The following is a 44,655-nucleotide window of genomic DNA, read 5'->3' on the forward strand; positions in this document are numbered from 1 at the left end:
TTGCCCGGATAGCTCAGTCGGTAGAGCAGAGGATTGAAAATCCTCGTGTCGGTGGTTCGATTCCGCCTCCGGGCACCACAATTTATTTATTGTTGGTGTCTATTCACAAGCAATAACAAAATAAAATGTGCCGACTTAGCTCAGTAGGTAGAGCAACTGACTTGTAATCAGTAGGTCACCAGTTCGATTCCGGTAGTCGGCACCATTTATTCCCCCTTAGTTCAGTTGGTAGAACGGCGGACTGTTAATCCGTATGTCGCAGGTTCGAGTCCCGCAGGGGGAGCCATATTTAAGGTCAATGATTATTATCGTTGATAAAGTGCCGACTTAGCTCAGTAGGTAGAGCAACTGACTTGTAATCAGTAGGTCACCAGTTCGATTCCGGTAGTCGGCACCATATAATTCCCCCTTAGTTCAGTTGGTAGAACGGCGGACTGTTAATCCGTATGTCGCAGGTTCGAGTCCCGCAGGGGGAGCCACTTTTAAAAAAGCCTCATCATGTGATGAGGCTTTTTTTATACACTTAGCTCAATTATATCTTCTAGGGTTGGCAGACTATACCAACCCATATTAGAGTGACTAGTCAGTACCGCCGACCGTCAAGGAATCCAACTTAAGCGTTGGCTGCCCTACTCCGACAGGAACACTCTGCCCCGCTTTACCGCATACACCCACACCACGATCTATGCTCAAATCATTACCAACCATGGAAACTTGCTGCATGGCTTCGATACCTGATCCTATTAAGGTCGCTCCCTTAACTGGACGTGTGATTTTGCCCTTTTCGATAAGATAAGCTTCTGAGGTTGAGAATACGAATTTACCAGAGGTAATATCAACTTGTCCGCCACCAAAGTTAGGTGCGTACAACCCCTTCTCTACTGTAGAAATTATCTCTTCAGGAGCATGCTTGCCGGGCAGCATATAAGTGTTAGTCATACGAGGCATAGGTAGGTGCGCATAAGACTCGCGGCGTCCATTACCTGTCGGCTCTACGCCCATCAAGCGAGCATTATGTTTATCTTGCATATAGCCCTTCAATACACCATTTTCAATCAGGGTATTGTACTGACCAGCAACACCTTCATCATCAATGTTGAGTGAACCGCGGAGATCTTTCAAAGTCCCATCATCGACAATAGTGCAAAGCTCCGATGTTACCTTCTGCCCCACCTTACCACTAAAGACTGACGACTCTTTACGGTTAAAGTCCCCTTCTAATCCATGTCCAACAGCCTCATGCAATAACACACCAGGCCAGCCAGCTCCCAATACTACTGGCATAGCTCCAGCAGGCGCAGCGTCTGCTTCAAGGTTAACCAATGCCATGCGGATTGCCTCATCTGCATATTGATAAGCGACTTTACTGCCCTGTTCTTGAGTGAGGAAAAAGTCATAGTTAAAACGTCCACCACCACCAGCGCTGCCTCGTTCACGACGCTCGCCACGCTGGGCTAGGACACTGATTGATAGTCGAACCAATGGGCGAATATCACCGGCATATGTACCATCGGTTGCAGCAACAAGCATTTGTTCATGTACACCGCTAAGACTTATCGATACTTCTTTAATTAGAGGCTCTTTGGCTCGAATATAAGCATCCAATTCTTTGAGTAGCTGTGTTTTTTGTTGTTTTTGCCAACTTTCCAATGGGTTTACAGCATCATAAACCTGCTGACTTCTAATCGGTTGCAAAGGCTGAACTTGAGCGCTCTGACCTTGCTGAGCAATGCCTCTTGCCGCAAGAGCACTTTGTTTAAGTGCGTCTAGCTGGATTTGATCCGAATAGGCAAAGCCTGTTTTTTCACCTGCCACCGCTCTAACACCGACACCACGGTCGATATTAAAAGAGCCGTCTTTAATAATACTATCTTCAAGAACTAATGACTCATGCCAACTCGACTGAAAATAAATGTCGGCATAATCGATCTGACGCGTGGCAATACTTGCCAACGTTTGTTCTATGTCCTGTGCGGTCAGGCACCCTGAAGATAGCAATGCCTCTTCTACATGATTTATTGTCATAGTTAGCTCTTAAACATTTAAATGGGTTTCAAAGCGAATGTGCTTGAGTGTTGGCATCGCACAGCGCACTGCTTCAACTCGGTCTAAATCCAAGTCAACGACTAAATTGTCTGGAAGGTTACTTAAACTTGAAATAACCTCCCCCCATGGGGATATTACCATTGAGTGCCCCCAAGTTTCTCTACCACATGGATGAGTTCCAGTTTGATTGGACGCTATAATCCAGCTTTGAGTTTCAATTGCACGGGCACGTAGCAGTGACTCCCAATGCGCGGCACCCGTTACTGCCGTGAAGGCTGCTGGAACCAGTAAAACATTGGCTCCTCGCTGAGCTAATTCACTATATAAATGAGGAAAACGCACATCGTAGCAAATTGATAAACCTAGATGACCAACGGGAGTATTAACTGTGACTATTTGATCCCCTGGTGTGAATGTTTCGGATTCTCGGTAACGCTGGTGAGAGTCTGCAACATCAACATCAAACATATGCAACTTGTCATAGTATGACATTAACTCACCTTGGGAATTATATACCAAGGATGTCGTCGTTACTCCTTTTGCTCGGCGAATCGGCATACTCCCAATAACCAGAAAGGTCGCAGCAGACTTTGCTAACTGTGATAACTCTCTCTGAAGCACCCCTTCAGCCAATGGCTCTGCAACCTTATGATAATCGTCACGACTTCCAAAGACTAAGCTATTTTCAGGTGTAACAATGAGCTTTGCACCTTGTTCGGCCAACAATGTCGCCTGACGCTTAATATAGGCCAGATTCTCTTGAGGATCTGGCCCAGAAGTCATCTGAATAATTGCTATCTTGGGCATGATTTATTTTCCCTATTTAATCGCTTCACGCAGAGTTTCTGGTAACTCAAACTCTCCTTTACTCCTCGATAGTTCCTTAACTTCAGGGTTCTCAAGCGGCCCTTTAACTTCATAATTAACTTGGGTAAAGACTTCAACCACCGGAGATATCACCGTTGTGATAGCTAGAACATACAAAGCCGTTGTAGGTGTCACCGCAAATGCTGTAAGAACCGGAATACCCGAGGTAATATCGGGTACAAAATTAACTTCTGCATCGACGGTTTTAGAGTTAAGGTTCGCTAGACCTTTAATTGTCATTTCACCCGCCAAAGCATCCATTTTGATATCATTAGTAAGGAATATTCCATTTTTGATATCACCGCTTCCGGTTATGGAGTTGAATGCCATTCCGCCATCAAACACATCACTAAAGTCCAGCTGCATCTTACGTATGATGGAATCTAGACTGAACAAGCCTAAAAGCCTTGCCGCTCCAGAAGCTCCTGTCACTTGGCCTTTGCCTAACTTCATAGCGACATGACCCTCAAGGGTATTAACTTTCATCGACCATGGAGAGCCATCCCATTCGACTTTAGAGTCGAGCTCAAATGGGGCCTGCTGGATCCCAGAGGTAATGCCAAAACGCTCCATAACATCACTATTGTTTTCTCCCGACATACTAATATTAAACTGAGTATGGCTTTGCTGCTCACCAAGTCGCCACGAGCCGCTCATATCGACCTTGCTGCGACCAGTCTCAAAATTTAACTTTTTCCACTCAAGCACTTCCCCATGACGTTCTAGATCCAAAAAGGCTTTGCCAACTTTATATCCTTGCAGCCAAAAGTCTTCGATAGCTAAGGTAATATTGGGAATATGCTCATGGAAAGAACGTTCAAAGTCACTAATAAGCTCTTGTTGATCTCTTCCCGCTTTAAACAAGGTGACATCTTTATATTCTTTATCTAAAGCAGGAACATAGACATGTAGTCTATCTAAAGATACAGAAAGGTCATAAGGCGCTATATAGTTTGCCTCCCCTGCTGCCTCTTGGCTTTCTAGATTCATATGCCAACCCAAGTTCTTCCTCTTGGCTCTGAAATCTACGTCATTCCACCAAATACCTCCCAGCGTTAGCTCCTCAACATCAAGATCAATACGATGAGGCATGGGGATTTCTGGCGTATTCATACTGTCTAGGGCTGCTTTGCCTTCACTGTCCGAGTTAGATATCAAATCCATCCATTGATCAAAGTTGAGCTTATCTAGGCGAACCTGCGCGTGATGACCAGAAATCGGGCTGATTTTAAAGCTACCTTTACCAAGGACCAGATTTGTGGCTTTGAGCACAGGGGTGTCTGGTCGAATATCAATTTCGGTTTGGTATTTAAGGTTGGGTAATTGCAAACGAGCGCTGATACTTTCTTGGTTCCCTGAAGCTTGCATACGCGCTTTCCAAGTTTGATTGAGCTCTTTTTTAAGAGGATAAGGATAATCGCTAGACACCATTTTTAAATCAGCATTTGCATCAATTTGGTAAGCAAATCCAACATCATCAAGTTGAATAGCAATGCCCATTTGCCATGGGGCATGGCCATTAACTGGATCTATCCAGCGTTTGCCAAGATAAGAAGCTAAAGGTTTCAGCTCCCAATCACCAACCACGTCGATATTAACATCGTACCCTTGCTCTGCACTTTCCCCTCTAAAGTCCAATGCAACTGGTTGTTCTAGTAACTTTCCTGTTAACCCCGCAGCGCGAACGACATCATTATCAAACTTAATACGTCCTGATACCTTGTCTAGATTCATTTCTGGGGTTTTAATCGCAACGTTAGTATTGGTCAGGTCTGCATAACCCCAAGCTCGCACTTCCTCGTCAGAATCAAAAGGCACATTAAGTTTAAAACTTGATTTCACTTCCCCATTGACTTGGACCGTGGTCAATGCAGCGCCAACTGAGTCAACCAGTGGTGATGACATCATATAATCTCTTACTGAATTTCCCTGTCCGGCTGCACTAGCTTCTATTTCTATGTGTCCACCAGGCCCAAGCCTTGGTATTTGTCCTTTAATACGCGTTGCTTTTATATCAGTGAGAGTTGCACCATGAGAGTCGAGATAAAGCGAGTCGTTTTGAAACAGTAAATCAAGCTGCAGATCGGTAATGGTTGGCCACGCGGTATCAAAGCTAAATTTGGCACTGTTAAGACCGACCCATGCCTGAAATACACCATTATTATTGCTGTATGGAAAGTCACCTAATTCGCCATACCAAAGTAGTTTGGCAGTTTTTACCTTACCCGCTTGAATGCCACTCGATAGGTAATCGGTTAAATCACGCCCTAGAGCTAATGCTGGCAAATAACGCCAAGTTTCTCCAGCATTATAAAGGTCTGCTTCAGCATAAAATGATAAAAATGGACTTTGCTCTTTGGGAAAATCAAGGCGAAACTCTCCCAGCACTTGAAGATCAGGAGTCGCCACAGAAACTTTATCTGCCCACAACGCCCAACCATTAGTATCGCTTTGCCATACAATATCTAGCTGACCTTGTTTAATGTTAAGCGGCGCCTGAAATACATCACCATAAGGTAAAACATCATCAATAAGACTTACTTTGGACTTAGCTTGGTAACGATTGCCTGATATGTCAGCTGAAAGGTGTTCAACGCCGGGCAATAGCTCCCATTGCTTCATTGAGCCATCATTAAGCTGCATCGAGTATTTAAGTGAATCAAAATCAGACCCCCTCATTGATAGACGAATGTCTTCAAGAGAGCCACCAAGATTCAATGTTTCTAATAGTTGCGATACTTGTTTCGAGTTTGGGAAAAGCTTGGCCAGAGGAGCGACAGCTTTTAGATCGAGCTGTGACACATTAAGAGACCAATCTTCAGCTTGCCAGCTAAATGCGGCATCAAGCTCAGGCCAAGGTTCATGGTCGGTGCGTAGCTTGAAGGCGTGAGCATTGACTTGCCAACCTTGCTCACTTGGTTCTAACTCTAAAATTCCTGACTCAATCGTCAATTCATGCTGTTTACCTTCTTGCCAAATAAGTTCCGAAGGTTCTATTTCAACATAAGCACTGACAGGTTGGTTGTGTTCAAGGTTTATCCAGCTATTGAGGCTTACTTGTCCCTTCTCAATACCCGTTTCGGTTTGTAAATACTGAGTTAGCCAAGGTGTAATCAGTACATTATCTACTGCTAAATAGAACTCACCACTAACCTCAGCTAAAGAGCCATGATCAACAAAATTCGCTTTAACTTGTGCAGAGTTTAAATTGGTATCAGCGATACTAACTTCACCATCAGCTATGTGGTGTCGACCCTTGTTTTGCCAAAACAACTGACTGATATCGAGCTCTCGAACTGAGCCATCAACCCCTTGGATCCGAATTTCAGAGTCTTGCAAAAGAAAACTATCTAGCTGACGTAACAACAACTGATCGAGTTTTTCAATAACGCTTCTCTGTTCTGTTTTAGGCTGTAAAACCTTTGTACCACCAGATTGGGCCCATGCAACAGAACTCAGATCTAGGTTGAGTTTGTTCATGCTAAGATCAGCGATGACTGGCCTCATATCTAACAGAGATTGAACCAGATCAAACTCAACTTCAACTGTTTGTACTGAAAAGTGGATCCCACTTGATTCTGGGGTATTAGCTTGAACATTTTTCAGTGATATTGAAGGGTGGGTGTTACGCCAAAAACCACTGATTTGATCAATTTCAAAATCCAGCTCCGAACCTTGGTTGACCCAATGCTGAATTTCTCCCTTGAAATGGTTAAGTTGTGGTAGAGCTATCCTTAAGGTTGTGACAAATACAGCCAAAGTGACACAGAGGACAACCGCTAGCCACGAAAGTCCTCGAAGAATAAATTGAGTCGTTAGTCTATTCACAAACAGCCTACATCATGACTACGTCAAATTGCTCTTGAACATATAAAGGTTCAGCTTGCACTTTAACCTGCTTTCCAATAAAAACCTCTAATTCTGCCAATGCGTGAGACTCTTCTCCTTGCAAGTTATCGGCCACTGCTGGAGAAGCGTAAACAACAAATTTATCGGCCTCATATGCTCGATTCACTCTGGTGATCTCTCGCAAAATTTCATAGCACACGGTATCGACTGTCTTAACACTACCTCGACCTTCACAAGTCGGGCAGCTTGAGCATAAAACATGTTCAATACTCTCTCGGGTTCTTTTACGAGTCATTTCGACCAAACCCAACTGAGTGAATCCATTAATATTCGTTTTCACTCTATCTTTATTTAGAGCAACTTCTAATGAAGTAAGTACTCGCTTACGATGGTCTTCCGACATCATATCAATAAAATCGATAATGATAATGCCGCCTAGATTCCGTAACCTCAGCTGGCGTGCTATTGCCTGAGTGGCTTCAATATTGGTATTAAATATCGTCTCTTCTAAGTTGCGGCGACCAACAAAAGCTCCAGTATTAATATCAACTGTTGTCATTGCTTCTGTCTGATCTATGATGAGATAGCCGCCCGACTTCAACTCCACTTTGCGCTCTAGCGAACGCTGCACCTCGTTTTCGGTGTCATACATATCAAAGATTGGCTTATCACCATCATAGAGCTCAAGCTTATCGGTCAGTTCTGGTACGTATTCTGAGGTAAACTCTTGTAGATTCTCAAATTCTAATCGCGAGTCGACTAATATTTTGGTCAGCTCTGTACCGACAAAATCACGTAAAATTCGTTGTGAAAGCCCTAACTCGCCATACAAAGTAGAACGGGTTTTATATTTAGAACGACGTTCATTGACCTTAGACCAAAGACGTTTCAAAAAAGCGGCATCTTGGGACAGCTCTTTATCATCAGCACCTTCCGCTGCGGTACGGATAATAAACCCGCCCTCCTCGTCACAATAATGACCTACTACTTTTTTAAGACGATTACGTTCTTCTTCACTTTCAATCCGTTGTGATACACCAACATGACTGGCACCAGGCATGAAGACGAGATAACGAGAGGGAAGCGTAATATCGGTAGTAAGACGAGCACCTTTAGTGCCAAGAGGATCTTTGACGACTTGAACAACTATGTCTTGGCCTTGGCGGACTAATTCCGAGATATCTCGAACTTGAAACTGCTGCTTTTCGTTTTCAGCAACACATTCTGTATGAGGAACAATATCGGATGCGTGAAGAAACGCGGCTTTATCGAGACCAATATCCACAAAGGCTGCTTGCATACCGGGTAAAACACGGCTCACTTTCCCCTTATAAATATTACCTACAATGCCTCGTTTTGCTTCACGTTCTACATGGATCTCTTGAAGGCTTCCCCCTTCAATCATAGCGACTCGAGTCTCGCTTGGGGTGACGTTGATCAACAACTCTGCACTCATGAGTACACCTCAATATGTTAAATTTATAAGAATTTGTGCAAGAGCTGGTCAGTTTCGAATAATGGTAGGCCGACTACAGCATGATAACTACCTTCAATACGGGTTACAAAACGTCCTCCAATCCCCTGAATTCCATAAGCACCAGCTTTGTCACACGGTTCACCCGTTTGCCAATATTGTTCGATTTCTTCCTCTGACAAAGGCTTGAACCAAACATCGGTAGTTACAACTATCGTCTCTTGTTGCTCACTACTTACTATAGTCACGGCTGTCATCACTTGATGAGCACGATTAGACAACGACATAAGCATCTGCTTAGCCTGGTCCAGATTATTGGGCTTCTCCATTACCCTGTTGTCACACACTACGATTGTGTCTGAACCGATCACCACAGCGTCACTTTCTATCTCTAATCCGGCTAAAGCCTTATCTTGAGAAAGACGTTCAACATATTGTGTCGGTGTTTCATCCAAACTTTGAGACTCCTCTACATCGGTTCGGATAACACTAAATTGATAGCCTAGCTGAGACAATAATTCTTTACGCCTCGGTGAGCCCGAGGCCAATATTAATTTCTGTTCCATTTTTACCTCACATGCCAATGTCTTCTGATCCTTCGCATCAATAAAAACAGCCATGGCCAAAGAATGGCGTTGATAAGACCACTCCAAAGTAATAATGGATTAAATGCCACCTCCTGAACCAAGTATTCACCAGAGAAGATAAGCACATCTAACATCATAGAAAGCAAACCAACCAGTATGGCCTGCTGCCAAAGTGCCATATTCCTCAATACTAAGAAGTTCAGTGCGACTAGGTAAACAACGATGGACATCATCATGCCACGTATACCAAGAGTAGAGCCGAGCAAGAGGTCCCAGAGAAGCCCCAGGACCAGAGCGGTACCAACGTTCACTCTATGGGGCAAAGCCAGCACCCAATAGCAAGTAACCAAGAGTAGCCAAGAAGGGCGCAATAGGTCAAAAACACCTGGCCATGGAATGGTTTGCAGGGTTAAAGCAATCAAAAATGAAAAGGCAATAACCATCTTACCTTTTAAGACACTATTCGCCACCAGCTGTTACCTCTTGCGTGTTTTGCGGCAATGCCTGTTGAACTTTATGTTGTCGAGAATCGTTTGGCCAAACAAGGAGTAAGTAACGAAGACGTTCAAAATCAACCACAGGTTCTGCCTCAATTGCCGCAAATTCTCGTGCTGTATCGCGCATCACATTAGCCACATGGGCAACAGGGTAGCCTTCTGGATAAACACCACCAAGACCAGATGTAACCAATAGATCCCCTTCCTCAATGTCCAAACTAATGGGAATATGATCCAAGTTAATCCGATCTATTGAGCCATTACCTGAAGCAATAACACGAATATCATTTCGAATGACTTGAACAGGAATCGCACTTTGGCTGTCAGTCAGCAGAAGCACTCTACTATTATGTGCTGAGACAAAAGTCACTTGTCCGACAATCCCTTTCTCATTGGCAACGGGCTGCCCGACATACACACCATCTATCTGACCTTTATCAATCACTACTTGCTGGCGATAGGGCGAAGTATCTACCGCCATCACTTCAGTCACTACCTTACGCTCATCACGTACAAATGAAGAGCCTAATAACTTACGCAAACGTTGGTTTTCTTCTCGGTACTGATCAAGCAGTAACATGTCATTCTTAAGACGCAGAATTTCACGCTTAAGTTTGTAATTGCTTTCCATAAAGTCTTGGCGAATATTAAATCGCTCATACGCATCATCAAATATAACGCGAGGGACATCTGCCAAGTATTGAATGGGTGCTACCATGCTATTGAGAAGATAACGTATTTCGGCAAAAGCACCTAAACGACTGTCAGCCAGCATGAGGCTGGCTGACATAATGACCGCGAAAAACAATCGTAACTGAAGTGAAGGTCCTCTGCCAAAAATCGGCTTCATTGAATATGAGTTCCTTTTTTACTCTCAAATAGGCCCGATATTAATTCAGGCTAATCTGATTATTCTTCACTGAAAAGATCGCCGCCATGCATATCGATCATTTCTAACGCTTTACCACCACCACGTGCAACGCATGTCAACGGGTCTTCAGCGATAACAACAGGGATACCTGTTTCTTCAGTTAGAAGGCGATCAAGGTCTTTTAATAGAGCACCTCCACCAGTTAGAACCATACCATTCTCTGAAATGTCAGATGCAAGCTCAGGTGGACATTGCTCAAGGGCAACCATGACTGCAGAAACTATCCCCGTAAGAGGCTCTTGTAGAGCTTCAAGAATTTCATTCGAGTTTAAGCTAAAGCTTCGTGGCACACCTTCAGCTAAATTGCGGCCGCGTACTTCTATTTCTTCAACTTCATCACCAGGATAAGCAGAACCAATCTCATGCTTGATTTTTTCTGCTGTCGCTTCACCAATTAAGCTGCCGTAGTTACGACGCACATAATTAATGATGGCTTCATCAAATCGGTCACCACCAATACGCACAGACGAAGAATACACTACACCGTTTAACGAAATGACAGCAACTTCTGTGGTACCGCCACCAATATCAACCACCATAGACCCTGTAGGTTCTGAAACACGAAGACCGGCACCTATTGCAGCCGCCATTGGCTCATCAATCAAATACACTTCACGAGCCCCAGCGCCAAGCGCCGACTCGCGAATCGCTCTGCGCTCAACCTGAGTAGAGCCACAAGGCACACAAACCAATACCCGTGGGCTTGGTTTTAGCACACTGTTGTCATGCACTTGTTTAATAAAATGCTGCAACATTTTTTCGGTGACATAAAAGTCCGCTATCACGCCATCTTTCATTGGACGAATTGCAGAAATGTTACCTGGAGTACGGCCAAGCATTTGTTTCGCTCCGTGCCCCACAGCAGCAACACTTTTACCTGCTCTGTTACGGTCTTGACGGATAGCGACGACTGAAGGCTCGTCAAGAACAATACCTTGTCCTTTGACGTAAATAAGAGTGTTGGCAGTACCTAAATCGATAGATAGATCATTAGAAAATATGCCACGAAGTTTTTTGAACATATTCTTCGCTCGTCCTGAAAGAATTAGAAGATAGAAATTTGCACTAAATGTACCAATGCCTAGCCATATCAGCAAGGTGTTGAGCTATAAACATAGGTTGAAATCCGTTATTTCTAACAGATTCCTAACCGAAGTCGAAAAATCACGCAATGAATAGAGCGTATTTATAGAGTGTGACGTTTTTTTTGAACACTAGGAAAAAACGCTAGTCTTGCTCATTCCACCAGATAACGCGATCGCTTCCTCGGTAGGTGCCAAACTGAACTTGCCCAGACACCGAGTTATCATCATCGAGACTGCCATCATTATCGACATCCTCTCTAAGCCACGGTACTCCGTTACTTTGCATATCAAAAGACGAGGTAATCGTCCCCGTATTCCCAGAGCCTGGCGCACTGAACTCAAGCCAAGACTCGCCGTTGCTAGCCGTGGCTGATGTCAGGGAGACATTAACCTCAGGCGGCGTCGGGCTGCCGCTGGTGATAACCGTGTAATCGCTTGAAACAAAAGAAAAGTTGGTGACGCTATCAAAGTTTGTACAAGAATCCGCAGTATTAGTGACGAACTGGTTGCTGTTGTAATACTGTAGTTCAAGTCTTTGCCTTAGCGCAGAAAGCTCAGAGCCATAGGTATCATTAAGGAGTAACCTGCCCCAGTATAGCTGCATTGCATTGTCGCTGTTAAAGCTAATACCTAAGCAATCAGCATTCGAATCAGAATCGGCTATTTTATAACAAACATTGTCTTGATCGGTGATATCGCTCGCACCCAAAGTGAGCTGAAGATTTGCTGAGAAAGAGTTTATAGGGCTCGCACTCTTGGTGTAGGTGATCTGTTCATTATTTAGTTGCACTACGGAGGCATTGGTGGGATCTGTAAATCTACCGACACTTGCTGCATCTTCATCAAAACTAATTAATTCACTGGTATTAGTATCACTGTATGTACGCGCAGGCCAACTACTGTCATAACGCCAAAAGTCGCCAAACTGGTAATTTGTGACATCAGCGCCATTGGTAGCTTTTGGGTTTAGCGCTAAACGGGGAGCAAGGAGATAACTGAAAGGCTGGCCAATATAGCTAAAGCTGTTGTTACAAGTTGCTTGCAGCGTAGGTGATTGAAAAACAGACGCTGCAAAGTAGGCGGGGATAAAACGCAGATACACACTCTGAGCGGGTTCAATGGTTTTTGCGTTACTACCATTGAATGTTGCTGGAGGAGTAATGGTAAAATCAAACACTCCCACTTCTGATAAAGACTGGGGAACAATATTGGTGCTGCCAACCACAGCAGAATGATCATAGCTTACCGTGCTTATCGTGCCGTCTTGAGAAGTCGCAGTATCAGGCGATGCCAATTTATGAGCAACATCGATACCGCTATGTGTGTAGTTGGGCGTTGGCTGGTTGGTTTGACTTAGCGCTGTGACTTCCAGATTAAAATTCGCACCTGCTTTAGTGAACCAATTACAAAACGCATCGATACTGGTGCACTCTTCTTCAACTCCAGCAGAATTCTTTGCCACTACAGCAAGAGAAGCAGGAAAACTCACGAAATTACTGGCCCCAGTTAACTCCAAACCACTTTCATCCCCAGTACCAGTAAATTTAGCATTCAGTTGTAACTGCCCTGCATCGTCATAATTAAGATTAAACTTGGTTTGGCCATTACTATCAAAGGCCAAATCAAAATTATCAGCTCCTGACTCACTTGTATTGAGTTCAATATAGGTTCCAGTTGGATCAACAGACACTTTAGGATCACCAATTATCTCAGGTGCTGAGGGGTTTAAATACTGACTCCAAAGGGCCACACTTTTAGTCACATTGCCAAACCCCACATCACACTTTGTATTACTGTCACCCTGCTTAACTGCACTTATGGTCACCTCTACAGCTTCAGCGGCGTATTTATCGGGAACATCAATTTCAAAACCACTGTCAGAAAAAACTAGGTCACAATTTGATGCGCTCCAGCCTCCACTGCCTATTTGGCATAAATTGGTAGAAAATGGTCGAGCAGGTGGATTAGAACCCATAACATCCAAAGTTATCGTGCCCGGTTGATATTTTCTGATATAAAAGGTCCCAGAACCACCAGTAAAACTCTGTGAATAGCCCCCTTCCCAACCGCCACCGCCTGAAACAGTCGATGGGTCGAGAGAAACCGTAACCGTATCGGTAAATAACTCGCTACAAGTCGCATTTTTACAAGCCTGAATCGTGACTTCAGAACGATTACAAGTCACTCCTTGTCCCGTATGGGTGATACGAAAGTGATCGATTTGCTCATTGATGGGGCGCGATCGAAGCGCACACACTTCAAAATTGTCTATCTCATGAATATTGGTCACACTACCAGTAGAACCAGTTACGGATAGTAGAAAGTCAGCAGGCACTGCTGCCTGATTAAACTGACTAGCTAAAACATTGACTGGACCAACAATAGACTGCCAACTCCCACTGCCTATTTTGCGTGAAATCTCAACCTGAGATTGATTACTGACTTGCGAGTCAACAACAATGCGATAACGGTGAATTGAACCCGAGTTATTGTTATCAACGGTAGGAGATAGGCAGTTCCCCCCTGTATTAGTCTGTCCATTATTACATGCTCCCGCCAAGTACCGATAACCTGTTTCATCAACCCCGGAGCCGCGAATAGCAACAGATTGCCGCCTACGCCCAGGTGTAGAGCCTTCTCCCCCCTCTCTGGAAAAGTTACCATATTCATCGATACCAACCCCGAGCCAACCACCAGCAAAACCAGGTTCGTTTGGCTTAAAGCCATAGCCCAGAGGTCCACCAAAAGCACCGGCTCTGGGCGTAATAAGGGCATCAGATAGAACAATGGCGATACCGTCCGCCCCGTTACCTCCATAAGCAAAATGATCAAACTCAATTTCAACTAAGTTATCCGCAGCTGGGAATAAACGCTGATAGGTAGAGGACGTTGCTTGATTGCGAACCGCCTGTGTAAACCTTAATCTATTATTGATAATTTGTGGTTGAAAAGAGCCTTTACTGGTTGAGGTCACCCAAAGGTTTGAAAGTGGGCTAGAACTAAAATCATCGGTAAAGCATTGAGGAGTAGGCGTCATACTGCAACTATGACGCTGGCGATACAAACGGCGAATTTCTGCTTCATCCAAATATTCATCAAAAATCTGCACTTCATCAATAGAACCATCAAAACCTTGGGTGGTCGTGTTGTAGTCTTGCCCTATTCTTAACGTCCTTGCATTAGTATTAAGAAAACGATTCCTACCACTGTTGGAAGAGGCTCGACGTTCCCCATTTATGTATATTTGCGCCCTAGTATTATTGCCATTGGTGCGATATCTAACAGTGACAAAAGTCCACTCATTGAGAGGTATAGAGGTTGAACTGGTCAAACTCCTCCAATTGGTATTGCTCTCTTCCCACCACCAATATAAACGTCCAGAGCTATCTAAATGAAACTCATAATTGGTGTCTTTCGACACAATGGTATGCAATCCACCACCACTCGGAAGACTCGTCGGGTATATCCATGCAGAAATCGTCAATCGACTGCTAAGATCAAGCAAGTTATTGTCGGGGATTTCAACAAACTGATTGTTGTTATGCTCGAAAACGCCATAGCCACAAGTTCCCGAGTCATTGATAGATGCTAAGGCTGGTGACGCTGTAGCAGTCAGAGCGCCGCCAAAAGCCCTACCATTAAGGGTATTACCCGATGAATCTTTAACTTCACTGGCAATATTCGACCATGTTGGTTCTTCTAGATGATATAAAGCGATGGGATTCGGCAAAGGATCAACGCCACAAGAGTTATTAGGCGATTGGTTATATAAACAGCTTCCTTCAACCGTACTACCTCCATTGACGAATACGGTACCAGAGGTCGGCGGACCGGCTGTCACATCACCGACAATTTCTGAACCATCTTCCAATTTGACCGAATTATTGGAACTGGTTATATCACCAATAAATACCGTATCCTCTATGGTGATTTCTCCATTGGCATTAGCATCTCCAGTAACATCCGATTCTTTTACCGTAATTTTGTTATTTGGTGAACTGAGATCGCCAACAATTTGGGATTCTTCTACCGTAATATCACCATTAGCCGAAATGTTACCCGTCACTTCAGATTCTTTGACTGTAACTTTATTATTTGGCGTTGTGATATTGCCCGTTACTTTCGACAATTCTTCTATTTTAATTTCACCATTGGCATCAATATTTCCCGATATTTCTGTCCGCTTAATCTCCACTTTGTTGTTTTGCGAGCTTACAGACCCACCAATATTACTGTCTTCAAGGACAATATCTCCGCCAGTGACTATCCCTCCCGTAAACTCTACATCTTTGAGTGATACGGACGAGCTACTGGCGTCAAAACCTCCATAAAGCTTATTATTGCTTTCAGACCAATCTAACGAACCATAACTAGACTCCAGATCAATGCCGTATGTGGCATCACCAACTGTGTTCCCACCATCAAAATCAAATCCATCATCAGCATCTAATATAGAATCACCAGTAGCCCGAATCGTATCATTAGAAGACAATTCAACCTTACCATTTTGACATCGATAGGTGTCCGTCCCTGAACCAAAAGAGAAAGACCAGCTTGTGGAGCAAGAAGGTAACACTCTCTCAGATGGCGTGGGAGATAAAACAAATTCTTGAGCAAAAGTTGACGTAGTCCACATTAAGAGCATTGCCGCAATAAACTTACGCATCGTCGCGCACCCCGACTTGTATTACTCTTTGCAATTGCCAATCTCCCACACTGCAGGTCCCTGTAGATGTGATCTGGAAAATATTACGACTATCGTCAAGTTGACCAACATTGACGCAGCTAACGCTTGCCGAGCATTGAAAAAAACCTGTACCTTGCAGGGTTATCGTTTGGACAGAGAGAGATTGGCAGCTGCCGCTAGATGGGGTTTGATAGAAACGGCTAAGCTCAATTTGAGCGGCAGAGCGCGCCGCCAGTTCCGCTCTTGTTCCGATTACAGATGCAATAAACTGATCGCTGCTACGCTCTTGGTTTCGGTTAGCCACTGCGGCGACAAAGCCAACCACAACCACAATAATAAACACCACCAGCAGCAGGCCACTGCCAGTTTGTTTACGGCGTGTTATAGATAAGCGCATCATGATCAAATCTTACCTGTTCTCCGTTGTCCTCAAATATGAGTTCCATTTTCACCAAACCATTGCGTTGCAACTGTGGCTGTTCAACGATAAAGTTCACATCCGTGAGATTACCCGCAACCCGAACTCCAGTATTTAGCGACGCTGGCGCTAACGAGGCTCTATTCAAAGAATAGCCGGAATAGCGCAATAACTCATTACCCACAAGACAAAAAGCTACAGGCTCTCGATAGAAATACAGGCGATCAGCAGGGCTAAGCGTCGCAAATCCGCTTAATTGGGTCAAAGTCACATCGACCATACTTGTCATCGCCCCACTCACGGCAAAATCAACCGCTGTCTGAACTTGGGCCGTTTGGCCAATGGACACCACATCAGCTCTGAGCTCAGCCGCACTTGTTGGATAAACAGCAACTCGCTCATTGGCCGGTATGTTCTTTTCAATTGGCAACACTCGAATAGCAGAAGAAACCGCTAAAGGAGAGGGAAGATCGATATAAATCGCACTATTGGTAATGGGTAAGATTTCAATGCAATCATTGCTGACAACCACGCTGTTAGGCACAGCTTCTCGAATCTCTCTGCGTAGTCTTTCAGTGACAAACCGTCCTTGTTGCACAAGAGCTTCACGACTGGCTGAGTCTGAAAAAGACACTAAAGATTGACGAATCACCTCACCGATAAATAACCCTACAATACCTAGTAAGGTAATAGAAATCACCATTTCAATTAAGGTAAAACCACGCCCGCGCTCTAGTTGCATTAATAGTTCCCTCTGATAACCGCAAACGGATACTGGTTACCCTGACGGTCAGTTACCGTCACTTCTATTCGCTTATAATTGGTGATGTTGGTAGAGAGCGTGCCTTGCATCACTCCACCATTAAAATCCTCATAATAAACCGCAATAGCAATGTTATAACCTTGATAACCCTCACTTAAGGTCGCGCCCAGCACATCTCGCGCGCTACCATTAAAACCATTAAAATCATCAACATCATTATACAGCGTGTTGTTACTCTCCCCTGAACCCGTTTCCGGGCCTAAAGCGGTTGATATGGTGCAAGTGGCCCCTGACACGCCGGACAAAACGCATTCAGGTAGGCCACCATTTGGACCTGAATTATGATCAAAATTTCTGCCTAGTACTTCATCTATCACGGCACGCCCTAGCTCAGCTGCCTTAACAGCTGCAATTTGATCAGCGCTTTGTTTACTTCTTGGAAAAAGCGCAGTAGAAACCCCGCCAACGACTATCGCCAAAATGGTGATGACAATGATCATTTCAATCAAAGTAAAACCACGTAGCTTAGCAGCTTGAAGCATTGGCATAGATCCCCCCTTGTGCATTGATACAGATAAAGCGCTGCACGCCAGATTGACCAGTTAAAGTCACTGTGCAATCCGAGGAACACTGTTCGGGGCGTCCTAGAGTGTCAAAATCAATAAAATTGACATTACCATCTGCCTCAAGGCTAAGTTGTACATTGGCTTCTTGGCCATTTACATAACTGCTGTCACTGGTGTCTGTGGGAAGGGTGGTACTACATGAGCCCGCGGATAGCGCTGGCGAGACCTGCATCAATTGGTTATTGCTCATCAACCAACGTCCACAAAAACCACTACGATTCATAGAACGAAGCTGAGTTAATCGTAAAGAGGAAAGCACTTCTTGCTCGATAAGCTGGGCATCAAAGCTGCTTTTTCCAAAAAACCGACTCGAAGCGTATGCAGATACTATCCCAAGTAGGATAACAATGGTGATAAGTTCAACTAACGTAAAGCCATGGTTGTGCCTACTGAGCATAAAAACCTTACATAAGTGATGGGCGTGGTCTAATTATAGATAGTAAATAGCATTGCAGGCACTAAGCTTGTCTTAGTTAAATAAAGAGTTAAAAACTAGAGAAAGGCCAGTATCGCTGGCCTTTTTAGCAAGTGCCTAACAACCAGAATCAATCACACTAGAAGTCGCAACAGCTCCTGAAGTAGCCTGTGTATAGGTCACAGCACAAGTCGCTGATGGCGTTCCAGTAAAACCATAAGTAATAGAGGTATCAGCAACACTTGCGGCCACCGCCCAATCGGTGTCTAACCCCGTAACGGCAGCGCCAATTCCAGCGGCATTAGCAGTAGGATAACCAAAAATAGTACTGACCGTTGTCCCACCTGCGGTTACATTAGTTGCTGTAGAAGCAGTCTCCACACCTTCGATGGCGGCCTTACCATATACAATACCAGCAGCACCATCTATCGCGCCTTTCAGGCCTTGTAAACTTGCCTGACGTGCATCACCCTGTAGACTAAGAAAACGAGGTGCTGCCGTTACGGCTAAGATACCTAAAATTACAATCACCACAACCAGTTCAATCAAGGTAAATCCGGCTTGTCTTTTCATCATGCTACATCTCTCTTATCCATTACTCGGGCGGCTATTGCAAGGTGACAATAACGCGGCCTGTTTTAATTTCATATACAAATTGATTGTCAACACCGCCGACTTTTTGGATATAAGTACAGCGTTCATCATTCTCGGCTTGTGCTGAGTATTTAACATTATCGCTACTACTGGCCGTTGCTGCTGCCTCAACAGCCGGAGGGTTTTGCAGTAAATTTTCCATCAAATCGACACAAATATCATCGGTCAAGGCTGTAGGAAAACTGGTGTCACCAGTTTTCCTTACCGCCCATGGATAGCCATCTCGAAACCCAGTGTCAGTGTTACTGGCGTTTTTGGCCCTAGTAAGCCAAAATTCCACGCCGTCATAATTAACACTGTTGTAAGTTTCTGTATTTAGAGTGATCGAAGGGCGAGATTCCGCTTCCCACTGGGCTCGTGCAGATAAAACCCCAGTGGCATAACCTCCTGCAACGCCTTCTACACTGGCTTTTTTAGCGCTATCAGTCACATCTAAAAAACGCGGCAAAGCTGCTACTGCTAACAAACCGACAATAACAATCACCACCACAAGCTCTACTAAGGAGAAACCTGACTGCTTATTTTGCATAATTATCAACCCGCCAAATAGCGGCGCGAATTATACTTAATGCGCCAATTATAACCAATATAAATGTTTTAATTTTTAATCTCGCCATTATCAATACCAATGCTGAACTTATCTTCTTCTAGCTGAACCCGAATTTGTCTGCCCTGAGCAAAGATATATTTACAATCATAGCGCCCTGTATCGAAGCGCTCTATTATCTGCTTTGGCGTTTCATCGAGTACCCTTTGCTCTGGATACAAGAGTTTAAACCAAGATTGACAGCTAGAAGCCTTCTCATCATTTGTTGGCAGCAACCACCCGCTGGGTGAAAAAATAATTTGCAGTCCTTCAATCTCTAATTGGTCTGGTTGCCCTTTTAACATCCATTGCTGTTTGTAAAACCCTGCTCTCTCAAGCATTCTTTTGCCCGCCAACTGAAAAGCTGTTTCACTCATATCTCTTTGCAGCTTTTCCACCGCAGTCAGCAAACTCAAAAGCAATACACAGATCACAACCAGCCAGAGGACAAGTCGCGATCTATCAGCGCTAATCACCATATCAACCTTGGATAGCATCAAGCATTCCCCACATGGGGAGGAATATTCCCAAGGCAAGGATAAGCACCATTGCTGCAACTACTACTAATAATATAGGCTCAATTCGCGCGGTTAGCGTTTTAAGATCATAATCGACTTCACGATCGTAAAAATCTGCCGCTTCAAGTAACAGCTCGTCAATACGACCTGTTTCCTCACCAACAGATAACATCTGCAGTACGAGAGGAGTAAATACTTGGCTGTTGCTGGCTGTGGATGAAATAGTGCCGCCTGCTTCAATCGATGATTTCATCTCAAGCAAACGATTTTCTAGGAACTTGTTTTCTAAAGCTTCTGCCGAAAGTGCTAGTGATTGATTCAACGGCACACCTGCTTTTAGCATTAATGCGAAGGTGCGAGAAAAACGAGACAGCTGAGCACGATTAACTAAGTCACCAATAATGGGCATACGCAAGCGGAATTCATCCCACTTTTCCTGACCATTCGGAGTGCGCTGCCAAGCTTTAAAGGCTAATAAGGCCCCTAGCAGAACTGCCAAAATCAGTCCCCAGTAATTCACAAAAAAGTCCGAGGTAGTAATAATGATCCGAGTGGGGAGAGGCAAATCAACCCCAAAACGAGAAAACATGCTCGCAAACTGAGGAATAACCTTCACATTAAGCACAAACAAAGCAACAAGGATAAAGCTGATCACAAACGTTGGGTAACGCATTGCGGTTTTGATTCGCTTGCGAGTTTCCACCTCCTGTTCATAATAATTTGCCAATTGCAGTAGAGCTTGGTCTAAACGACCTGTATTTTCACCCACGTTGATTAAGGACACAAACAAAGGGCTAAACACTTTCGAATGCATTTGCATTGATGCCGACAAGCCTCGACCATTAGTAAGCTCATGGCCAACATCTTCCAACGCCTCTTTGAGCTGCTTATTAGCACTATTTTGCGTCAGCCCTTTCATAGAGCGCAGCAATGGTACACCGGCTTTGGTCAAGCTATACAATTGCCGACAAAATATCACCAACACTTCTAGCGGAATTGAGGGGGTAAATAGGGCTTTGAGGTCGAAATTTAATGCACTACCACCTCCACCGCCAACAGAGATAGTGGTTGGAATCACCCCTTTATTTATTAAAGACTCTGCCGCAGCTTCTTCATTAGCTGCATCTATTTGCCCTGCTGCTGCAGAGCCATCCAAATTTCTTCCCTCATAGCGAAAAATTGGCATCTATACACCCTACAGATAAATAGCATCGACAGAGCCTGACGCATCGCCTTCCCCAAGCGTCATTACTTCATCCAAACTCACCACACCTTGTAAAGCCAGTTCCATCGCCGATGCCAGCAGGGGTTTATAACTTTCAGTTTGGCGAGCAACAGACGCAAACCCAACGGCATCCCCGGCCCTTAACATATCCATCATCTCATGCTCTAATTCGAGCATTTCAAACACACCTATCCTGCCTTGATACCCTGTTAGGTTACAATTTTGGCAGCCTCGTCCTTTAACAAATGACGCTTGTTCTTGATTAGGAAAACGCTGCGCTAGCCATTGTTTTTTGGCCTCTTCTAATTTGTCATCTGTTTTGCAGTCTGGGCATACCTTGCGAACTAGTCGCTGGGCGACAACCGCTCGCACTGCGCTCGCCACAAGATACCCTGGCGCTCCCATATCCATCATACGCAGCGCGCTATCTACAGCATCATTGGTGTGCAAGGTACTTAACACCAGATGCCCGGTTAGTGCTGCTCGCAGTCCAATTTCAACCGTTTCTTGATCACGCATCTCCCCTACAAGAATAATATCTGGATCTTGACGCAGAAAACTGCGCAAGATTGTGGCAAAATCGAGATCTATTTTGGGGTTTACCTGAACTTGATTAACCCGCGACAAGCGATATTCGACAGGGTCTTCTACCGTGATGATTTTTTTGCCCGGCTGGTTAAGCTCTGTTAATGCACCGTAAAGCGTGGTGGTTTTACCTGAACCTGTCGGCCCCGTAACCAATATCATGCCATGTGGACGCTTCAGCTGGCGCCTTAGGCGCTCTAATAGATGTTCTGGTAGGCCAGACTCTTCAAGCTTGCGCACTCCAGCGGACTGGTTAAGTAAACGCATTACCACAGATTCACCGTGCTGCACTGGCATGGTAGACATACGTATGTCTACTGATTGCCCTTTGGAGCGAATATTAAAACGCCCATCCTGCGGCAAACGTTTTTCTGAAATATCCAGATTAGCCATCAGTTTAAGTCGTAACACCAGTGCTGGCGCGACATTCACTTCGTTAAGCAGAGTTTCATGTAGTACGCCATCAATACGTTGGCGCAAACGCAGTACATCGGCATCTGGTTCAATATGAATATCCGAGGCTCCGACTTGAATCGCATCCTCAAACAAAGAGTTGATCAGTTTGACTACTGTAACTTCATCACTATCTTCATCTTCAATATTGAAATCAAATGAGTCAGTAACCTGATGCTCAGCCTGCAATTGCTCGGCAAAGGACGCAATTTCTTTAGTGCGCCTGTAGTAGCGATCAAAGCCATCAACTAACTGTTTTTCCGGCGTAATGACGAATTCAACAGTGTATTGTGACAGTTGATCGAGTAAAGCTTCCTGAGCCGATAGATCTGCAGGATCGCTCATCGCAATTCTGAGTGTATTGTCTTGACGGCCAATCACCATTGCGCGCAGTCGACGTGCATGAACCTCAGGCAAGATTTGCACTGCATCAACATCGACATGCGCTCTGGCTAAGTCAATCAAAGGGATATCTAGCTGCCGAGATAAAAAGTTGAGCATATCGCTCTCAGTCAAAAAGCCCAGCTCAATCAGTGTATCACCTAATTTTCTACCTGAGCTCTTTTGCGCCGCTAGCGCTTCTTCTACCTGCGGTTCGGTAATAATACCTTCTTCAACCAATAGGTCACCAAGACGCTTTCTTAGTTTAATTTGCATCAGGCCGATCCTCTAACTTATGTATAAGAGCCAAACGATCGCGAATAAACTGTTGAGATTGACTCGATAGACCAAGTTTACTTAGGGCTTGTTGGTACGCTTCTTCAGCGCTGGGTAAATCCAGGGCTCTTTCTTGCTGAATACCTAACCCCAACCACCAGCGGCCGGAATCAGGATCCAGAGACACTAGGCTTTGATAACTATTTAGTGCTATGTCATCACGATTCGACTTCTGTGCCAATGCTGCTCTCAGTGAGATGTAATCAACAGATGCATTTGTTGGAACATGAACTAAAGCCGTTAGCGCAGCATCATTTTGATTTTCTTTAATAAGTAACTTGGCAAGAGACAACCTGAGAACCGCCGATTCTTTATCAATTTGAATCCCTTTGTTTAGTATTTCAACTGCCCTTCTCACATCCCCTTTACCGTAATACAAAGCTGACAACTTCTTGCGTACTTCAATATTGCTGGGTTCATAACGAAGAGAAAGCTGGTATTCATCTAATGCTTGTTCAAGATTATTATTGTCTAATGCTTTGCTTGCTCTCTGCTGAGCCTTTTCTGCCAACTGTACTGGCGTTAATTCAACTTGGTGGATCACCATTTCACCTGATTGAGCTGGCGCATGTTGGATAGGTTTTGCAACCTGAGTAACCTTATACGCTCTGGACTGTGAGACCCTTGAAGGAGTTGTACTCAGGCTGGTAACAGCGCGTTTTTTTTCAGTGGTTAGATTTGTGGAATCCGCTGTGTAAATAGTGTCAGTACTCACCGAAGGTTTGGACGTAGGCGACAGTACTTTTTCAGGCATTGGTGATGGGGTTTCAGACCTTGATACTTGCTCCTTTTCAAGTGGAGATTGAGCGGAGAGAGTCCAGCCACCAACGGCAAGGCTTAACGTAAAGCTACCAACAACCCAAGGAAATACTTTGCGCTGTTTAATCGGTTGGATATGCGCTTTAACCACTGGCTCAGACTGTTGCGAGTGACCTTTAGCAAGCTCAGAAAGCGCATTATTAATTACACTCATGATATGCTCCACCCCCATATCAACGGGCTTTTAAATTTGGGTTTACAACTGTCATAAGTATCATGAATAGCACTATACAAATGCCGGTTATGCACCATTTCATACCCTTGGCTAGATGCTAGCACTAAACACTTGTGACAAATTTGATTAATCAATCTCGGTATTCCTCGACTTGCTTTCCAAATCGCTTTTTTGTGTCCGAGTGTAAATAACTCATTTTCAGCACCTGATTTTTCCAGTCTGTTATCAATATAGGCCACCACTTCAGACAAAGTGAGTCTTCGTAGCTGAGCACTAAAAGTAATTCTCTGTCTAAACTGACGCAGGTGGTGTTGCTCCAAGCGAACATCTAGTTCAGGTTGACCGAGCAAAACAATTTGTAGTAATTTGCTGTGCTCTGTCTCTAAATTTCCAAACAAACGCAACACTTCCAGCGCTTCATCACTCAATGCCTGAGCCTCATCAACGAATAAAACCACTTGCTCACCCATTCGGGCTAGTTCTATGAGTTTAGCTTGAATATCTCCAACAAGCGTGGTGCTATCGGTAGGTATCACATCAAGTTCAGTGGCAATCGCTCTACGTAACTCATCCCCATCAAGAGCAGGGTTAGGTAGATAAACCAGTTGCACCTCTTTATCTAATTGATTGACTAAAATGCGACATACCATTGTTTTTCCTGTCCCCACCTCACCTGTGACCTTGATTAAACCTTCACCCATTTGAATCGCAGAATGCACCGTCTGAATAGCCTCATAGTGAGGCTCCAAACCTAAGAATAATTCTGTATTTGGGGTCAAGTGAAAGGGAAGTTGGGTTAGACCAAAGTTTTCAAGATACATAGACAGTTATTGCTCATCTGGGAACCATTCTTCAAGTAGATCTCGTGAACGCTCCAATTCTTTTTGCCATGTATTCACACCAACTATGGTTGGTTTAAGTAAAATCACTAACTCTGTTTTCTCTGTTATTTGAGTTGTATTACGGAATAAATGGCCTAGCCCAGGTATATCGCCCAAGAAGGGCACTTTGGTGGTTTGGTCAAAAGTATTGGATTTCATCAAGCCGCCAATGATGACAACATCACCATCTCGAGCCCGGATCACAGAGTCCGATTCGCGAATCGAGCTTGTCGCAACGGGCAGTGTTACCTTATCAGTACCGTTGGTAATATCTTTGCTCTCTTCCTTAACATCAATGACAGCAGGGTGAACATGAAGTAAGACGCTTCCATCATTATCGATTTGTGGTGTCACATCTAAGGAAATACCTGAGAAGAAAGGCGTGAGTTCGATATCAGTACTAGTATCAGAAGCTGTCGTTCCACTACTAGTATTGCTCGAAAAATCAGTAACAAAATAGCTGTCGTTGCCGACTTTGATGACTGCTTTTTGATTATTTGATGCCGTCACTCTTGGACTAGAGAGCACATTGAGATCGCCTTGTGTGGACATAAAACTAATCGCGGCATCAAAGCTGCCACTAGATATCACCAAATTTCCAGGACCGCCAAGTAAAGAGCCGATCGAGTCTAAGCCCGGTAAATCTGGTACGGGATTGGTTGGACTGCCCTGACCAAATTGGTAGTTTGTGCCATTCGATGTAAAAGCTTTTGACCAGTCAATGCCTTGCTGATAACCATCACTTAATGTGACTTCCAAAATTTTCGCTTCTAGGATCACTTGGCGATGCAGTCTTTGCTGAGATACACCAATAAAGTTTTGCACTTCACGTATTTGATCTGGAAAAGCTCTAACTGTGATAATTCCCGCTTGTGGAGTGATGACGACACTTTGACCTTCCCCCGAACCAATCAACTGACTTACCGCCTGCTCAAGTTGTGGCCAAAAGTCACTTTCGCTGGTGGTTTCAATCTCTGTTCCACCTTTCGCAGAACTGGTTGTAGAGGAGGTGGAACTATCTGAGTCACTTGATGACGAAGTCGATGAACTCGTGTTGGTGATAGTGCCAGTGGTAATAAAGGTATTTGAGCGGCCACTTCGTTTAAACTGTAGGTAATCAACTGGAATGGTGACAGTTCTTAGCCCAGCAGGATATATGTGGATGACCTTGCCACTTGTCTCAACTTGGTAACCGTATAGATCCCTAACCACAGACAAGACCTCGTCGAGTGACACGTCGAGTAAGTTGACTGTGATGGTACCTGATACATCTGGGTGCAGAGCGATACTGTACTCCGTACCCTTTACTAAACTGGTGAAAAAAGCTTTCGCTTCGACCTCATTTGCCTGTATTCTGAAACGCTTTACCGTTTTTGATTCGAGCAAACCCGCTTGGTCAAGCTCCGGCATTAAATCTGCTTCAACAGAAGGAGGCAATGTTTCTAGCCCGCCAAGACCACCAATCGCCTCGTCAAGCTCATCTTTTATTTCAACAGGATCACGATGCCCCATTGAGCAACCAGATAATAACGCAACAACAACTGCTAAAACGAGTTTACGCATACAATACAAATTACCTTAATTTTTGATGCTTTGAGTAAAAATTTTTAGCTTCCATTGCTTTCCTCCACGAGAAATCGTCACCGATTGAGCTTCAATCTGACTGACTTTAAAACCATTTACTGTATCACCAACCAATACAGCCTTATCACTCAATACCGCTCGGCATTGAACTTGATTTATACACACTATACTTTGCAGTTTAGGCAAAGGTTGCTGTTTTTTCTTACTTTTTGCTTCTATTGAATCAGGCTTTTGCCAACCAAGCGGTGCGGTGGGGTCTTGAGATGCAACCGCCACACAAGAATAAACAAACAGTGCGCTAACTAGTACTCTACCCACCAATAAACTCCTGTCTTGTACCTAGAGTGTAAACCTCTAGGGTTACCCGTGCGTTAGGGTAAGCATCGACTACATAGTTAAAGCTACTCCAATAGTAATTGACCGGCATAGTCTCCAATGTGGTTAAATAAGCTAGGATTGAAAAATAACCACCGGTAAGTTCTATTCTCACCGGATGCATGAAATAACCAGTCTGATTTTGATTATCAGCCTCCATTATTGGTTTGGGTTGCAACGACTCCAGTAGCACCAACTTTAATCCTTGAGTTTCAGCAAGTACCTCGTCTAACAACTGAGCCATTTCGCTGGGTGAAATAAAGTCTTCCATTATTAAAGCGAGTTGCTCGGATAACCTTTGACTCTCAGTGAGAAGCTTCTTGTATTCTTTGTTCAAGTTTTCATTAGGATCTTTGTTTAGCTTAGCAGTTACTATCAATATATCTGCTTCTAGCCTTTGGAGGTTTTGCGATGTCAAGGTGACTTGGCGTTCTAATTCCTGATTTGATTTTGCCAAAGGCTCGATGAGCAAAGCCGACATTGTCAAAGTAATGACGACTAAACCGCATATAGCCAACAAAAGCTTTTCTCTCTGGTTTAGAGCTTTAAACTTAGTATCCAGTTGAATCAATAGAGGATGCATCACTCCCGCTCCCGCTGACTGTTTAATTCAAAAGTGACTATGTCTTGGTCGTTACGTCCAATACGCAATTGCTCAAATGTGCGACCGACTAAGTTGACCTCTGATTGAAACTGGCCGACCCAATTTGGTATCGCTTTAGGCTCACGAGCAAAACCTTGTATATCCATAGTATCGGCATCAATAAAGATACGATTAAGAGAAATGTCCTGGCGGCTTAATTTAGCCAAGGCTTTCATTACTCCTGAATACCCCAACTGCTGAGACTCATCAAACTTGGCCACCGCTTTTAGTGAAGCTTGTTTAGCTTGGATATCTGTTTTGAGTCTTTCAACCGCCGCAATCTTGGCAGCAGAAGGCTTGTGTTTGGCAAGCTTCTGATTAAGTTCAGATAATTTTTGCTCTGCTTGCTGCTGTTGACTAAGGTACTCTTCAAGATCACCGTTTAAATACGCATGCTGAAAGTAGAGATAACCGATTATTGTGAGCAAAAAGCCCGAAACAAGGGCCCAACCTATGGCTATATTAGCTAGCGTAAAATATTCGGCCTTAGGTTTAAGTGACTCTGGATACAAGTTAATTGCATCCGATCCTAAATCAGAGACAAATTTAACTAAGACTTCTCCCGACTCACACGATGCTTCTGTTAAGGCAGACACACTGACATTTAGGCGCTCATTTAATGCTTCCACTAAGTCATGTAATTCTTCTTCATCACAACACACTTTCATTTTGTGCAAAGAGGTACCTCTTAGTTGTGATGAAAGATAATCGATAGATCGCTGCAACTCCAACGCAATACCATCCAGTTGCAGAACACTGGTTGCTACACCTGTTAGTGGTGAGGCGATTCCACGCATGGTTCTCTGGAAAGCACAGTGTTGTTCAACAAAGGCACTGACTCTAAAACTCCGCTGTTTACTTCGCTGTAACAGCAAAAAGCTTTTCTCTTCAGGCGCTGAAGCGCCCCATACTTCATCTTCAACTAAGACTCGCCCGAGTTGTATATCTAGTGCCAATAGCATTTGTTGCAACTCAATAATCAGGCTCTTCGCCACCACATAAACCTGCAGCTTGTTGCCAGCTGGCAGTTCTGTCGCATCGGCAATAATATCCGTCACTTTTTCACTGATTAGATCTTTTAATAAAAAGGGCAATGCTCCAGTTAGTTCCGTTGCGGGGATGTTGGGTTTATCGATTTGATATGTCTGGTAAAGCTTTGAGTTGAGCACTAAGTCGAGAGTCAAATTGGAAATATCAAGCTCATCAAGCGTACTACGCAAGGTATCTTGCCAAGAGGTTCCTTCGACCGCGACTTTGGAAGCTAGATCATGCTTATCTAGCCGTGAAAAATACAGTTCGCCTGGCAAAACGACAACGGTCAAGCAGTTACGTACTTGATTGTTAGATTTGAACTTTTCTATTAATGACTGAATATTCATTTACCGCTAACTTTTCGCCACCGATTGCGACGCCCGATTTTAACTTGACTGGGCATCAACGCTTTTGTTTTTGGTGTCACTGTTGGCAACAACTGTTGTTCCGGCTGAAAATAACGCCCTTGAACTCCTTGGACACCTAAACGAATCATGGTTTTATATTCTTGTTTGTTGTCCACACCAACAGCAATAACTTGTGTTTTGAGTCCTTCACAGGCTCCCAATAGACTTCGAACAAACAGTTGGTTTTCATCACGCTGATCGATTTGCTTAACTAAACTTCTATGTAGTTTAAGGAAATCAATTGGGAGATCTTTGAGATAGTGAGTACTAACTATAGAGCGGCCCGCTTGTCCAACAGCGACTCTACACCCCAATCCGGCTATCATTTTTATTACTGGTCTCATATAGTCCAAGTGTTTAACCAATCTTGCCTCAGCAAATTCAAACACTAACTGTTTACGTTGTCTTGAAGTCAATTGTAGTAGTTCATACTGAAACCACTTCAGATAACTTTTATCTGCAAATGGAACCACATGAATATTAATAGCGTAACATATTAATTTTGATGATACTTTCAGAAATTTTATAACAGATGTGAATACTTCGCGATCCAATACCGCTTCATAACCAACAGATTCAATAGCTGAACTAAATCGAGAAGCTTTAATCAGCCCTTTATCAGGCTCATTGAGCCTGATAAATACTTCATTATGGTCAAATATTCTTTCTTTATGGGAATCCAATAAATAGCAAGGCTGGTAATAGATAACCAACTTGTCTGCTTGGATAGATAAATCAAACAAGGTTCGCCAACGCACATTGCCTCGTTCTTCATCTTGGGATTGACGTTTCTTGAACTTATTCCACGTATTGACGCGTTGTAACTGAGCACTTTTTAAAGCAGTTTCCGCTTCATCTAAAATTCGCTCCTGGCTTTCTCCCTCTCGATACATAGCAATGCCTATATGTACCCAATTATCCTTTTCTAATGGTGCTGGAGCTTGCAATTTAGTTAATTGATTGAGGCTGCTTGTGGCAATGTTGGATACATCTTTACTGCTCAGGTGAGGTGCGAAGATAGCAAAGTCTGATTCATAGTATCGAGATAAAATCACATCTGGATAGCGTTGAATAATATTATTTAGACTCTCACCAATACTTATCACAAAGTCATCAGCTATTTGTTTACCTGACTCTTCTCGCAACTGCTCCCAATCATCAATACGCAGCAGTAAAACACCACCATGAGAACCGTGTTCAGATAAAGCAGCCTCAAGTTTGCTATCAAATAAAACTCGGTTAGCCGTTCCGGTTAGTTGATCCAAAAAGGTTTGAGTACGGATAAAGGTGTCAAAGCGGCTGCGTTCTTGGCGAGCATCTTGTAATTCTTCGATTAGACTATCTAAAGCTTCACTAGCCGTGTAAGGCCATTCTTTAATGTCGCCTTTCGCATATTGTTCTACGCGCCCTGCAAGGATCATTCTTCCTCGCTCCTCAAGCAGCTCAGATCCCGCCAGCTGTTCCTTTAACCATTTTACTCCACGAACAAGACAGAAAATAATCAAAATGACAGCTAGAGTAATGGACCACAAGGCTTCAAGAGAATAGCCATAACCTATATATGGAGGAACAGCTTTAAAATGAAGGCGGTAGTCAGGGTTTCGCTCCAACTTGTATTCAGTGTCATAGAGCAATTCAGGTTCGACAGTAGAAGAAGTATCTATATAGCGGTAAATAGCGCCATTATCAGACAGAAGCTCCATTTCTATGATATTTGAAGCTCTGAGCATTTTAGGCATCCATCGCTGTAGCGAATCCGCTGCATCTGGATCTTCCAGTTCCTTATCTAAGACCTCAACAATACCTTGCAATGAATGCTCAAGGTATTCTTGCCCCAAGCGTTTGAATGAAAGGGTTCCACCTAAAAACAAAATAAACATCGCACTAATGACAATAAGGGTAACAAAAGCAACTAAGCGAGTGCTCAGCTTTAAGGTAGGTGTATACCTCATAGATGACGAATTCCTTTTCATGGAAATTATTAGCTCAAAGTCCTAAACAATGGGGAAATGAACTCTGATTATACTCAATGATAAGTTTATTTTTTTACTATATAAAAAAGCCGCGAAATTCGCGGCTTTTTTCAAGATTCAGACAGTTAGAATGGGATGTCGTCATCAAAATCCATCGGCGGCTCATTATACTGAGGCTGGCTGGGCGCTTGATTCGAGGGCTGAGAATAGTTTTGCTGTGCTTGAGGAGCTTGGTTTTGTTGCATTGCAGGCTGTTGAGGTTGACCCCAACCACCTTGCTGTTGCGGTTGCCCCATACTTTGAGCTGGTGCACCGCCTTGAGCACGACCACCCAACATTTGCATAACACCATTGAAGCCCTGAACCACCACCTCTGTTGAATAACGATCCTGGCCATTCTGGTCTTGCCACTTGCGCGTCTGAAGTTGACCTTCAATATAAACTTGGGAACCTTTGCGTAAATACTCACCAGCTACTTCAGCTAACTTGCCAAACAGAGACACACGATGCCACTCTGTTTTCTCGCGCTGCTCTCCTGTCGTCTTATCACGCCAACTTTCAGAGGTCGCTATTGTAATATTTGCAACGGCGCCACCATTTGGCATATAACGTACTTCTGGATCAGAGCCCAGATTACCGACTAATATAACTTTGTTGATTCCACGGCTCGCCATGTTTCGCTCCGTCTAAATTGATTCACTAACACATAAACAACAAGGATAACACGCTTTAGTCCATGAACAAATTGCAATCCATGCAATGGACCTTTCCCACCAATACTCGTTCACTATTCTAGAATAAACATAGGTCACTACGTGATTGATAGATCTGAAGTTTACTTATTTATATGAAACTTAACGCAATACTATGATCAAGATTCGCACTTTGAAACATTCTCCTTCACTCTGTGGGCATGTTTCAATTAAGTGTGATGATAAACTTCTATGGCTAAAAACATCTATGCTCGAACGATTTACTTTCTCACCGAAAAAAATCAGCAAAATGATCCTGTCATCGATCAAGTCCAAAAACAGCTGTGCGTTGAAATTCCTTATATTGAGCCTAACGACCTCATGTATGCGATGCAACTACACAAGCATAAGATATTGATGATAGATCATCAGAATTACCAAACACTAAACAATCAAATTCGTGATCTACCACTCTCCAATAAAATGTTTGAAACGATTTTATTTAATGTAGAAAAACGGCTAACTACCGAGGAAATACTCTGCTTTGGGAATATAAAAGCCCTATTTTATCGCCATGAATCTATAGAGTCGATTGCTCGAGGATGTGGAGAAGTCATCAATAGTCAAAATTGGTTGCCACGTAAAGTCACAGCACAACTGATTCACTATTATAGACACGTCATACTGAGTCAAACTTCTCCAGCAACGGTCGACCTAACCTCAAGAGAAATCCAGATTTTACGCTGTCTAAAAACGGGAGCTTCCAACCTGCAAATTGCGGACGACCTGTTTATCAGTGAATTCACTGTAAAGTCGCACCTTTATCAGATTTTTAAAAAGCTATCAGTAAAAAACAGAGTGCAGGCAATTGCTTGGGCTAATCAGCATATGCTGTCTTAAATATGAGTCAAGGAGCTCAAATCAGCTTTATTAAAATTTAGTAATGGAATAAAAAATGCTATAGTATCGCCGATTTTTTAGAACAATTGATGACATAGGTATTATCATGATTAAAAAGTGCCTCTTTCCGGCTGCAGGCTATGGCACACGCTTTCTACCAGCAACCAAATCAATGCCAAAAGAGATGATGCCAGTCGTCAACAAACCCCTTATTGAGTATGGTGTTGAAGAAGCAATCCAAGCTGGAATGAACGGCATGTGCATTGTGACTGGCCGTGGCAAACATTCAATCATGGATCACTTTGACAAGAACTATGAATTAGAGCACCAGATCAGTGGTACCAACAAGGAAGAACTCCTCGTTGATATTCGTGACATTATTGACAGTGCCAATTTCACCTATATCCGTCAACGTGAAATGAAAGGATTGGGGCATGCTATATTGACTGGCCGTGAATTGATTGGTGATGAACCTTTTGCTGTGGTTTTAGCTGACGATTTATGCGTTAACTATCGAGACGGTGTTTTGGCACAAATGGTGGCGCTATTTAAGCAGTTTCGCTGCTCGATTGTCGCGGTTCAAGAAGTGCCTGCTGATGAAACTCATAAGTACGGAGTTATCTCAGGCGAGATGATCAAAGATGATATCTATCGCATTGACAACATGGTTGAAAAACCAGAACCTGGAACAGCACCAAGTAATTTAGCCATCATAGGTCGCTATATCTTAACACCCGATATTTTTGAGCTAATCGAGAATACGGAGCCAGGAAAAGGTGGCGAGATTCAAATAACCGATGCTCTATTAAAGCAAGCACAAGCTGGTTGTGTACTTGCGTATAAATTTAAGGGAAAGCGCTTTGATTGTGGAAGCGTTGAAGGTTATATCGAAGCAACCAACTACTGCTTTGAAAATCTATACCTTAGAGACAGCAAAAAGTCTGAGCTGGATAAACAATCGACAACCAAAGAGTCGTAGTTATATTACTAAACAGTGACCTATAGCTTAATAGATATAGGTCACTGTTTTTTTATCCAGTATTTTCTTTGAACATCAATCACTCTATGTAATACTTAGCCCACTTATTTTACATTGGGCGATAGTAATGGATAAGATCGATATTCGCGGTGCACGTACTCACAACCTCAAAGATGTTAACCTCTCCATCCCACGCGATAAGCTTGTCGTTATTACTGGGTTATCTGGTTCTGGTAAGTCGTCCCTAGCCTTTGACACTCTCTATGCAGAGGGGCAGCGTCGCTACGTAGAATCCCTTTCTGCCTATGCTCGGCAATTCTTGTCATTAATGGAAAAACCTGACGTCGATCATATTGAAGGCTTATCTCCGGCCATTTCTATTGAACAAAAATCAACCTCTCATAACCCTCGTTCAACGGTAGGGACCATAACTGAAGTTTATGACTATCTTCGTTTGCTTTATGCACGAGTTGGAGAGCCACGCTGCCCAGAGCACCAAGTTCCACTTAGTGCCCAAACCATTTCGCAAATGGTCGACAAAGTACTCGAACTCCCTGAAGGCTCAAAAATGATGCTACTCGCTCCTATCATTAAGGAGCGTAAAGGAGAGCATGTTAAAACACTTGAAAATCTAGCAGCACAAGGTTTTATTCGAGCTAGAATTGACGGTGAAATTTGTGACTTGTCCGATCCCCCAACGCTGGAGCTACATAAAAAGCACACCATTGAAGTGGTCGTTGACCGATTTAAGGTGCGTAAAGATCTTCAGCAAAGGCTGGCTGAGTCTTTCGAAACGACACTTGAGTTGTCAGGAGGTATTGCTGTTGTCACTTCAATGGAAGGCGATGGAGAAGAAATCATTTTTTCTGCCAATTTTGCGTGCCCACATTGTGGATACAGTATGCAAGAACTCGAGCCCAGATTATTCTCATTCAATAACCCAGCAGGAGCTTGCCATACCTGTGATGGACTGGGTGTTCAGCAATACTTTGATCCTCAAAGGATAGTGATTGATGATAACCTTAGTCTTGCAAAAGGCGCTATACGAGGTTGGGATCAAAAGAACTACTATTACTTTCAAATGTTGTCTTCACTGGCTGATCATTTCAAATTTGACCTAGACGCTCCTTTTAATTCCCTTTCAAATAAAATTCAGGATATTATTCTTAAAGGCTCAGGAAGAGTTGAGATAGAGTTTAAGTACATCAATGACAGAGGTGATCTCAGAGTTAAACGTCACCCTTTTGAAGGTATTTTAAATAATTTGGAGCGCCGATATAGAGATACTGAATCCAATTCCGTTCGAGAAGATCTTGCTAAATATATTTCCACTCGAACTTGCAGTAGCTGTGATGGAAGCCGCTTAAGACTCGAAGCTAGAAATGTCTTTATTGGTGAAACCAGCCTACCTGAAATTGTCGAACTTAGCATTGCGGATGCACTGGGATTCTTTGAGTCACTGAAATTGGAAGGTCAACGAGCTCAAATAGCAGAAAAGGTGATGAAAGAAGTGAATGATCGCCTGCAATTTTTAGTCAACGTAGGCCTAAATTACCTCAACCTTTCACGAAGTGCAGAAACACTCTCTGGTGGAGAAGCTCAGCGTATCAGACTAGCAAGCCAAATAGGTGCAGGGTTAGTTGGCGTGATGTATGTGCTTGATGAGCCATCAATTGGCCTACATCAACGTGATAATGAACGACTATTAAAAACATTAACTCACCTACGTGATCTAGGTAATACAGTACTGGTCGTCGAACACGATGAAGATGCAATAAAAATGGCTGATCATGTGATTGATATCGGCCCAGGTGCTGGGGTGCATGGTGGAGAAGTAGTTGCACAAGGCACAGTGGAAGACGTTATCGCAACACCAAGATCCCTCACAGGACAGTACCTAAGTGGAAAGAAAGAAATCACTATACCCAGTCAGCGTACGCCAAAAGATGAGAATAAAGTAGTAACACTTAGCGGCGCATCAGGAAACAACCTAAAAGATGTCACATTAGACATTCCAGTAGGCCTATTTAGTTGTATTACCGGCGTATCTGGCTCTGGAAAATCAACATTAATCAATGATACTTTCTTTAAAATCGCTCACACCCAGCTCAATGGAGCAACCACTACCACGCCAGCCCCATACAAAAAAATAACGGGTCTGGAACACTTTGACAAAGTCATTGATATTGACCAGAGCCCAATAGGGCGCACTCCACGTTCAAATCCAGCGACTTACACAGGTATTTTTACTCCAATTAGAGAATTGTTTGCTGGAACCCAAGAAGCACGTTCGCGTGGTTACAAACCCGGACGCTTTAGCTTCAATGTTCGCGGAGGAAGGTGTGAAGCTTGTCAGGGCGATGGTGTCATAAAAGTTGAGATGCACTTTTTACCAGATGTATACGTTCCTTGTGATGTGTGTAAGGGTAAGCGCTATAATCGCGAAACCTTAGAGGTGCATTACAAAGGCAAAACCATTGACCAAGTTCTAGACATGACAGTCGAAGATGCACGCGCATTTTTTGATCCTGTCCCTGTTATTGCTCGAAAGTTGCAAACCTTAATCGATGTCGGGCTGTCTTATATCCGTCTTGGTCAAGCCGCAACAACCTTATCAGGAGGCGAAGCGCAACGAGTAAAGCTAGCCCGAGAGCTTTCGAAGAGAGACACTGGAAAAACATTGTATATTTTGGATGAACCTACCACAGGTCTTCATTTTCATGATATCCAGCAGCTGCTCACAGTACTTCACCGCCTTCGAGATCACGGTAATACAGTGGTTGTCATTGAGCATAACCTCGATGTAATCAAAACCTCAGACTGGATCATCGATTTAGGACCAGAAGGGGGACAAGGAGGAGGAGAGATTATTGCTCAAGGCACACCAGAAGATGTCGCTAAAATAACTGGCTCTCACACAGCAAGGTTTCTCAAGCCTATGTTAAAATAAACAAAAACTCAGCATAACAGGCCACCTTTGGTCTGTTATCTTTCAAGGATATTAACCAATGGCAAGTACTCACCTTACTGGCACAAATTTGGAACCCCAGAAACCTAAGTTGCCAATGACTAAACCTTTTCTTGCCTCCATTGCGATCATTTTTCTTCTTGGCATGCATGTGTTCATGCCTAACCCAGGTGGTTCTGGACTTGAATTGTCGTTCAACACAACAACATGGATTGCGGTTAGCATATCTTTGGCAATAGGACTTTATCAGATAGGTACCCAAGGGTTCATAAGATACAACAAACTTACCATAGGTTTATTTATTTGCTGCGTATTGTTAACTCTCCCTGTTTTCTATCCAAAGTCAGATATTTCTCTCTCATTGGGTAGATTGTTTGGACTATGGTCTGGCATGGCTTTATTTTCATTGCTCCAGCAATTTCGATTCAGTAACAAACAAAAACAGCGCTTACTATGGTTTATTGCTATCGCCGTCTTGATTGAGGCTTTATTTGGCTGGATACAATATCTGATGCTCGAGCCTAACAATGCTTTTGGCTATAGTACTAGCGTCAATCGACCCTATGGGATTTTTCAGCAGCCTAATGTTATGGCTAGCTTTCTTGTAACTGGCCTAGCTCTGTCCGGTTATCTGCTTACCAAGCATCCCAAAAAATATCACACTAAGATAAGTGAAGTTTCATTTCTCTATCTGATGCCTGCGTTAACTATTCCATTAATACTATTTCTCGCTTCTCGAACAGGCTGGGTAAGTGGCTTTTTAGCTGTGTTATTACTATTACCTTATATCTATAAGTTCGCAACTCCGAAACGATTCTGGGGCTGGATTGTTTCAATTTTAATAGGACTCATTATTGGTAGTAGCATCACCGCACTAACTGGTGAAACGAAACTTATGACAGAGAAAGCTAGGGGAAGCGATAAAGCTAGATCTCTGTTCTTCCCACAATCATTACATATGTTGATTGAAAAGCCCTTTACTGGCTATGGTTATGGCCGATTTGAACCAGAATATATCACTTACACTGCTCGACAGCATCAGTTGAATGCCAATTACGATCCTGGCTTTCCTTCGTTAGATCACCCTCACAATGAATTGCTTTTTTGGGGCGTTGAAGGTGGGCTACTACCCGTTTTAGCTATCATTATTGCAGCCATAATTGTGTTATTAAGGATCTACAATGCCAAGAAAGGAACTCGGCTTGCAATGTTTGCTTTGTTTGTTCCTATCGTATTACATAGCCAACTCGAATACCCTTTCTACCACTCGGCAATCCATTGGATAACATTTATCATTTTACTTTTTTGGGTTGATCAACGGGCACGTTCATACCGAAGTACTTCAATTACTTTTATCACAAGAACTTCTCTTAGAGTGATGAGTTTAATCACCCCTGTTATTGTCAGTTTCTATATGCTCACCGCTTTACATACTAACTACATACTGACTAGGTTTGAAACTTCGACTGTCAAAGATCCAAAGCTTCTTGAAAAGGTCACAAACCCTATCCTATGGAAAGACAGGTACGATTGGGATATTTACAGCACTTACCTCAATAAAGGACTACTTCAGCAAGAAGCTAACTATATCCAGCCCTATATAGATTGGTCATTGAAAACCATTAGAAACAAACCAAGGCCAGCACTATACAATAACCTAATTATCGCCTATCAAGGATTAGGGGACACGGTTAGAGCAGAGCAAGTACGTAGCGAAGCGCAGTATCTATTCCCTAAACATGATTTTTCTAACGTTCAATATATTGCCCCAACTATAGATGCGCTCAAGCCAGACATCAATCAACTATCAGAGTAAGTAATGGCGGTCGAATAGACCGCCCGATAGAATTGTTGCCATTTATAAAGCCATAACTTCTTCTAACGCCCTTAAGCATAGCGATACATTTTCATTTCTCGCACCATAGCCCATAAGCCCTATTCTCCATGCCTTACCTGCTAACTCCCCTAACCCAGCACCTATTTCAAGGTTGTACTGGTTTAACAGCTGTCCTCGGACTCTAACATCATCTATACCTTGAGGTACCAAAATGGTATTTAACTGCGGTAAGCGTACATCTGGTTCAACAACAAACTCAAAGCCCAATTTATCAAGGCCATTCTTAAGTTTATTGTGCATCTCTTGGTGGCGTTTCCATGTGTTTTCAAGCCCTTCATTCTTCAGCATAACTAAAGACTCATGCAGAGCGTATAGACTGTTTACTGGAGCGGTATGGTGGTAGCTGCGCTTACCTTTGCCACTCCAATACCCCAGTACCAAACTTTGATCTAAAAACCAACTTTGTACCGGAGTGCGCCTCGATTGAATTTTCTCAATTGCAAGCGGTGAGAAAGTAACCGGAGATAGCCCGGGCACACAAGATAAGCATTTCTGGCTGCCCGAGTACACAGCATCTAACTGCCATTCATCAACTTTTAGAGGTATACCAGCCAGTGATGTAACAGTATCAACAATAGTCAAGACGCCATATTGTTTTGCTAATTTACCCAGAGCCTTCGCATCACTCTGCGCACCTGTCGACGTTTCCGCATGAACAAAAGCCAGTATCTTAGTATCAGGATGTGCTTTAAGAGCGCTCTCTACTTTATCCAAAGAGACTGACTCGCCCCAATTGTCATCAACAACAACGGCGCTTCCTCCTGCGCGAATCACATTTTCGCGCATTCGCTCTCCAAATACACCATTGCGACACACTATCACTTTATCGCCCGGTTCAATCAGATTAACAAAACATGCTTCCATGCCTGCGCTTCCGGGCGCTGAGACCGCTATCGTAAACTCATTGTCGGTTTGAAACGCGTATTTAAGGAGCTGTTTCAATTCATCCATCATGTTAACAAAAAGCGGATCAAGGTGGCCGATAGTGGGGCGACTTAATGCTTGCAATACTTGCGGTGAAATATCCGATGGACCAGGTCCCATAAGAATACGCTTGGGAGGAATAAAGCTCTGAATAGTCATCCTATGCTCCTTAGAAGCTGTTCATGTCACAAAGTGTAATTGCCAAGATAAAACATATTGACCAGTGCAGCAATTTGACTAGGCATCTGCAATAGAAATCTTTATCACAAGTTTACGCATCTGACGAATCAAGAATGTTTCAGTTGGCTTGTACGATTGCCAAGCACAAAATATCACTCGCTATCTAATCGATTTTATACCAAGGCTTAGAGCTCAAGATCGCCATTTAATCAGCCTTTACTTGGTACAAGTTTCAGCCTAGTTAGAACAACTTTCAGCAAGCAAAAAAATCTTTAGTAATCATCAATTTTTCTTTATAAAAACATGGAAATAAAATCAAAATACTGTTTAAATATACAGTACTTATCCTGTTCTTTACCGAGGTAACAATGAACTTTGATGCAACCGAGCACATTCAGTGTGCGGACGTAAAAGTACAGCAACTCACAGCCGTTGCAATTGCAGCGGGAGAAGCAGCAAACCAAATAGATCACGCTACTTTATCTCTCTGTTTTCAAGTTATCGAACAGCTAGGAAGAGAATGCCAACAACACATAAACCACGCAGAACTCACAAGCGAAGCTTAAAGAAGCCATTAGTCAAATGCCTGCATTATTAATTAGTCTTTTTTCTATCATGATAATTTTTCATCATAAACTCCACTAACGACCTACGGGCAGCAGCACTGAGCGTCCGTGCTGCTGCCGCAACATCACATGCCATCACTGGTTTTAAATTAAGCAAGTCTAAAGCTAAGTCCAAATAGGTGATGTTTAAAAACTTCATCGCATTGACAAATTGTGACAGCTTCAATTCTGCTTTTCCTGACTCACATCGAACATAATGTCGGCGACTAACACCTATCGCCTTTGCCATATCCATTTGTGTAAATTGGTCACGTTCACGCCTTCTTTTTATAACCAGCATTAAGTCATGGTGCGACATACGCCTACCTTGATGTGATTGTTCAATCCCTAATATGACTAAAAAGAGATTTATAGAGTTGAAGGTATTTAAGTGCTATGCGTTTCCTATATTATGAAATTTAACTATATGCCAATTAGTTAATAAAGGAATATGGGAAATTTTATATAATAAAAATTAAGCTAGGAAAACATGACTTTATTTAACCTTATATTAGAAAAGTATTATAAAAAAACCAAAATGCCACAGCTAATAGTTTTCATTCTAATCTCAATGTTTATTGGTTGGATAAATCCCACCACAATAGAGTGGAAGTATTTCTCAATGACAGGAGTAACTTTATGAGTAATGAGGAAAGCTTGGATTTACTGGAGAGCATAAAAGGCTTGGCTGCTTGCGGGAGTGAGGCTGCCACCAACTGGGAACAAGCCCATCTAGTCTGCTTGTTCATCGAAATAGAAAGGAAAATTGAAAGGGCTTTACAAAACTTAACGGGAGACGAGGCAGTCTAATTTAAGCAACAGGAATTAAGGCCCAACGTCATACCAGTTGGGCCAAGTGTTATATGTAATTAGCACTACATAATTTGAGCTGAGCAATGTAGTGTTGTAGGTCTTTAAAACTTTGTTCAGGTAAATAGACCCCTTGCTCACCATTATCATTAACCGTATACCACTCAAGATTTTTTGGCGTCGGAGGGCAGTTTACGTCGGATACTCTTATCGAGCTGCACGCTACCAGCAGCGGGACCAAAGTCATCACTAAAAGTTTCGATAGGGTTTTCATTAATACGCTCCTTGTACTTATTGCTATTTTTTTTTACTTTATCTCTACGTTGATCTTGGTAGCTATCAACTAAATAAGGTGCAATTTTTAACATTTCTATAAATAATTTCAGGAATGGCATATATTTCCAATTAAAGTTTATGGGATTATCATCCAGCTTATTTTTGGCATAAGCCAAATACAAACAAAAAGCCAATAGCTTTTCCAATACCTCTGGTTAAATAAACTAAACAATCACAAGCAGACAAAAGTCAGCAAGGCCATCAAGAAAGGTAGTATTATTAAAACCGACATTGAATAAGAATGATCTTCATCGAAGATTGAGTTATTATCAGCAAGGAATAGCACAATAAATATTATCAATTATAAGATTAAATGTGATTTCATATTAAATGTATTTATAAAACACAATACTATTCAGTTATCACTCGCTGCAAGGCGCAAGTTATCGGCAATACGCTGTGACCATCCGCGTGAAAACAGTGACCAGGTTTTAACCTCTTTCATAAAGTCCAAACGTTCGGCTAAAAACTTCAGAAGAAGATCATTATGGTCTGCCGCTTTTACCGCAGCATGGGTTTTTACACCATAGTGGCCATCATCTTTAGCGCCTACAGAACGTTGCAGAAACTGAACAGCTCGCCAGCTGCCATGATGAATCGCGGCGTCAAAAAGCTGATACATAACGGCTTTATGGACTTTATCTCCGCCTAATTTCAACCAAAAATCACGATAATAAATAGCTTTAGCTTGCTCTATGGTTAATTGCTTAATATTCAGGCTCGGGTAACTCATGGCCGAAATACCAAACTTAGTGCCTTTACGAATACCTTTACCCACAGTTCCGCTTGTCCAATTTCCACGGTCGTAATACGAATTCTGATATTTACCTTCGTGGCCTATTACTCTGTTAAATGCAATTAAATATGATTCAGGGTATTTCATAATACCTCCTTATAATTATATAGGCCGAGTCGCTTCAACTTGAATAGTGTAGGAAGTACGGGTGCCAGATAATGTCACGTTGTCGACCGACCAGTGACCTTTTGCACGAGGAGATTGAAAGCCTTGTAATATCATTACTGACTCAGCAAATAAGCCAGGCTGACCGCGCAAAGTAGCGCTAAACCTTTGTATTTTGCGCTTAAATTCCGCCAACTTCGCCTCTGCTGCTACTTGAGCTTCATCAGGATGTTTAAACACTTCTTTAATACTAAAGTAAGGCTGAGAACCAATCACTTGAATGTCACTTATGCCCGTCTCAGGTGTTTGCCAATGTGCTTTAACGCCGTTAAAGCGCACAAAGCTCGGATGGGCTAATTTCGCACTGCCTTGTTGTACATCTTGCGGAGTAATGGTCACCACAGGCTGCTCATTACCGGATAGAGTTTTCAGGCTGCCGCGCTGACCAAACACATACATACGATCAATCGGCTTGGCAATAGCGTCGTGCTTTGCTGCTAAACGAGCAATAAAAGCTGAGTCTGTTTCCTCATTCTGATTGAGGTGCTCGGTTGGCTTGTACGCAAACTTGGGACAAACACGTACTTCATAACCATGTGGTTCCATTACTGCTTTAACCACATCTTGTATTCTTGCTGGTGGAAAGGTTCGTCGCCTTGGCTCTTTGAAGCCCTTTTCGTCCGCCACACAAAAAATGGCAGGAGTCAATTGCACAACCAATTTGACCGGATGTAGATACTCAGATATCGCAGAGATTTGGTAAACTCCCCTTTTCTCACCATCGATAAATACACGCCATTCAGTGCCACTTTTAGGAATAAGAGTTTGTGACTCCGTGCCAGAAAAGGTTAATGATAACCGATCAGACTGCATACCTTCACTGTCCGACAACGACCAGTTGGTTAGAAGCGGCATCAAACTTGCCGCTCCATCACCTTTGATATCAATTACGTCCATACAATAATATCATCGCTTGTAGTTTCTAAATCCTCCTCGAGATAAGGAAGCTCTATTTCTTGGTTAGCCCTTAAAAAAGGGGTGTTCTGAGTGGGATTAAGTCTGTAAAACTCTTCTTCAAGATCGTCAGAGTCCACACCAAACACCCGATAAAGTAAGGTATTAACGGTTTCGTACGGTTTTGCTCGGGTTTTCATCTTGTTGTCGATATTCCTTTAACGTCAGGGTCATTTTGACAATTTGGGCTTGGCCTTTTTCAACGATGCGTGTGTAGCTGGTTTTGATATTACGAAGAGTAAATCGGCCCCACTTTTGCCCTGTGCCATCTGTGACTGTAATGATTTCATGTGACTTCATCATGGTTCGCAGAGCCTGTGCTTCACTTTCCCCGTTGCCAGTGAAGGCAACAAGGTTCAGTGTCCAGTTATCCAAAGGGTTTGCAGTTGGGTCTTGCCGTGGGCTGTGTATAGCGTCAAAATCAGACCATCCAGCAGAAGAGTCATACGAGTGTTCTTCTAGTGGATTGCCTTTCACTACGCTTAACACATGATCGTTAAGTGCTAAGTGCTGCATTAGTTCACCAGTGAGTGTTCAAAATCTTGAGTAAGATTGTCAGAATCTAGGCCATGTTCGCGAGCAAATTGCGCTAAGGCTTGTTGTATTGCGTCCGCAGTCAAAGCCGCCGTTTTTTCGGGTTGTTCAGCACCCGTTACCTGAACCACAGGAGAGAAAGTCACGTTTGGCTTTTGCGCCTGTTCTACCTTTTGAATTTGCGCTGCTTTTATTTCCTCAGATTTATTGGGTAAGTCATCTTTCGAAAACCAATCAAACAAGCCAGAGGCGATATCAGAACCCGCAGAGTCTCCCAACATACCGCCAATAGTGGCACCGACTATAGTGCCTACCCCTGGCAGTATCATAGTTCCCAAAGCGGCTCCTGCAGCAGCTCCCCCCATGCCTCCTAATAACCCACCGCCACTTTCAACGGCTGATGCTGTATCGCCTTCATTAATACTTTTAGCGATATTGATAGCATCTAGTCCCATTTTAAGAGGACGAAACAGTCCTGCCGCTTTGGGCATTTGGGGTAATTTAATAGTTTCAAGTGCATCTCCCACTAGACCAGTCACTTTAGCTGGGTCTTCTAGTCCACCTGCAACCAAGTTTGTTAACTTAGCAACCCCTGTATTGCGCTTCTTATTGGTTTTGGTAGAGCTAGTATGAGGTGGGTTATTCTTCCTTTTCTTCTTAACCTTTTGGGTGGTGTTCTTTTTCTGGGAAGTAACATCTTCAGCAAGCTCAGCTTCTGAATCAGAGAAAACCTCTCCCATTGACGTCGCCGCCTCGGAAATGGTCTGTAAACCTTGGGTAACTGAGTCTAGTTCCTCAATGCCCAAAGACGCCAACATATCGCTCGCAAAACCGGTTAGCTGAGCGGTATCGTCAAGGCCACCGGCTATAGTGGCAGACAAAGATTTAGGCTTATCGTCTAGCCCAGCATTGGCTTTCACATGCTTGGTAGAACGCGCTTTGGGCCGCTTCTTGTTCTGAGAAGCTTGCTGTTTAGAACCCTTAGTTTGAGAGGCTTTGCTGGCTGGTTTGCGTGCCTTTTTGTTTGCGCTATTCGCTGGCTT

39 protein-coding genes, 5 tRNA genes and 1 pseudogene are annotated in these 44,655 nt (G+C 43.3%); 11 read left to right on the plus strand and 34 right to left on the minus strand.

The genetic code is table 11. The features are described 5' to 3' along the window. Positions 1–2 precede the first annotated feature (2 nt). The 5 genes from MHN79_RS18795 (at position 3) to MHN79_RS18815 (ending at position 479) form a co-directional block, all read left to right on the plus strand. Positions 3–78, plus strand: a tRNA-Phe gene (locus tag MHN79_RS18795). A 51-nt stretch (positions 79–129) separates the two neighbouring features. After that, positions 130–205: transfer RNA gene (locus MHN79_RS18800), tRNA-Thr, on the plus strand. 5 nt (positions 206–210) lie between these two features. After that, positions 211–286 (plus strand) — tRNA-Asn (locus MHN79_RS18805). Between the two features lie 35 nt (positions 287–321). Next, positions 322–397: transfer RNA gene (locus tag MHN79_RS18810), tRNA-Thr, on the plus strand. Positions 398–403: 6 nt separating this feature from the next. Continuing rightward, positions 404–479, plus strand: a tRNA-Asn gene (locus MHN79_RS18815). Between the two features lie 100 nt (positions 480–579). Here the strand turns inward: MHN79_RS18815 and tldD are convergent. From tldD to MHN79_RS18945, 26 genes are all read right to left on the minus strand, one after another. Beyond that, positions 580–2,025 (minus strand): metalloprotease TldD, encoded by a 1,446-nt coding sequence (tldD, locus tag MHN79_RS18820; protein ID WP_239174257.1) that lies wholly within the window; start codon positions 2,023–2,025, stop codon positions 580–582. 9 nt (positions 2,026–2,034) lie between these two features. After that, positions 2,035–2,853: a carbon-nitrogen hydrolase family protein gene (locus tag MHN79_RS18825; protein WP_239174259.1), complete on the minus strand. Its 819-nt coding sequence runs from the start codon at positions 2,851–2,853 to the stop codon at positions 2,035–2,037. Positions 2,854–2,865: 12 nt separating this feature from the next. Then, complete coding sequence (locus tag MHN79_RS18830; RefSeq protein ID WP_239174261.1) at positions 2,866–6,741, minus strand: YhdP family protein; 3,876 nt, start codon at positions 6,739–6,741, stop codon at positions 2,866–2,868. A 7-nt stretch (positions 6,742–6,748) separates the two neighbouring features. Further along, positions 6,749–8,218 carry a ribonuclease G gene (gene rng, locus MHN79_RS18835; RefSeq protein ID WP_239174263.1) on the minus strand — a complete coding sequence of 490 codons (1,470 nt, stop codon included), beginning with the start codon at positions 8,216–8,218 and terminating at the stop codon, positions 6,749–6,751. Positions 8,219–8,241: 23 nt separating this feature from the next. Next, positions 8,242–8,802, minus strand: a complete 561-nt coding sequence (locus MHN79_RS18840; protein ID WP_160932360.1) for a Maf family protein — start codon at positions 8,800–8,802, stop codon at positions 8,242–8,244. 2 nt (positions 8,803–8,804) lie between these two features. Next, complete coding sequence (mreD, locus tag MHN79_RS18845; RefSeq protein ID WP_160932358.1) at positions 8,805–9,293, minus strand: rod shape-determining protein MreD; 489 nt, start codon at positions 9,291–9,293, stop codon at positions 8,805–8,807. Continuing rightward, entirely contained in the window at positions 9,283–10,170 is an 888-nt protein-coding gene (gene mreC / locus MHN79_RS18850; protein ID WP_160932356.1) for a rod shape-determining protein MreC, read from the minus strand. The genes mreD and mreC overlap by 11 nt, the downstream gene beginning before the upstream one ends. Before the next feature lie 59 nt (positions 10,171–10,229). After that, entirely contained in the window at positions 10,230–11,273 is a 1,044-nt protein-coding gene (locus MHN79_RS18855; protein WP_114787462.1) for a rod shape-determining protein, read from the minus strand. A 205-nt stretch (positions 11,274–11,478) separates the two neighbouring features. Next, positions 11,479–16,002, minus strand: coding sequence for a DUF6701 domain-containing protein (locus MHN79_RS18860; protein ID WP_239174265.1), 4,524 nt, complete (start codon positions 16,000–16,002; stop codon positions 11,479–11,481). Next, on the minus strand, positions 15,995–16,423 hold the full coding sequence (locus tag MHN79_RS18865) for an MSHA biogenesis protein MshP (protein ID WP_239174267.1): 429 nt from the start codon (positions 16,421–16,423) through the stop codon (positions 15,995–15,997). Before MHN79_RS18865 ends, MHN79_RS18860 begins: the two co-directional genes overlap by 8 nt. Continuing rightward, positions 16,395–17,183, minus strand: coding sequence for a type II secretion system protein (locus MHN79_RS18870; protein ID WP_239174269.1), 789 nt, complete (start codon positions 17,181–17,183; stop codon positions 16,395–16,397). Before MHN79_RS18870 ends, MHN79_RS18865 begins: the two co-directional genes overlap by 29 nt. After that, the gene (locus MHN79_RS18875; RefSeq protein WP_239174271.1) at positions 17,183–17,752 is read right to left on the minus strand and encodes a type II secretion system protein; all 570 of its coding nucleotides are present in this window, start codon (positions 17,750–17,752) and stop codon (positions 17,183–17,185) included. Before MHN79_RS18875 ends, MHN79_RS18870 begins: the two co-directional genes overlap by 1 nt. After that, positions 17,730–18,227: a type II secretion system protein gene (locus MHN79_RS18880; protein WP_239174274.1), complete on the minus strand. Its 498-nt coding sequence runs from the start codon at positions 18,225–18,227 to the stop codon at positions 17,730–17,732. Before MHN79_RS18880 ends, MHN79_RS18875 begins: the two co-directional genes overlap by 23 nt. A gap of 135 nt (positions 18,228–18,362) precedes the next feature. Further along, entirely contained in the window at positions 18,363–18,818 is a 456-nt protein-coding gene (locus MHN79_RS18885) for a prepilin-type N-terminal cleavage/methylation domain-containing protein (RefSeq protein WP_239174323.1), read from the minus strand. A 34-nt stretch (positions 18,819–18,852) separates the two neighbouring features. Then, the gene (locus MHN79_RS18890) at positions 18,853–19,428 is read right to left on the minus strand and encodes a prepilin-type N-terminal cleavage/methylation domain-containing protein (protein ID WP_239174277.1); all 576 of its coding nucleotides are present in this window, start codon (positions 19,426–19,428) and stop codon (positions 18,853–18,855) included. A 68-nt stretch (positions 19,429–19,496) separates the two neighbouring features. Continuing rightward, complete coding sequence (locus MHN79_RS18895; RefSeq protein WP_239174280.1) at positions 19,497–19,982, minus strand: MSHA biogenesis protein MshF; 486 nt, start codon at positions 19,980–19,982, stop codon at positions 19,497–19,499. Next, positions 19,966–21,189, minus strand: coding sequence for a type II secretion system F family protein (locus MHN79_RS18900; RefSeq protein ID WP_239174282.1), 1,224 nt, complete (start codon positions 21,187–21,189; stop codon positions 19,966–19,968). Before MHN79_RS18900 ends, MHN79_RS18895 begins: the two co-directional genes overlap by 17 nt. A 9-nt stretch (positions 21,190–21,198) precedes the next feature. Then, positions 21,199–22,923 (minus strand): GspE/PulE family protein, encoded by a 1,725-nt coding sequence (locus MHN79_RS18905; protein ID WP_239174284.1) that lies wholly within the window; start codon positions 22,921–22,923, stop codon positions 21,199–21,201. Continuing rightward, positions 22,913–23,956 carry a tetratricopeptide repeat protein gene (locus tag MHN79_RS18910; protein WP_239174286.1) on the minus strand — a complete coding sequence of 348 codons (1,044 nt, stop codon included), beginning with the start codon at positions 23,954–23,956 and terminating at the stop codon, positions 22,913–22,915. The genes MHN79_RS18905 and MHN79_RS18910 overlap by 11 nt, the downstream gene beginning before the upstream one ends. Further along, on the minus strand, positions 23,953–24,798 hold the full coding sequence (locus MHN79_RS18915; RefSeq protein WP_160932334.1) for an AAA family ATPase: 846 nt from the start codon (positions 24,796–24,798) through the stop codon (positions 23,953–23,955). The genes MHN79_RS18910 and MHN79_RS18915 overlap by 4 nt, the downstream gene beginning before the upstream one ends. Before the next feature lie 6 nt (positions 24,799–24,804). Beyond that, complete coding sequence (mshL, locus tag MHN79_RS18920; protein WP_239174288.1) at positions 24,805–26,421, minus strand: pilus (MSHA type) biogenesis protein MshL; 1,617 nt, start codon at positions 26,419–26,421, stop codon at positions 24,805–24,807. 15 nt (positions 26,422–26,436) lie between these two features. Then, the gene (locus MHN79_RS18925; RefSeq protein ID WP_343283936.1) at positions 26,437–26,760 is read right to left on the minus strand and encodes an MSHA biogenesis protein MshK; all 324 of its coding nucleotides are present in this window, start codon (positions 26,758–26,760) and stop codon (positions 26,437–26,439) included. Continuing rightward, entirely contained in the window at positions 26,753–27,400 is a 648-nt protein-coding gene (gspM, locus tag MHN79_RS18930) for a type II secretion system protein GspM (protein WP_239174324.1), read from the minus strand. Before gspM ends, MHN79_RS18925 begins: the two co-directional genes overlap by 8 nt. Further along, complete coding sequence (locus MHN79_RS18935) at positions 27,400–28,839, minus strand: MSHA biogenesis protein MshI (RefSeq protein WP_239174292.1); 1,440 nt, start codon at positions 28,837–28,839, stop codon at positions 27,400–27,402. The genes gspM and MHN79_RS18935 overlap by 1 nt, the downstream gene beginning before the upstream one ends. Then, entirely contained in the window at positions 28,836–30,851 is a 2,016-nt protein-coding gene (gene csrD / locus MHN79_RS18940; RefSeq protein ID WP_239174294.1) for an RNase E specificity factor CsrD, read from the minus strand. The genes MHN79_RS18935 and csrD overlap by 4 nt, the downstream gene beginning before the upstream one ends. A 146-nt stretch (positions 30,852–30,997) precedes the next feature. Beyond that, positions 30,998–31,546: a single-stranded DNA-binding protein gene (locus tag MHN79_RS18945; RefSeq protein WP_160932324.1), complete on the minus strand. Its 549-nt coding sequence runs from the start codon at positions 31,544–31,546 to the stop codon at positions 30,998–31,000. Between the two features lie 270 nt (positions 31,547–31,816). On the opposite strand from MHN79_RS18945, the gene MHN79_RS18950 reads away from it, so the two are divergent. The 4 genes from MHN79_RS18950 (at position 31,817) to MHN79_RS18965 (ending at position 38,227) form a co-directional block, all read left to right on the plus strand. Next, entirely contained in the window at positions 31,817–32,464 is a 648-nt protein-coding gene (locus tag MHN79_RS18950) for a LuxR C-terminal-related transcriptional regulator (RefSeq protein ID WP_160932322.1), read from the plus strand. Between the two features lie 106 nt (positions 32,465–32,570). Next, on the plus strand, positions 32,571–33,443 hold the full coding sequence (gene galU, locus MHN79_RS18955) for a UTP--glucose-1-phosphate uridylyltransferase GalU (RefSeq protein WP_239174296.1): 873 nt from the start codon (positions 32,571–32,573) through the stop codon (positions 33,441–33,443). Between the two features lie 127 nt (positions 33,444–33,570). Next, on the plus strand, positions 33,571–36,393 hold the full coding sequence (uvrA, locus tag MHN79_RS18960) for an excinuclease ABC subunit UvrA (RefSeq protein WP_239174298.1): 2,823 nt from the start codon (positions 33,571–33,573) through the stop codon (positions 36,391–36,393). 58 nt (positions 36,394–36,451) lie between these two features. Further along, positions 36,452–38,227: a PglL family O-oligosaccharyltransferase gene (locus tag MHN79_RS18965; RefSeq protein ID WP_239174301.1), complete on the plus strand. Its 1,776-nt coding sequence runs from the start codon at positions 36,452–36,454 to the stop codon at positions 38,225–38,227. Between the two features lie 42 nt (positions 38,228–38,269). Here MHN79_RS18965 and MHN79_RS18970 read toward each other — a convergent pair whose 3' ends face one another. Then, on the minus strand, positions 38,270–39,391 hold the full coding sequence (locus MHN79_RS18970) for an alanine--glyoxylate aminotransferase family protein (RefSeq protein WP_239174304.1): 1,122 nt from the start codon (positions 39,389–39,391) through the stop codon (positions 38,270–38,272). A gap of 389 nt (positions 39,392–39,780) precedes the next feature. On the opposite strand from MHN79_RS18970, the gene MHN79_RS18975 reads away from it, so the two are divergent. Further along, complete coding sequence (locus MHN79_RS18975) at positions 39,781–39,978, plus strand: hypothetical protein (protein WP_114787485.1); 198 nt, start codon at positions 39,781–39,783, stop codon at positions 39,976–39,978. Positions 39,979–40,006: 28 nt separating this feature from the next. Here the strand turns inward: MHN79_RS18975 and MHN79_RS18980 are convergent, their stop codons facing one another. Next, entirely contained in the window at positions 40,007–40,336 is a 330-nt protein-coding gene (locus MHN79_RS18980; protein ID WP_239174307.1) for a helix-turn-helix transcriptional regulator, read from the minus strand. A 320-nt stretch (positions 40,337–40,656) separates the two neighbouring features. Between MHN79_RS18980 and MHN79_RS18985 the strand changes: the two genes are divergently transcribed. Then, a complete protein-coding gene (locus MHN79_RS18985; RefSeq protein ID WP_239174310.1) occupies positions 40,657–40,827 on the plus strand; it encodes a hypothetical protein in 171 nt (56 codons plus the stop codon). A gap of 164 nt (positions 40,828–40,991) precedes the next feature. On the opposite strand, the gene MHN79_RS18990 is transcribed toward MHN79_RS18985, so the two are convergent. The 6 genes and pseudogenes from MHN79_RS18990 to MHN79_RS19015 form a co-directional block, all read right to left on the minus strand. After that, entirely contained in the window at positions 40,992–41,222 is a 231-nt protein-coding gene (locus tag MHN79_RS18990; RefSeq protein WP_239174313.1) for a hypothetical protein, read from the minus strand. Positions 41,223–41,518: 296 nt separating this feature from the next. Next, positions 41,519–42,046, minus strand: coding sequence for a glycosyl hydrolase 108 family protein (locus MHN79_RS18995; RefSeq protein WP_239174316.1), 528 nt, complete (start codon positions 42,044–42,046; stop codon positions 41,519–41,521). 15 nt (positions 42,047–42,061) lie between these two features. Then, positions 42,062–43,021 (minus strand): contractile injection system protein, VgrG/Pvc8 family, encoded by a 960-nt coding sequence (locus MHN79_RS19000; protein WP_239174319.1) that lies wholly within the window; start codon positions 43,019–43,021, stop codon positions 42,062–42,064. Further along, positions 43,012–43,218: a phage tail protein gene (locus MHN79_RS19005; protein WP_114787490.1), complete on the minus strand. Its 207-nt coding sequence runs from the start codon at positions 43,216–43,218 to the stop codon at positions 43,012–43,014. The genes MHN79_RS19000 and MHN79_RS19005 overlap by 10 nt, the downstream gene beginning before the upstream one ends. Continuing rightward, the gene (locus MHN79_RS19010; protein ID WP_239174322.1) at positions 43,184–43,594 is read right to left on the minus strand and encodes a phage tail protein; all 411 of its coding nucleotides are present in this window, start codon (positions 43,592–43,594) and stop codon (positions 43,184–43,186) included. Before MHN79_RS19010 ends, MHN79_RS19005 begins: the two co-directional genes overlap by 35 nt. Further along, a pseudogene (locus MHN79_RS19015) lies at positions 43,594–44,655 on the minus strand (hypothetical protein); the annotation flags it as partial. The pseudogene MHN79_RS19015 and the gene MHN79_RS19010, both read right to left, overlap by 1 nt.

This window comes from Vibrio sp. Of14-4, from assembly GCF_022347625.1.
GTDB classification, from domain to species: domain Bacteria; phylum Pseudomonadota; class Gammaproteobacteria; order Enterobacterales; family Vibrionaceae; genus Vibrio; species Vibrio pristinus.

What these genes read in the sequence shown, in the direction of transcription:
- MHN79_RS18855 (WP_114787462.1), bottom strand. Translation starts at nt 11,273, where the DNA reads ATGTTCAAAAAACTTCGTGGCATATTTTCTAATGATCTATCTATCGAT.
- MHN79_RS18985 (WP_239174310.1), top strand. Translation starts at nt 40,657, where the DNA reads ATGAGTAATGAGGAAAGCTTGGATTTACTGGAGAGCATAAAAGGCTTG.
- MHN79_RS18975 (WP_114787485.1), top strand. Translation starts at nt 39,781, where the DNA reads ATGAACTTTGATGCAACCGAGCACATTCAGTGTGCGGACGTAAAAGTA.
- MHN79_RS18905 (WP_239174284.1), bottom strand. Translation starts at nt 22,923, where the DNA reads ATGCAAATTAAACTAAGAAAGCGTCTTGGTGACCTATTGGTTGAAGAA.
- MHN79_RS18990 (WP_239174313.1), bottom strand. Translation starts at nt 41,222, where the DNA reads ATGCCATTCCTGAAATTATTTATAGAAATGTTAAAAATTGCACCTTAT.
- MHN79_RS18970 (WP_239174304.1), bottom strand. Translation starts at nt 39,391, where the DNA reads ATGACTATTCAGAGCTTTATTCCTCCCAAGCGTATTCTTATGGGACCT.
- csrD (WP_239174294.1), bottom strand. Translation starts at nt 30,851, where the DNA reads ATGAGGTATACACCTACCTTAAAGCTGAGCACTCGCTTAGTTGCTTTT.
- rng (WP_239174263.1), bottom strand. Translation starts at nt 8,218, where the DNA reads ATGAGTGCAGAGTTGTTGATCAACGTCACCCCAAGCGAGACTCGAGTC.
- MHN79_RS18875 (WP_239174271.1), bottom strand. Translation starts at nt 17,752, where the DNA reads ATGCCAATGCTTCAAGCTGCTAAGCTACGTGGTTTTACTTTGATTGAA.
- tldD (WP_239174257.1), bottom strand. Translation starts at nt 2,025, where the DNA reads ATGACAATAAATCATGTAGAAGAGGCATTGCTATCTTCAGGGTGCCTG.
- galU (WP_239174296.1), top strand. Translation starts at nt 32,571, where the DNA reads ATGATTAAAAAGTGCCTCTTTCCGGCTGCAGGCTATGGCACACGCTTT.
- MHN79_RS18890 (WP_239174277.1), bottom strand. Translation starts at nt 19,428, where the DNA reads ATGCAAAATAAGCAGTCAGGTTTCTCCTTAGTAGAGCTTGTGGTGGTG.
- MHN79_RS18900 (WP_239174282.1), bottom strand. Translation starts at nt 21,189, where the DNA reads ATGCCAATTTTTCGCTATGAGGGAAGAAATTTGGATGGCTCTGCAGCA.
- MHN79_RS18895 (WP_239174280.1), bottom strand. Translation starts at nt 19,982, where the DNA reads ATGCTATCCAAGGTTGATATGGTGATTAGCGCTGATAGATCGCGACTT.
- MHN79_RS18825 (WP_239174259.1), bottom strand. Translation starts at nt 2,853, where the DNA reads ATGCCCAAGATAGCAATTATTCAGATGACTTCTGGGCCAGATCCTCAA.
- MHN79_RS19000 (WP_239174319.1), bottom strand. Translation starts at nt 43,021, where the DNA reads ATGGACGTAATTGATATCAAAGGTGATGGAGCGGCAAGTTTGATGCCG.
- MHN79_RS18860 (WP_239174265.1), bottom strand. Translation starts at nt 16,002, where the DNA reads ATGCGTAAGTTTATTGCGGCAATGCTCTTAATGTGGACTACGTCAACT.
- MHN79_RS18910 (WP_239174286.1), bottom strand. Translation starts at nt 23,956, where the DNA reads ATGAGTGTAATTAATAATGCGCTTTCTGAGCTTGCTAAAGGTCACTCG.
- uvrA (WP_239174298.1), top strand. Translation starts at nt 33,571, where the DNA reads ATGGATAAGATCGATATTCGCGGTGCACGTACTCACAACCTCAAAGAT.
- MHN79_RS18865 (WP_239174267.1), bottom strand. Translation starts at nt 16,423, where the DNA reads ATGATGCGCTTATCTATAACACGCCGTAAACAAACTGGCAGTGGCCTG.
- MHN79_RS18870 (WP_239174269.1), bottom strand. Translation starts at nt 17,183, where the DNA reads ATGCAACTAGAGCGCGGGCGTGGTTTTACCTTAATTGAAATGGTGATT.
- MHN79_RS18995 (WP_239174316.1), bottom strand. Translation starts at nt 42,046, where the DNA reads ATGAAATACCCTGAATCATATTTAATTGCATTTAACAGAGTAATAGGC.
- mshL (WP_239174288.1), bottom strand. Translation starts at nt 26,421, where the DNA reads ATGCGTAAACTCGTTTTAGCAGTTGTTGTTGCGTTATTATCTGGTTGC.
- MHN79_RS18915 (WP_160932334.1), bottom strand. Translation starts at nt 24,798, where the DNA reads ATGTATCTTGAAAACTTTGGTCTAACCCAACTTCCCTTTCACTTGACC.
- mreC (WP_160932356.1), bottom strand. Translation starts at nt 10,170, where the DNA reads ATGAAGCCGATTTTTGGCAGAGGACCTTCACTTCAGTTACGATTGTTT.
- MHN79_RS18965 (WP_239174301.1), top strand. Translation starts at nt 36,452, where the DNA reads ATGGCAAGTACTCACCTTACTGGCACAAATTTGGAACCCCAGAAACCT.
- MHN79_RS18935 (WP_239174292.1), bottom strand. Translation starts at nt 28,839, where the DNA reads ATGAATATTCAGTCATTAATAGAAAAGTTCAAATCTAACAATCAAGTA.
- MHN79_RS18950 (WP_160932322.1), top strand. Translation starts at nt 31,817, where the DNA reads ATGGCTAAAAACATCTATGCTCGAACGATTTACTTTCTCACCGAAAAA.
- gspM (WP_239174324.1), bottom strand. Translation starts at nt 27,400, where the DNA reads ATGCATCCTCTATTGATTCAACTGGATACTAAGTTTAAAGCTCTAAAC.
- MHN79_RS18880 (WP_239174274.1), bottom strand. Translation starts at nt 18,227, where the DNA reads ATGCTCAGTAGGCACAACCATGGCTTTACGTTAGTTGAACTTATCACC.
- MHN79_RS19005 (WP_114787490.1), bottom strand. Translation starts at nt 43,218, where the DNA reads ATGAAAACCCGAGCAAAACCGTACGAAACCGTTAATACCTTACTTTAT.
- MHN79_RS18980 (WP_239174307.1), bottom strand. Translation starts at nt 40,336, where the DNA reads ATGTCGCACCATGACTTAATGCTGGTTATAAAAAGAAGGCGTGAACGT.
- MHN79_RS18840 (WP_160932360.1), bottom strand. Translation starts at nt 8,802, where the DNA reads ATGGAACAGAAATTAATATTGGCCTCGGGCTCACCGAGGCGTAAAGAA.
- MHN79_RS18885 (WP_239174323.1), bottom strand. Translation starts at nt 18,818, where the DNA reads ATGAAAAGACAAGCCGGATTTACCTTGATTGAACTGGTTGTGGTGATT.
- MHN79_RS18945 (WP_160932324.1), bottom strand. Translation starts at nt 31,546, where the DNA reads ATGGCGAGCCGTGGAATCAACAAAGTTATATTAGTCGGTAATCTGGGC.
- MHN79_RS19010 (WP_239174322.1), bottom strand. Translation starts at nt 43,594, where the DNA reads ATGCAGCACTTAGCACTTAACGATCATGTGTTAAGCGTAGTGAAAGGC.